At 57.6% G+C, this 57216-nt stretch carries 53 protein-coding genes and 1 tRNA gene (2 of these 54 running past the window's edge); 16 read left to right on the top strand and 38 right to left on the bottom strand.

Annotated elements, in window-relative coordinates:
- The 5 genes from Z947_RS0107800 to Z947_RS0107775 form a co-directional block, all read right to left on the bottom strand.
- Positions 1 to 314 carry the beginning of a LysR family transcriptional regulator gene (locus Z947_RS0107800; protein WP_025043749.1) on the bottom strand. It extends 592 nt beyond the left edge of the window, so 314 of the gene's 906 nt are visible here — the first part of the coding sequence; it begins with the start codon at positions 312 to 314; its stop codon lies beyond the left edge, outside the window.
- 563 nt (positions 315 to 877) lie between these two features.
- The gene (locus Z947_RS0107790) at positions 878 to 2113 is read right to left on the bottom strand and encodes an APC family permease (protein ID WP_025043747.1); all 1236 of its coding nucleotides are present in this window, start codon (positions 2111 to 2113) and stop codon (positions 878 to 880) included.
- A 335-nt stretch (positions 2114 to 2448) separates the two neighbouring features.
- A complete protein-coding gene (locus Z947_RS0107785; protein WP_025043746.1) occupies positions 2449 to 3303 on the bottom strand; it encodes an SDR family oxidoreductase in 855 nt (284 codons plus the stop codon).
- Positions 3304 to 3322: 19 nt separating this feature from the next.
- Positions 3323 to 3895: a TetR/AcrR family transcriptional regulator gene (locus tag Z947_RS0107780; RefSeq protein WP_025043745.1), complete on the bottom strand. Its 573-nt coding sequence runs from the start codon at positions 3893 to 3895 to the stop codon at positions 3323 to 3325.
- 349 nt (positions 3896 to 4244) lie between these two features.
- The gene (locus Z947_RS0107775) at positions 4245 to 4772 is read right to left on the bottom strand and encodes a hypothetical protein (RefSeq protein WP_025043744.1); all 528 of its coding nucleotides are present in this window, start codon (positions 4770 to 4772) and stop codon (positions 4245 to 4247) included.
- A 477-nt stretch (positions 4773 to 5249) separates the two neighbouring features.
- On the opposite strand from Z947_RS0107775, the gene Z947_RS0107770 reads away from it, so the two are divergent.
- Entirely contained in the window at positions 5250 to 7028 is a 1779-nt protein-coding gene (locus Z947_RS0107770; protein ID WP_025043743.1) for a bifunctional helix-turn-helix transcriptional regulator/alpha/beta hydrolase, read from the top strand.
- Positions 7029 to 7084: 56 nt separating this feature from the next.
- Here the strand turns inward: Z947_RS0107770 and Z947_RS0107765 are convergent, their stop codons facing one another.
- Positions 7085 to 7471: a potassium channel family protein gene (locus tag Z947_RS0107765; RefSeq protein WP_338057842.1), complete on the bottom strand. Its 387-nt coding sequence runs from the start codon at positions 7469 to 7471 to the stop codon at positions 7085 to 7087.
- Here Z947_RS0107765 and Z947_RS22170 point away from each other — a divergent pair.
- Both Z947_RS22170 and rlmF read left to right on the top strand, forming a co-directional pair.
- Positions 7352 to 7936 (top strand): efflux RND transporter permease subunit, encoded by a 585-nt coding sequence (locus Z947_RS22170; RefSeq protein WP_162171853.1) that lies wholly within the window; start codon positions 7352 to 7354, stop codon positions 7934 to 7936. The genes Z947_RS0107765 and Z947_RS22170 overlap by 120 nt on opposite strands.
- Before the next feature lie 100 nt (positions 7937 to 8036).
- Complete coding sequence (gene rlmF, locus Z947_RS0107755) at positions 8037 to 8963, top strand: 23S rRNA (adenine(1618)-N(6))-methyltransferase RlmF (RefSeq protein WP_025043740.1); 927 nt, start codon at positions 8037 to 8039, stop codon at positions 8961 to 8963.
- A gap of 48 nt (positions 8964 to 9011) precedes the next feature.
- On the opposite strand, the gene Z947_RS0107750 is transcribed toward rlmF, so the two are convergent.
- The 4 genes from Z947_RS0107750 to Z947_RS21480 all read right to left on the bottom strand — a co-directional run bounded on the left by Z947_RS0107750 (position 9012) and on the right by Z947_RS21480 (position 14986).
- Entirely contained in the window at positions 9012 to 10178 is a 1167-nt protein-coding gene (locus Z947_RS0107750; protein ID WP_025043739.1) for an iron-containing alcohol dehydrogenase, read from the bottom strand.
- A 355-nt stretch (positions 10179 to 10533) separates the two neighbouring features.
- Positions 10534 to 11529: a hypothetical protein gene (locus tag Z947_RS0107745; protein ID WP_025043738.1), complete on the bottom strand. Its 996-nt coding sequence runs from the start codon at positions 11527 to 11529 to the stop codon at positions 10534 to 10536.
- Positions 11530 to 11642: 113 nt separating this feature from the next.
- A complete protein-coding gene (locus tag Z947_RS0107740) occupies positions 11643 to 12356 on the bottom strand; it encodes a hypothetical protein (RefSeq protein WP_025043737.1) in 714 nt (237 codons plus the stop codon).
- Positions 12353 to 14986 carry a vWA domain-containing protein gene (locus Z947_RS21480; RefSeq protein WP_025043736.1) on the bottom strand — a complete coding sequence of 878 codons (2634 nt, stop codon included), beginning with the start codon at positions 14984 to 14986 and terminating at the stop codon, positions 12353 to 12355. Before Z947_RS21480 ends, Z947_RS0107740 begins: the two co-directional genes overlap by 4 nt.
- Positions 14987 to 15114: 128 nt before the next feature.
- Here Z947_RS21480 and Z947_RS21475 point away from each other — a divergent pair, with 128 nt between their 5' ends.
- Complete coding sequence (locus tag Z947_RS21475) at positions 15115 to 15828, top strand: helix-turn-helix transcriptional regulator (protein ID WP_081781126.1); 714 nt, start codon at positions 15115 to 15117, stop codon at positions 15826 to 15828.
- A gap of 87 nt (positions 15829 to 15915) precedes the next feature.
- On the opposite strand, the gene Z947_RS0107725 is transcribed toward Z947_RS21475, so the two are convergent.
- Entirely contained in the window at positions 15916 to 17082 is a 1167-nt protein-coding gene (locus tag Z947_RS0107725) for a helix-turn-helix domain-containing protein (RefSeq protein ID WP_025043734.1), read from the bottom strand.
- A gap of 388 nt (positions 17083 to 17470) precedes the next feature.
- Between Z947_RS0107725 and Z947_RS0107720 the strand changes: the two genes are divergently transcribed.
- Both Z947_RS0107720 and Z947_RS22260 read left to right on the top strand, forming a co-directional pair.
- On the top strand, positions 17471 to 17653 hold the full coding sequence (locus Z947_RS0107720; protein WP_025043733.1) for a hypothetical protein: 183 nt from the start codon (positions 17471 to 17473) through the stop codon (positions 17651 to 17653).
- A 435-nt stretch (positions 17654 to 18088) separates the two neighbouring features.
- Positions 18089 to 18667 carry a hypothetical protein gene (locus Z947_RS22260; RefSeq protein ID WP_025043732.1) on the top strand — a complete coding sequence of 193 codons (579 nt, stop codon included), beginning with the start codon at positions 18089 to 18091 and terminating at the stop codon, positions 18665 to 18667.
- A 194-nt stretch (positions 18668 to 18861) separates the two neighbouring features.
- On the opposite strand, the gene larC is transcribed toward Z947_RS22260, so the two are convergent.
- From larC to Z947_RS0107700, 3 genes are read right to left on the bottom strand one after another with little or no spacing between them, the layout of a single operon-like run.
- The gene (larC, locus tag Z947_RS20860) at positions 18862 to 20052 is read right to left on the bottom strand and encodes a nickel pincer cofactor biosynthesis protein LarC (RefSeq protein WP_025043731.1); all 1191 of its coding nucleotides are present in this window, start codon (positions 20050 to 20052) and stop codon (positions 18862 to 18864) included.
- Entirely contained in the window at positions 20049 to 21365 is a 1317-nt protein-coding gene (locus tag Z947_RS0107705) for a nickel pincer cofactor-dependent isomerase, group 22 (protein ID WP_025043730.1), read from the bottom strand. The genes larC and Z947_RS0107705 overlap by 4 nt, the downstream gene beginning before the upstream one ends.
- Before the next feature lie 18 nt (positions 21366 to 21383).
- Complete coding sequence (locus Z947_RS0107700; protein WP_240477521.1) at positions 21384 to 22931, bottom strand: UxaA family hydrolase; 1548 nt, start codon at positions 22929 to 22931, stop codon at positions 21384 to 21386.
- Positions 22932 to 23022: 91 nt separating this feature from the next.
- Here Z947_RS0107700 and Z947_RS0107695 point away from each other — a divergent pair, with 91 nt between their 5' ends.
- A complete protein-coding gene (locus Z947_RS0107695) occupies positions 23023 to 23799 on the top strand; it encodes a GntR family transcriptional regulator (RefSeq protein ID WP_025043728.1) in 777 nt (258 codons plus the stop codon).
- A gap of 1 nt (position 23800) precedes the next feature.
- On the opposite strand, the gene Z947_RS0107690 is transcribed toward Z947_RS0107695, so the two are convergent.
- From Z947_RS0107690 to araD, 3 genes are read right to left on the bottom strand one after another with little or no spacing between them, the layout of a single operon-like run.
- Entirely contained in the window at positions 23801 to 24511 is a 711-nt protein-coding gene (locus Z947_RS0107690) for a ribonuclease activity regulator RraA (protein WP_025043727.1), read from the bottom strand.
- Positions 24508 to 25428: a dihydrodipicolinate synthase family protein gene (locus Z947_RS0107685; protein ID WP_025043726.1), complete on the bottom strand. Its 921-nt coding sequence runs from the start codon at positions 25426 to 25428 to the stop codon at positions 24508 to 24510. Before Z947_RS0107685 ends, Z947_RS0107690 begins: the two co-directional genes overlap by 4 nt.
- Positions 25429 to 25440: 12 nt before the next feature.
- The gene (araD, locus tag Z947_RS0107680) at positions 25441 to 27180 is read right to left on the bottom strand and encodes an L-arabinonate dehydratase (protein WP_025043725.1); all 1740 of its coding nucleotides are present in this window, start codon (positions 27178 to 27180) and stop codon (positions 25441 to 25443) included.
- Between the two features lie 116 nt (positions 27181 to 27296).
- Here araD and Z947_RS0107675 point away from each other — a divergent pair, with 116 nt between their 5' ends.
- The 3 genes from Z947_RS0107675 to Z947_RS0107665 are packed head-to-tail and all read left to right on the top strand — an operon-like array spanning position 27297 to position 30615.
- Complete coding sequence (locus tag Z947_RS0107675) at positions 27297 to 28073, top strand: HpcH/HpaI aldolase family protein (protein WP_025043724.1); 777 nt, start codon at positions 27297 to 27299, stop codon at positions 28071 to 28073.
- Positions 28074 to 28129: 56 nt separating this feature from the next.
- Complete coding sequence (locus Z947_RS0107670) at positions 28130 to 29668, top strand: aldehyde dehydrogenase (NADP(+)) (RefSeq protein WP_025043723.1); 1539 nt, start codon at positions 28130 to 28132, stop codon at positions 29666 to 29668.
- Positions 29665 to 30615 (top strand): 2-hydroxyacid dehydrogenase, encoded by a 951-nt coding sequence (locus Z947_RS0107665; protein WP_025043722.1) that lies wholly within the window; start codon positions 29665 to 29667, stop codon positions 30613 to 30615. Before Z947_RS0107670 ends, Z947_RS0107665 begins: the two co-directional genes overlap by 4 nt.
- Positions 30616 to 30617: 2 nt before the next feature.
- On the opposite strand, the gene Z947_RS0107660 is transcribed toward Z947_RS0107665, so the two are convergent.
- Genes Z947_RS0107660 through Z947_RS0107640 form a run of 5 tightly spaced genes read right to left on the bottom strand, consistent with a single transcriptional unit; the run spans position 30618 to position 33914 of the window.
- Positions 30618 to 30935: an NIPSNAP family protein gene (locus Z947_RS0107660; RefSeq protein WP_025043721.1), complete on the bottom strand. Its 318-nt coding sequence runs from the start codon at positions 30933 to 30935 to the stop codon at positions 30618 to 30620.
- A gap of 31 nt (positions 30936 to 30966) precedes the next feature.
- Positions 30967 to 31683 (bottom strand): FadR/GntR family transcriptional regulator, encoded by a 717-nt coding sequence (locus Z947_RS0107655; RefSeq protein ID WP_025043720.1) that lies wholly within the window; start codon positions 31681 to 31683, stop codon positions 30967 to 30969.
- An 11-nt stretch (positions 31684 to 31694) separates the two neighbouring features.
- Complete coding sequence (gene larB / locus Z947_RS0107650; protein WP_037938772.1) at positions 31695 to 32384, bottom strand: nickel pincer cofactor biosynthesis protein LarB; 690 nt, start codon at positions 32382 to 32384, stop codon at positions 31695 to 31697.
- The gene (gene larE / locus Z947_RS0107645; RefSeq protein ID WP_025043718.1) at positions 32377 to 33162 is read right to left on the bottom strand and encodes an ATP-dependent sacrificial sulfur transferase LarE; all 786 of its coding nucleotides are present in this window, start codon (positions 33160 to 33162) and stop codon (positions 32377 to 32379) included. Before larE ends, larB begins: the two co-directional genes overlap by 8 nt.
- On the bottom strand, positions 33159 to 33914 hold the full coding sequence (locus tag Z947_RS0107640) for a FadR/GntR family transcriptional regulator (RefSeq protein WP_025043717.1): 756 nt from the start codon (positions 33912 to 33914) through the stop codon (positions 33159 to 33161). Before Z947_RS0107640 ends, larE begins: the two co-directional genes overlap by 4 nt.
- Before the next feature lie 297 nt (positions 33915 to 34211).
- Between Z947_RS0107640 and Z947_RS0107635 the strand changes: the two genes are divergently transcribed.
- The 4 genes from Z947_RS0107635 (at position 34212) to Z947_RS0107620 (ending at position 40378) form a co-directional block, all read left to right on the top strand.
- Positions 34212 to 35171: a TAXI family TRAP transporter solute-binding subunit gene (locus Z947_RS0107635; protein ID WP_025043716.1), complete on the top strand. Its 960-nt coding sequence runs from the start codon at positions 34212 to 34214 to the stop codon at positions 35169 to 35171.
- A 150-nt stretch (positions 35172 to 35321) separates the two neighbouring features.
- The gene (locus Z947_RS0107630; RefSeq protein ID WP_025043715.1) at positions 35322 to 37196 is read left to right on the top strand and encodes a TRAP transporter permease; all 1875 of its coding nucleotides are present in this window, start codon (positions 35322 to 35324) and stop codon (positions 37194 to 37196) included.
- 39 nt (positions 37197 to 37235) lie between these two features.
- Complete coding sequence (locus Z947_RS0107625) at positions 37236 to 38933, top strand: thiamine pyrophosphate-dependent enzyme (protein ID WP_025043714.1); 1698 nt, start codon at positions 37236 to 37238, stop codon at positions 38931 to 38933.
- On the top strand, positions 38933 to 40378 hold the full coding sequence (locus Z947_RS0107620; protein WP_025043713.1) for an FAD-binding oxidoreductase: 1446 nt from the start codon (positions 38933 to 38935) through the stop codon (positions 40376 to 40378). The genes Z947_RS0107625 and Z947_RS0107620 overlap by 1 nt, the downstream gene beginning before the upstream one ends.
- 9 nt (positions 40379 to 40387) lie before the next feature.
- On the opposite strand, the gene Z947_RS0107615 is transcribed toward Z947_RS0107620, so the two are convergent.
- A complete protein-coding gene (locus tag Z947_RS0107615; protein ID WP_025043712.1) occupies positions 40388 to 41134 on the bottom strand; it encodes an SDR family oxidoreductase in 747 nt (248 codons plus the stop codon).
- Between the two features lie 122 nt (positions 41135 to 41256).
- Between Z947_RS0107615 and Z947_RS0107610 the strand changes: the two genes are divergently transcribed.
- Positions 41257 to 41886 (top strand): glutathione S-transferase family protein, encoded by a 630-nt coding sequence (locus tag Z947_RS0107610; RefSeq protein ID WP_025043711.1) that lies wholly within the window; start codon positions 41257 to 41259, stop codon positions 41884 to 41886.
- Between the two features lie 88 nt (positions 41887 to 41974).
- Here Z947_RS0107610 and Z947_RS0107605 read toward each other — a convergent pair whose 3' ends face one another.
- Positions 41975 to 42634, bottom strand: coding sequence for a GntR family transcriptional regulator (locus Z947_RS0107605; RefSeq protein WP_240477520.1), 660 nt, complete (start codon positions 42632 to 42634; stop codon positions 41975 to 41977).
- Positions 42635 to 42858: 224 nt separating this feature from the next.
- On the opposite strand from Z947_RS0107605, the gene Z947_RS0107600 reads away from it, so the two are divergent.
- A complete protein-coding gene (locus Z947_RS0107600) occupies positions 42859 to 43722 on the top strand; it encodes a fumarylacetoacetate hydrolase family protein (RefSeq protein WP_025043709.1) in 864 nt (287 codons plus the stop codon).
- Positions 43723 to 43924: 202 nt separating this feature from the next.
- Here the strand turns inward: Z947_RS0107600 and Z947_RS0107595 are convergent.
- From Z947_RS0107595 to Z947_RS0107530, 14 genes are all read right to left on the bottom strand, one after another.
- Positions 43925 to 44014 (bottom strand) — tRNA-Ser (locus Z947_RS0107595).
- 416 nt (positions 44015 to 44430) lie between these two features.
- Positions 44431 to 45384 (bottom strand): ABC transporter ATP-binding protein, encoded by a 954-nt coding sequence (locus Z947_RS0107590; protein WP_025043708.1) that lies wholly within the window; start codon positions 45382 to 45384, stop codon positions 44431 to 44433.
- Positions 45381 to 46358: an ABC transporter ATP-binding protein gene (locus Z947_RS0107585; RefSeq protein WP_025043707.1), complete on the bottom strand. Its 978-nt coding sequence runs from the start codon at positions 46356 to 46358 to the stop codon at positions 45381 to 45383. Before Z947_RS0107585 ends, Z947_RS0107590 begins: the two co-directional genes overlap by 4 nt.
- Positions 46359 to 46361: 3 nt before the next feature.
- Positions 46362 to 47267, bottom strand: coding sequence for an ABC transporter permease subunit (locus Z947_RS0107580; protein ID WP_025043706.1), 906 nt, complete (start codon positions 47265 to 47267; stop codon positions 46362 to 46364).
- A gap of 1 nt (position 47268) precedes the next feature.
- Positions 47269 to 48276 carry an ABC transporter permease subunit gene (locus Z947_RS0107575; RefSeq protein WP_025043705.1) on the bottom strand — a complete coding sequence of 336 codons (1008 nt, stop codon included), beginning with the start codon at positions 48274 to 48276 and terminating at the stop codon, positions 47269 to 47271.
- Positions 48270 to 49379, bottom strand: a complete 1110-nt coding sequence (locus Z947_RS0107570) for a M24 family metallopeptidase (RefSeq protein WP_025043704.1) — start codon at positions 49377 to 49379, stop codon at positions 48270 to 48272. Before Z947_RS0107570 ends, Z947_RS0107575 begins: the two co-directional genes overlap by 7 nt.
- 78 nt (positions 49380 to 49457) lie before the next feature.
- The gene (locus Z947_RS0107565) at positions 49458 to 51047 is read right to left on the bottom strand and encodes an ABC transporter substrate-binding protein (protein WP_025043703.1); all 1590 of its coding nucleotides are present in this window, start codon (positions 51045 to 51047) and stop codon (positions 49458 to 49460) included.
- A 68-nt stretch (positions 51048 to 51115) separates the two neighbouring features.
- On the bottom strand, positions 51116 to 51811 hold the full coding sequence (locus Z947_RS0107560) for a helix-turn-helix domain-containing protein (protein WP_240477519.1): 696 nt from the start codon (positions 51809 to 51811) through the stop codon (positions 51116 to 51118).
- Between the two features lie 91 nt (positions 51812 to 51902).
- Complete coding sequence (locus tag Z947_RS0107555) at positions 51903 to 52775, bottom strand: DMT family transporter (protein ID WP_025043701.1); 873 nt, start codon at positions 52773 to 52775, stop codon at positions 51903 to 51905.
- A gap of 82 nt (positions 52776 to 52857) precedes the next feature.
- A complete protein-coding gene (locus tag Z947_RS0107550) occupies positions 52858 to 53841 on the bottom strand; it encodes an ornithine cyclodeaminase family protein (RefSeq protein ID WP_025043700.1) in 984 nt (327 codons plus the stop codon).
- A complete protein-coding gene (locus tag Z947_RS0107545) occupies positions 53838 to 54689 on the bottom strand; it encodes an alpha/beta fold hydrolase (RefSeq protein WP_025043699.1) in 852 nt (283 codons plus the stop codon). The genes Z947_RS0107550 and Z947_RS0107545 overlap by 4 nt, the downstream gene beginning before the upstream one ends.
- The gene (locus tag Z947_RS0107540) at positions 54686 to 56131 is read right to left on the bottom strand and encodes a M81 family metallopeptidase (protein ID WP_025043698.1); all 1446 of its coding nucleotides are present in this window, start codon (positions 56129 to 56131) and stop codon (positions 54686 to 54688) included. The genes Z947_RS0107545 and Z947_RS0107540 overlap by 4 nt, the downstream gene beginning before the upstream one ends.
- A gap of 3 nt (positions 56132 to 56134) precedes the next feature.
- Positions 56135 to 56686 (bottom strand): TRAP transporter small permease, encoded by a 552-nt coding sequence (locus tag Z947_RS0107535; protein WP_025043697.1) that lies wholly within the window; start codon positions 56684 to 56686, stop codon positions 56135 to 56137.
- 4 nt (positions 56687 to 56690) lie between these two features.
- Positions 56691 to 57216 carry the 3' portion of a TRAP transporter substrate-binding protein gene (locus Z947_RS0107530; RefSeq protein ID WP_025043696.1) on the bottom strand. Its footprint extends 455 nt past the window's final position, so 526 of the gene's 981 nt are visible here — the last part of the coding sequence; its start codon lies beyond the right edge, outside the window — the gene reads right to left on this strand; its stop codon occupies positions 56691 to 56693.

Here is a 57216-nt window from a genome sequence, read left to right as displayed (position 1 = left end):
CCAAGGCGCGGCCAAAGCGAATATTGCGCACCGATAGAAAGGGCACGGCTATATCCTTCTGGGATGGAGATTTGTTGCTTTGCCTCTTCCCAGATCTTGAGCAAGCTCAGCGCGTATCGTTCGAACTGCTTGCCTTCCGGTGTCAGTACAGCACCCGCTTTAGAGCGAATGAACAACGGATGCCCTAGGCTGTCTTCAAGTCGCTGCACCCGCAAACTGACAGCGGACTGCGTGACAAAAAGCCTGTCACACGCCGCAACAAACGATCCTGTGTTGGAAACTTCGATGAAGGTCTTGATCAGCGTGATGTCCATCGTTCATCCATGATTAATTCTGTCTTTAAATATGCCTTTAACTCGTTTTGCTTAACTGATCCCCATCGGTATATCCAGCAATGCGAAGTCGGACAGAGGCAAGTTTTCATGATTGCCGTAGGTGGTAAGGGGATATCGCTCCCAACGCAGCATCCCGCTAGGGACGACTTCGCAACAAGGGTAAGCCTCATAGAGCTTGCACAAGTTAAGGCGTGCCGTTGGAACAGGCTTTGGCGTCGATGTCGGTGTAAGGCTAAGGGGTACAATTGACAGGCAAATCACCCCCCCCAACAATGAACAACGCTGGCGTCAAGGTATCGAATGAATTCACGGTGACCTGCCATTCAAGCGCTGATCTCATGCAGCATTGCTGTCCGTCATTCCAGACAATCGGCGCGGCGGTACAATCCGTTGAGGGGCAAATTCACTGTTGCCGGTCAACGGGTGCTTTCGCTACCTTTGCGCCGATGATCGGTTTGGCACGCTGATGGCGCGGTCCCCTTATCCTCGTTTGCAAGACACCGTCCAAAAGCCAATCATTGCCAGTCACTCGGATGGGACCGTTAAAGCCAAGCCGTCCCGAACAAAAGCACACTGGTCAACACGCCAAAGACAGGAACGATCATAGGAACTTTGAAGTGGTCCTTTTCATTCTCTCGCCTGAGTTTCAGCCGTATCAGCGCAACGTTCACCAAGACAAATACGAACAGAACAATCTGTGACGTACGTTCGGCCAAGGCATCGATTGGCAGCGCCAGGGTCAGCAGGATGATAACGCATACGACCGCGAGCGTTGCGACAACGGGCGTCTGGGTTCGGTGTGACACGGTGGCTAGAACAGCGGGCAGATGTCCCCGATCTGCCAGACCGTACAGGACACGTGAGGCCATGATCATTTGGATGAGGACGCCGTTTACGGTGGCCACGATTGCAATGATGGCAAAGCTTTGTTGTATAGCCACCGGGGCAGAAGCGAAAACCAACGACAATGGCGCAGCGGAGTTTGCGAGCGTGTCGATGGGTACGGCGACAAGGACTGCGGTCGTCGTCGCAATATAAAGTATGCTTGCGATGATCAGCGTCAGCACGATGGCCTTGGGCATGGTTGCGACGGGGTCTTTCACCTCTTCTGCGACGTTGGCCATGTCCTCAAAGCCGACAAAAGCAAAGAAGGCCAAAAGCGACGCCGCGCCGATGCCGATCCAGTGCGGTCCGGTCAAGGGTGGTATCATGTCAACAAAGTCCAAACCCAAGGGATCCGAAAACCCGAAACCCCAGACTGAAACAAAGATCAGCCCACCGATCTCGATCAGCGTGATGATGGCTGCAACCATCACCGACTGGGTGATCCCCCAAAGGGCAATGAGGCCCATTACAGTAACAACGGCGATGGTTAACAACGCATGTGGCGCGGCGATCAGCCCGTGCAGATACGACGCCGCCCCAATGGCAACAGCTGCTGCCGAAACCATGCCGGACAGCGCAACCGCCAGCCCAACAACGGTGGCAAGCTTGCCTGACCTAAAACCTGCCTCGACATAAGCCGCTTCGCCTGCACTGACGGGATAACGGGTTGAAAGCTCGGCATAGGAGAAGGCGGTGAAGGCCACGACGATTGCGGCAATCAGAAAGGAGACAGGCGCATATGGCCCCGCCTCCGCCGCTGTTGTTCCTACCAGAACGTAAATGCCCGCACCCACTGTCACCCCAAGCCCATAGAGCGTTAGCAAAGGCGTCGTAAGAGCGCGACGGAGCTTTTCCGGCTGGGCCGATGCACTGGCAGACTGGGCTTGTTTCATTAAGATTTAATCTCCGTGATCTACGCCTGTGAGAAGGGGCGGTAGGGATTGGTTCATGTCACCATATCAATCAGCGACTGGTGGGGTCCGATTTAAGTTGTCGGAGCTATTCCCGAAATTGGCGCATCGAAGAACCAGACACCTTTTGCCAGAAACCTTTTCTAAAAACGTTTGAGCATGTTGTTCGCGAAATTGCTAGCATTTCAACTATCCTCAAGAACCGGACGAACGTGCGGCGCGCAGAGGGCTCCATATTCTCCAAACGCCGCCACAGCTCACGGCGACGTTTGATTTCACTTTCGCATCGAAACGGTCTGAGATCCGGAGCCTGTAAACTATTCCAGAAACTGTTCGGCAACCCGTGATTGCTGCTTCAGCCCATCCGGATCAAGGCCAGTTTTGAGATTGCTAAAGTCTTCGGACCACTGGGAAGTGCGCGTGCGGACTGGGGGCTTTTCTGAACCCATGACTTTCATGACGACCTCTGCGACCTCATCAGCAGTCTGATAGATGCCCGTCTCTTGGCGGCTCTGCGAACCCGAGATGTATTTTTGAAGGATCGGCAGGTATTCATCATCCAACATGCCACCTGTCTGCTCAACTTGCTCCAGCACTGTATTGGCGAACTCGGACGTGATGCCGCCTGGCTCGATGGCCGTGAAGTGGATGCCGAACGCAGGGGTGATGTAGCTGGCCATCGCCTCTGTCAGGCCTTCGACAGCGAATTTCGCCCCGCAGTAGATTTCGTTGAACGGCTGGCCGACCAGACCACCGACGGAACTGATGTTGATCACATGCCCAGCGCGGGCTTTGCGCATATGGGGCATGACCGCCTTGATGCAGCGCGCGACACCTGTGTAATTGATGTCGAGGATCTTTTGGATATCTGCCTCTTCGGCCTGCTCAAGGCTGCGCACATATCCCATACCGGCGTTGTTGATCAGCACATCAATACGGCCTTGTTCGGTTATAACGGTATCGACAGCCGCGTTGACAGAAGCCGCGTCCTGCACGTCAAGTTGCAGCACGTTCAGCGATACACCGGCGGCCTGTGCAGCCGCATCAAGCGTATCGCGTTTTTGCGTGTTGCGCATGCTCGCATAGACGGTGTGTCCGGCCTGTGCCGCCTGAACCGCAGTGGCCACGCCAAGACCGGTGGATGTGCCGGTGATAAGTACAATCTTCGTCATGGTTTGATCCTTTTGATTGTTATTTTGCGATCGAAAGCCAGACCCGTTCAAAGGTCTGTTCGATCAGTGTTTCGGGGATTGCCTGACCGGAAAGGACAGCACTGCGCGCAAGCTGCATGGCAGGGGCCACCAACAATAGGGAAAGCAGGCCGGTATCAAGATCGGCCAAGGTGGCGTCGTCCACGCCACGTTTCAGAAGCGCCGCAATCTCAGCGGCATATTTGTCGGTGATCTCTTGTTGTTCAGGTGACAGTATTTTTGCGGCACTCGCATAGTCGAGGAACAAGAAGTCCTTCGGGCGGGTGCGCACAAAATCGAACATTGCAAACCACATATCGCGCACAAGCCGCGCGCTATCCGTTTCATTTTGCTTTTCGGTAATGGTGCTGTGGAAGTCGGCTTTCAGATCCATATAAACCTGACGCAGCATGTCATCCTTGTTTTCAAAATGGACGTAAACCGTCCCTGCCGATACCTTTGCCCGTGTGACGATGCCCGCTACATTCAACGCGGAAATACCGTTTTCAACCACTTCCGCAACCAGCGCGTCGCGAAGTTTTATTCTGGTTTCTTTCTTGGTCAGTCTCGGCATTGCGCATCCTCGTGTCAGACGAGGCCAAGATATGTAATGAATATTCATTATCAATGGATGTTTGAATTTTTTCCCCGTGGCGTTTGCGGATTGGGAACTTGACGCACACAAATGCGCCACGCAGCGCGGATGCTCGCGGTCAAGCATCCGCGCTGCGCATTTGCCCATTCTTTTGACTCTCGAACGGGCGTCCCGCGCGTTATTGCCGGCCCCCGTCGTGAACTACGGGCACAACGGGATCTTTATCCGCACAGCAGAAACCAGTATTAAACGGCTAGAAGTCAGGAAGGCACGGGCACAAATGGCATAAGCCGAACGACATGCCCCTCACCCGTTGCCTGAACGCCTATCAATACTTTGGCGAGAAGGTGCACTTTCCCGTGGCACTCGCCGAGAAAATCTTGAAGTCATAGACCCGCGACGGCTTAAACGTTTTCTTAACCACGTGGGCTGCTTCCCATTTGATCTGGATATAGGCCGCAGGCGCATAAATGTCGCCTTTCCACTGGTGGAAGAAACCTGATTGGTGGGCCTTGGCGTTGATCGTATAGCCGATATACGGATCGACCTTGGTCGCCCAAACCTTGATCGATTCAAACCAGAAGAATTTGCCGACCTTGGGGTTGCCATCATCATTGCTAAAGCGGCGAATGGCCTGAAAGTTCAGCGTAATATCGACATACTCGCCACAGGGTATCGTATGGCTGAAGGTGATTTTCTTGCCCGCACCGGCCAACATACTTTTGGTCTGTGAAAGCTTGTGTGCCGTGGGAATGGCCACAGCCGAATTGCTTGACCCTTTGGGCGCATTTTTCTTGACGACATCCCAACCATTGCCGCCGGTATCGTATTTGAACGGTACTTTAATTTTTGCCATTTTATTGAGGTTTTCCTACGTTTGCCCGGCGAAAATTGCCGGTTCTATGAATAAATTTCTAAATCAAATCAGCGCTTCGACTGACTTTCGCGGGTGCCTTGCGCCTTTTGGAGGGTTCAAAATGCGGCACGAGAAGAATTTTCCGGTATGCCGGAATCTCCCCGTCTCGGGTCTAAAATTGACGCCGCCGGCAAAAGCCCAAGGCGGCTCACTTAGGACCAAAATAAATCCAGTGAGCACGCGACGGCGTCCTTAAGAAATCCTAACTTCCAAAACGAACTTCGGACTAATCTTACCCGTTATAAAATCTGTTATTAATTTTGCGTGCAGGCCGTTGCAGGTCAAACTCATACGGCCTCAATCACGCCGCAAAGCAGCCCGAATTGAGCTTTTTCTGAAGGTCAATGCACGCTATACCCAAATTTAGGTATCCTCCCCCACGGCGAGTTCACTTGTAACGATCGAGGTCTGGTTCAGATGTCCGACAGAAAAACGCAATCGCATTCCGGAAAGGGTGCTGAGGCATCGGAGCAGCAATCGCAACTCGTTGAGAGCATTTATAGAATTGCTCTTGAGCCGCAGACCTACGACGCCTTCATGGGCCGGTGGGACGCCTTTATCCAAGACCGCCTCAGCGCCCTTGATACATTGCGAAGCGAGACTGGCACCCTCGAAACACCGGAGGTCGCAACCCATTTCGAGATTGCAGAGCGCCTTCTGGAGCAAACCCGCAGCGTGGTGGAAGCGCAATCAGCGGCACCAGCAAACGGGGCCGGTTTGGCCCCTGACCCACAGTTCCTGATCGACCGCTCGGGCACGATCGTGTGGTCCAATGCTGCTGCTACCAGAGCGTTCCGGCTAAAGCGTACAACACGCTTTGACGATCTGGGGCTGCCAGACCGCTACCGCACAGCCTTGGCGGAACGCATTGAAACTCTGAACACGGCGTCGGAACATGGTGCCCCACCGCTCATCTTCCAAATGCCAGTCCTGGACGCCTCTGACGGGCTGGCCGAAGGAGACGTGGTTCATCTTCAAGCGCAACGGCTACATGAAAAGCTGGACAGCGATCTGCTGCTGATCGGGCCATTGGCCGCGCACTGGCCCCCTTCTATGCCCAACCTACTGGCAACGACATACGGGCTAAGCCAGTCTGAATGCGAGATTTGCGAACTGCTGAGCCGCGCCCACCGCCCTAAGGATGTGGCAGACTATCGAAACAGCTCGATTGCGACGGTGCGCACCCAGATTAAGTCTCTGTTGGTGAAAACGGGTTGTGGCTCGCAGACAGAACTCGTCCGGTTGTTGCATTTGCTGATGCGTGTGGCGGAAAGCCATGGCCCCGCGCGGCCCGCTGCACCTATTTCTCAGGGAAAGATGACCACTGTTCTGCTAAAGAGCGGCATCTTGATGCCTGTGGAGGTTCACGGGCCTGCAAATGGGAAGCCTGTGATCTTTCTGCACGGCATGTTGGACGGCGCCAGCCTTACCTCGCAACTAAGAGAAGCCCTGAGCGCCCGTGGTTTCCGATTTATCTGCCCGACGCGCCCCTGGTTCGGCGATGCAGAGCCCGACTACGGCCCGATGGAAACGGCCCCTGCCCGCGTCGGCGGCTACGTACGCGAGATGTGCGAACAAATGGGGATAAAGGACGCAGTGGTTTTGGGCCACATGGCCGGCGCGGTTTATGCTTATGCCAGTGCGGCACAAGCACCTGATCACATCCGTGCCATCGTGAATGTCTCAGGCGGCGTGCCCATCATTTCCAGATCGCAATTCGCCGACATGTCCCACCGTCAGCGTGTTGTGGCCTATACCGCGCGCTATACGCCAAGCCTGCTGCCCTTTGTGGTGCGTGCCGGCATCAGTCAGATCAATAGCGGCGGCACGGAACGTTTTATGCAGTCACTGTATGCCAATGCCTCGATTGACATGAAGACACTGACAGACCCTGAAGTATGCCGTGTTGTCCTTGAAGGATATAAATTCGCGACACGTCAGGGGCATTCGGCGTTTGAGATCGACAGCTACCAAGTTGTGCGCGACTGGTCGCATCTGGTGTCAGGATCGGACGTACCTGTCAGCCTGATACACGGCGCACATGATCCTGTTGTCAGCCCACGATCGGTACGGGATTTCGCAGAACGTTTGGGCAACCGCGCATCATTGGATATGTTCGAGGATGCAGGCCAGTTGCTATTACACCAATTCCCTGACCGTGTTCTGGACACGCTCGCGCGGATGAGTGCCCGTTAGGCCGCATTTGTCCAGCCATCCCTTTGCGCGCTTGATCGACAAGCAAAAAGGCAAGTCTAGGTGATGTTATTGTTTTGGTCTTGCTGAAAAACATCCGGCAATATGCGCACCAGCAGCCCGACCAGAAACGCAGTGCTCAGCCCAAACGTGAGCAGCCCTGTTATCGCGGCAAAGCTGCCGAAAATGCGCGCACCGGGATCAAGCACGATGTCGCCATAGCCCAAAGTTGTGTAGGTGATGGTCGAAAAATAGAAGCTGGTGGCAAAGTCGGAAAAGGCACCTGAACCGTAAAAACCAGCCGCCCAGAACCAGATAGTGATCGTATGCGCAACGATCAAAAGAGCGATGCCCGCGCTCATCAACATCACCGTTCGAAAGATATGCCGCGCAGGCTGCATTTGATCCGCCAATCGTGCAAGTCTGGGAATACCAAAGGCAAACACGGCGACATGGACCAAGGCGCTGGCCAACAGGAAGAGACTGCCAAATGCGATCTGGACGAAAAACTGGGTCAAATATCTGTGCCTCTATTTACTGCACGTGCTGCCCTGCAAGCTGCTTGTAACAAGACTAGCGAAGGGGGCGCACATGTAAAACAGATACTGAAGGCCGCATTACTCTTTACCGCTTTGGCATTTCCGTCTTTCGCTCAAGAAACGGCGCGGCCCGCAAAGGTCTTTACCGTCATGGAAGAAACCGACCAGATCGTGCGCCGCTATCCGGATCGCACAAGCGCAACTGCGGGCGGAAACCGAAAACCTCACCATTCGGCGCGCGGGCGGCAGCCCCGAAGAGATCGCGGCATCGCAGGCCTCACTTTTGCGACGCTCCTGACGCTTATCGTGGTGCCGGTCCTTTATACGTTATTTCTCCGTATAACGCCGGACGAAAAGCCTAGCGCGCAGTAAATCACCTTTGGGGCGTTCCGGTGTTCCGCAAACCGTAACGAAGGGCTAAGACTGAACCGCGTCGGGCGGACGCCTGCACCAACTGGCTGGAAGGTTTCTTATGGCTGTTAAACCCACATTGCACCCTCGCAACCAGCACCGTGGGGGCTACGACTTTGAGCGCTTGATCTTGGAAACTCCGGAACTGGAGGGGTTTATTACGCGCAATCCGCGCGGTCAGATGACGATCAACTTTCAGGATGGCGCTGCGGTCCGCATGCTCAATAGAGCGCTTTTGGCGACGCATTATGACGTTGATTTTTGGGACATTCCTGCGTCTTACCTATGTCCTCCGGTGCCGGGTCGTGTCGATTACATCCACTATTTGGCGGATCTGCTGGCAGAAGGAAATGGCAAGAAAATCCCGCGTGGCCCCAAAGTGCATGCGCTCGACATCGGAACGGGGGCAAGCCTTGTGTACCCTTTGGCAGGTCAGCATGAATATGGCTGGACATTTACCGGTGTCGACATTGATCCTGTTTCGATCAAATCGGCGCGGCAGATCAGCGCGCGGAACGGTTTGGACGTAAAACTCATACACCAGAAAAACGCGAATGATATCTTTAAGGGGGTGATCGGACCCGATGATCGGTACCATGTCACGCTTTGCAACCCACCCTTTCACAAGTCGCAGGCAAAGGCTGAAGAGGGCACACGGCGCAAGTGGCGCAATCTTGGGAAAGGAAACTCTGCCCACCTCAATTTCGGCGGCCAGAATGCCGAGCTTTGGTGTGCGGGCGGCGAAATCGGTTTTATCGCCAGAATGATCGAGCAAAGCGTGAATTTCGGTCCCCAATGCCTTTGGTTTACGTGTTTGGTTTCAAAGAAAGAAAACCTAAAACCGCTTTCCAGACTTTTGAAGAAAGCCAAAGTTGCCGAATTCAGGGTGGTCGACATGGCGCAGGGTCAGAAAACCAGTCGGTTTATCGCGTGGACCTACCATGCCAAGCGGCAAAGATCCTTTGACGTGCGAAAGCCGCAGCGATAGGTCTGCGTCTGCCCGCAATGTGCGTCCTACTCACCCGCAACCCACCGCTCAAAACGCCGCGCGGTAGAGTTCGAGCGCATCCTTTTCTGTCACCTCCACCGGGTTGTTCACCAGCAAGCGGCTTTGCAGCATTGCATTTTTGGCCAGCATCGGAAGGTCCGCTTCCGGCACATTCACATCACGCAGGCGCAAAGGCGCGCCAGATCTTTCCATGAGATCCTGCATAAAGGCCACGAAACTGGCGGAACGCACCTGCACGTCTGCATCGGAAGGGCCCAGCACAACATCTGCCAATTCAGCATAAAGCGCGGCGGCCGCCGTCATATTGTAGCGCAAAACAGGGCCAAGCATCAGCGCGTTGGTCAGACCGTGCGGCAGATGGTAATGGCCACCAAGGGGATATGCCAGCGCATGAACCGCAGCGACAGGGCTATTGGAAAATGCTTGCCCCGCCAGATTTGCCCCCAGCAACATGGCTTCGCGCGCTGCGCGGTTGGTGCCGTCCGCACAGGCCACAAGCAAATTGGCGCTCATCAACCGCAGGGCCTCACGCGCGAAAATATCTGACAGGGGGTTCTTTTTGTGCTGACTGGTAAAGCCCTCGATCGCGTGGACCATTGCGTCGATCCCGGTGGCCGCCGTTTGGGTTCGGGGCAATCCCGTCGTCAGTTCGGCATCAAGCAATACAAGGTCCGCATAAAGTTGCTTTGAAACGATCCCCATTTTGGTGGTCTCGCCGGTTGTCAGGATTGTGATGTTGGTCACTTCCGATCCCGTGCCAGCAGTGGTCGGGACCTGCACCAACGGCACCCGGTCGCCCCGCACATTGTCGATCCCGTACATTTCCGCGAGCGGTTGATCAGAGGCGAGCATCAGCGCGGTAATCTTGGCGATGTCCATTGAGGACCCGCCGCCAAGGCCAAGCACAAGGTTTGCGCCTGCTGCTTTGCCCTGCGCCACGCAAGACGTCACAATATGTTCGGGCGGATCGGCAACGACGTCATCAAAGACGGTAACTGAAAAGCCCTCTGCCTTGAGCGACGCAAGTGCAGGTGCCAATAATCCGTTCTCGTGAAGAAAGCGGTCCGTGACGATCAATACGTTGCGCTGCGCGAACCAGCCTTGCAACAACGCGCCCATGCGCGCCGCCCCGCCCCATTCCACGCGCATCGAACCGGGAGTGTCGAAAGAGAAAGGAGCGATTGTTTGTGTCATGGAAAGGGATCCTAGATTGATGGGTCGGAACAGTGATCTGATGCGTGCGGACATCACGGCGCGCCCAGCCTGATCCAGCGCTACGTGAACCGATCCTCTCGGATGGCTCCCCTACTCTGCGTGAAAACGTTGCGAGCGCAAGGCCATGAACCGCTTCAATGCGACGATACCGGAACCGGACCTAACGCGGTCAGGGCACCATGAACGACCAGCGTTGCCTAAAGCACTTTAAAACGACGGCGATGATCGCCGCCCGTTCGACCGGTTCTGGCCGAATTGCAGCCCGCATTGACGCGGTGGGAGTCACCACTGCGCGGGCTGCAAGTGTCATGATTTTAACGGTGCTCTCCCAAGCTTAAGAGGCCCCTGCCCCACCGTCGGTTGCGGTCTGCGTACTGCGCCCGCCACTTGCCCAATTCACCGCCTTTTCACCCAAAGTCTTGAACTTGGTTGACGCTGATTCCAGCTTTGCCTCCCATTCCGGGTTCGGGACCTGACCATCTGTCACAGTAAAGAACGCTTGCAAAAGACAGGCGATTGCAAAGGGTTCGATCACCGATACTTTGACCGCCCATGCGAATAGCAATGCAAATACCACGCCCCCCGCGGACCATGCACCTGGCATCAAATAGACAACAGCCGCTGCAGGCGCGAGCATCATCAGGAAAACAAGTATCGAAATGCCCCATGTGAACAAGGTCAGCCAAGCGGCGTTTTTCAACATCGGCTTGGCATTCTGACCATAAAGAACAAGCGCCTGTTTTGCCGACGCATAAGGGTTTTCAGACCGCGTGCGAAAACTGTGGGCAAGGATAACCTCGTCCACAAGTCCCACGGCCAGTTTGAGATAGGCCCGAACAAGCGACATGACTTTATCAAGGCCCGGTATCGGCAGGATCATAAGAAGCCCCTGAACCAGTCCGGTGATGGCACTGACGACCCCTTTGATCAGTTGGTCGATCCCAAACAACACGGACGCCTCCCCGAACCGGTCCGTTACGATGGAGCGGGCATAGGCGATCTGACCTTGGCCATCCGGCAGTTCGCGCCCGTCCAGAAGTTCGACCATCACAGCGATATGCCCTGCCTTCACAATATAAAGCAGGTATTCACGCATCAGATACAGGATGCCGGCGGTAATACCGAACCCCGCAATCCCGCCCCACATTGTGGTCGACGCCTGAAAGTCATTGTCACCAAAGCCGCCAACCCCATACCCGATGCCCGCGCCGGTCCCCGTCGCCAGCACATAGGCCACAGCGATCCCGAAGTAGACAGCGATCCGAAACAGCAAGAACGGCATCGTTTTGCGCATCAAAGTGAGCGCAGTGCCCATACTAAAATCCCACATGAAACTTCCTTTATTCACTCATCTAAATTTCAAAAAATGATCTTGCTAGCGTGGCAAAGCAAGCGTTTTAGCGCAAGATCGTTTGCCAGCCACCTATCCCGACGCGGAACAGGCTATTGGCGCTGATAGTCAATTCTGGTGATCGCCGTGCAGCTCATCGCGTTTATCTGCTGGGTGTTCTCGATCAAGTCCGGCGATTTGATTGTCATGGCCCACTGCATCCGCATCATGCCGCCTGCCCTGAAATCGGCCAGCCACGCATTTGGACCGGTTTTGGTCCAGTCTAAGGTCGGTGCAGCTTTGGTCGGTTCGAAATCGGCGTCAATCACCCCTTGGATGGACTGTCCGCTCAGCGCCGCGGTTTGGGCTGCGACCGCTTGACCGATGGCACCGTCACACCCGTCCAGCGTTTGGCTGCGCACAACACCGATCCAATTACCGGCGTTCGGGCGGATGCGACCGTCATCGGTGTTTTCTTCGGGGAAAACCTCGATCGGCTTCTTACCCTCGAGCAATGGTGCCGGCACCGTGGGGTCGTCCGTTGGCAACAGTTCAGTCACTGGCGTGCCATCCCCGCCAAAAGCTTTGTCGACATCGCTTGGCGGCAGATCCGTCCAGCGCGGCGGCTTGCCCCGCTCCAGCACAATACCCGTAGCACCTTCGGGCGCAGCCTTGTCACCCATAAGAATGGCAGCTTCCTGCACGCTGATATTAGCCGGTTTCTGGGTCACACCGCCCCCGTCGCGCGGGATATAGACTTTGACATTTTCGGCGAAAGCGGGCGCGCAGATGAATGCGCAGAAAATCGGGAGGATAAAGCGCTTCATTCTGCGGCTCCTGTCAGTTTGGTCAAAAGATCGTTGTACCGCTCTTTGTTCAGCAGGACGCCGGTGGCCCTGAACGACAAGGACCGTTTGAGCGTTTCAATATCCGCCAGCAACGCGGGATCATCGGTGGCGTCATGGCAAAATGTGCCATTCACGATCTCGACACATGGTCCGAGTGCGGCGCTGCGCTGGCGTTGGTTTAGCGTGGCAAAGAATGGGCCATCGGGCGTGTTCGTGGACATATTGAAAACCGGCGTGCGGTCCCTGTCAGCAATCGGTCGCTCCGCGCCCCATCCAAGCGGCAAGGTAAAGTCGAGTGGAATATCTCTGATCGTCATCTGGCATGTTTCGCCCTCTGAGCAGTAGTAATCCGCATCCAGCCCAAGGTCGTCGCCTTCGCCCTCAGGGCGCATGATAATAACGTTACCGCCCCGCTGCCCCCGCCCCAACGTGACGGTGTGTTTGCCGGTCAATTCGCCGGAACGCGGGGTGATCAGATAGGTGCCAGGTGTGCGCCCCTCATCCCATCCGTGCCCGGTATCGCTATAAAACCTATCACTCTCGCCGGTTGCGACATCTTTGATGGTCCATTCCACAGCGCTGTCCACCCGCTGCCCATCTTCCAGAAAGGCGATGATGCTGTGATCAACGGGTTCCTTGTCTTGTGCCGTTTCGATGGCGGCCAAGTCTTTTGCTTTGATCAGCAACACGCGATAGGTGTTTGCGCCCTCAACCGACACGTCCGTGCTCCACCCGATTTCAGCGGGCTTCATGACAAAATCAGTACGGTCGCCAGCGACTTCGATGGTCATCAGCAAGCCGTCATTGTCACGCTTGGCCAACGTCATATCCCCGAAACCACCCCTCGGGCCAAATCCCCAGTCTGGACTGGCCTCAATCACCAACCCGCCGGTGCTGGCAGGTTCGCCTTTAGCGTGGCTGAGTTGGAATTTGATCAGGGGGATTGTGCGTTGGTTGTCGCGAAAGACCAGTTTCCAGTCCCCGTGCAAATCACCAACCGGCAAAAGTGGGACTTCTTCGCCGCCCATCGCATCGGCTTCGCGGGCCAAACCGTTCGTGTCGGCACCAGCTGTTTCAGAGACACCTGCCCTATCTGCGGGCGCATCGCTTTGCGGTAACGGCACGCCAACCGCGATCACCCCAAGGGCGGTTTCTTTCGACCCGAAACTGTTTTCAAAACTGGACCTGAATACCAAATCATACACGCCCGGAACGTCAGGTGCGGTCAGTTTGAACCCGTCCTTGGTGGCGACCTTGTCCATCCGCTGGCCATAGTTGCGTGCTGGGGCCTTGCCGTTTTGGCGGAACTGAAAAAGATCAAGCCGAGTGCTTGATCCGGCCCAAAACGCGTCGAACACCTCTCCCGGCGCAACTTCGCGGGGGCCTTGCCACACCGGATCAATCGTCGCGGCAAAGCTGATCGGAATGCGGCCGTATTCAGTGCCGTCATTTGCGGTGGGAACAAGCTCGTAATCGCCCGGCATCTGCGGGGATGGTACTCTGACGCTGTGATAAACGCCGGCATAGGGGCTGATGTTGCCAGCCTTTAGGGCGAGCGCCCGATCGGTGCTGCCGGCGGGATACAGCCATGAACGGTAGAAGGAATTGCGATCAACACCTGTCGTGTTTTTCAACAGGATGATGTGTTCCTTGCCCCCTTCCAACACCGGCAACTGCCCTTCGCGCCAGATGACATATTCGGCCTCGGCATCCGTGACCTCAAGCTCGATAATTTCGGTCTGGTCGGTAATGTCGACAGTGGTTTCGCCAAAGATGCCTTGGCCTTCGACGCGAAAACGTATTGGGCCAAAAGGCAATTCTATGGGCAAACCGGGAACCACCGCGGTCGCATCTGACAATGTTCCAAGCGCGATGTCGTCTCCGTAAATCGTAAAAGTATCTGGCAAGTCGAGCGCGCGGGTCGCCATCTTGACCCGAATTGTCAGGGTCTGAAAATCCTTGCCGCGCACTTCTTCGGGCGCTTCCACAGCTGTGGCTTGGGCGACGCCTTTCATCGCATCGGACAAACCATCCGCACCGGCGGCATCAAAGTACTGGCCGCCCGTTGCCATAGCCAGACATTGCAACTGCGCCTTGTCGCCTTCGGCAATATCAAAGCCGATCACATGGGCGGTGAAATCCAGCCCCAACGCTTCCAGTTCTGCGCCTACGGCACAGGGATCGGCATCACATGTCTCGACACCGTCAGAAAGCAGAACTACCGTCGCGGCCTCTTCCGTATACTTCAGCACATCCGCGGCTTGCCGCACCGCATCCGATAGCGGCGTCTTGCCGCGCGGCTTGAGGGTGGCCACAAGGGATGCGATATCCCCGTCCGCATCTGGCTGGGCCAGCAGTTCGATATCAGAGCAGTCGCCTTTGCGGCGGTGACCATATGCGATCAAACCAGCGCGGGTGTTGTTGCTATTCCAATCCGTGATCAGATCCCCAAAGGCATCGCGCGCAATCTCAACCTTTGCCACGCCGTCCACCTGCCCCCACATCGAACCGGACATGTCAAAAACAACCATTACATCGCGCCCCGGCTCTTGCGCAGCGCCTGCGCTGGCAAGAAGGGTCGAAAAGGCCAAGGGATAAAGCAAACGCATGAAACACCTATAAAAAAGTCGCCCCCAAGCTGAAGGCGACAGACAAAATACAAATTAAAGGGTCACAAATCGGCAGATTTGGTGCAAGGTAAGGAAAACCTTATATTTAATTGTACTGAAGGAACGAAATGTCACAGATCAGAGCAATGGCGGATCGTATCAGTTCCGTCCGCGGGGCTGATGATGTTTGGGAAACGGCCCTAAGTTTTCTCCCGGGCTTCGGCCTTTCTAAAGTTGTCTTTCTTGACCTGTCAGAGCGCCGGACGCCCGTCGTGCGCAGCAACGCCGGCCAGCGGTGGAACAACGACTATCGCGCCAGCGTCAGCTCGGGTCGCGACCCGTTTGCCGCGAATTGCCTGTCCCGTATTGATCCCGTGCTGACAGGTGTCGCACACCTAGAGAGCCATCAATATCTGGGCAAACCCGCCCTTGATCTGATTGCAACGGGCAGTGAAACGCTTGGCATTACAACCGGCATGTCCGTCACAATACGCCCAGACGCCCAAGCGGCCGGCATCGGCTGGAACCTGATGAGCCGGCATTCCGTCAGAGAGTTCGCAGAGCTGCGCGCGCACCACGAACCCGAATGGCGTGCGTGGTGTCAGTTGACCTTTGCCGGGCTGTCCCTGTCGGGCGCGCAGCACCCTTTCGACACGCTGACAACGCGCGAACGGGATTGTCTGGCGTATGTCGCGGACGGATTACGCACGGCAGATATCGCATACCGTCTCGGCATTGCAGAAGTGACCGTTGAAATGCATCTGCGCAAAGCCAGACACCGGTTGCGTGCCCGCACCAGAGACCACGCAGTTGCCGTCGCAATTCGCCAGGGCCTTATCTAGGGGCCCGGTTTCTATTTTGAAGAGAGGGTGCAACGACGGCTTGGCGCTTCAACTGGCGTGTCGCCAAAGACGGTTAACATGCCAGCGCTATCCGCGCAGATCAGAGGGCGTCTTGCCTGTCTCGCGCCTGAACGCTTTGTAGAAGGCAGAGCGCGAATTGAAACCAACATCATAAGCGATCACGAGGATGGTCGCGTCTGTCGTCGTCAACTGCGTGACCGCATCCTTAATCCGCCAGCCGTTCACAAGCTCAAAGAAACTTTTGCCCAGATGCGTGTTCAGCGTTTGCGAGACATAGTGCGATGTCACCCCAATATGCTTGGCCAGATCCCAGAGCGACAGGTCCGGCGCGCGGTAAAGAAGGTCTTTGGCCATCGCAGCTTCGATCTTGCGCGCGATCCGTTCGGCGCGGTCGTGATCAAGTGCGGATTTTTCATATTTCTGCGCTGGGGGTAATTCCGGTTCGGGCGCGTCGCTTTCCGTCTGGCGAACCAACCCCGGGCGCTGCCGAAGTCCCCAAACGCCGATCACCCAAAACAATGCCAGTACGGCAAGGCTGTGCAGCGTCGACATCTCTGCCTCGTACCTTTGCTCGGTAATAACTCCGAAAGAGATCAAAACTGTGAAGGCAAGGTTAACACACAGGTAAAAGCCAGCACTTGCAAGGATCACCCAAACCCAAGTCAGCTCTCTGTTTTCGGTGCTGGCAAAGATGTCTTTCAGTCGGCTTTGATAGGCCACAAGTCGGCGGACCGTAAGGTAAACATAAATGCCGATCATGAGTTTGAAAACCACATCCGCGACCAGCACCGCCAAGATCACAAGGACCACAGCGAACAGCCGTGGATCGTCGTCCTTCAACTCTGTCTCCTGCAGGTCAACCGGCAGGAACAAAAGCGACCAGAAGCACAGCGTGACAAGGACGATGGGAACAATGTGATTGCGCAGCTTCGGGATGCGCTCGGCCTGACCTTCGGTGGTCAGAGCACGCACATAAACCCAAAACAAAAATGGAGTGGCGATTTCCAGCGCGCCGGTCACCAGATTGATACGCGATAATAGGCCAGCATTTGCGGGATCGTACGTCTCGGCCAGAACCGCGAAACCAGTGGAAACGCCCTGAAACAGAAAAAGCAGCGCAAGCGGAAGGTAAACCCCCGGATCGCGCCGCCTGAGCATCAACAGATGCGCGCAGAACAGGCAGATGCCCGTCAGGACGATATTCACAACGGCATCCACGTTCTCAAAGATCATTCAATATCTCTTTCATCATCCCAATGTGCATGGCCCTGCCAGCATGGTGAAGGGCGCACAGTTAAACAAATCGTATTCCGCAGTTCTGCCCGACTACCTGCCTTAACCGCGTGGCGATGTCGTCCTTTTAGTTTGGGAAGGACATATCGGTTTGAACAATCCAACCGGCCGAGCGCAAGAAGTGTCCCCGCCTGTTGGGACGGACGACGGGACCGCAAATTTGCGAGATGTCTGATCCCATCACTTGCGATCAGGAGACATCCACAACGCCTCACGTCACTCAAACCCGAAATACGAAACAGACCCACCGCCAGCAAAAAACGCGGATGCAATCAGTCATTTGACCCTTTGCTGCGGTGGCCACGAATAAAAATAGAAAGAAACGACAATGAAACCATATCTCATTCTGGCCGCTCTTTGCCTGAGCGCCTGCGAAACACCGGCAGAGCTTTCTGCACGCGAACAGATCGATGCGGCATGCATGGCCGGCAATCTGGATGCCTGCGCAGCGGTTCAACAAAGGGTCGCCGCCGAAAATCAGGCGCTGGCGACAACTGTTTCAGGCCTTTGATAACGTAACCGGATTTTACAGAAAGCGGGGGCATGGGACGATATGCCCCCGCTACTTTCCCAATCTGCAAACAGGCAAAAATTTACACCGCCGGACACGCACGGGAAATGATGACGATCACAGGAATCACCTGTCCTGAGTTGCGGAAAATGGACAATAGGTCGGTTTAACCGAGATTGATCCTGAAAACGAAATAGCCACAATGGGGCGTTGCTAATTGAACCGGCGCGCTTTCCGGTTGAGCCTCCGCCACCCCCCTGAATGGCGCTATATTTTTCAACACCTTAGCGGGGGTGACCCATTTTGGAACCTTGAGAACCTCCGGTAGTGGAGTGTTTCTCAAGCTTTTTTCCATCCCTTCCAGAGCGAGAAAGGTTAACATATCGTTAATATTTAGCTGATGGCGAAATGATTTTTTCAAGGAGGATATCTGCAATGACCATAGCGAAATTGATGAGCACTTTGGCCGCGACCGCGCTGTTGGTTTTCACACTGGCCGCCCCCGCTGCCGCAATTAATGGCACGGATGTGAGTGGCAAAGAGGGAGGCGTTTCAAAAGGCGACGATGTGTCCCCGGATAAGGGCGGCACTGATCCCGACAAATCGCCGGAACCAGAACCGGAACCTGAGCCCGAACCGGAGCCAGAGCCCGAACCAGAACCGGAGCCGGAACCGGAGCCTGAACCTGAAGAGCCGACAAATACACCATCAACGGCAACCAACCCGAACGATGGTCCGGTTGAAGGAACTGCCGCTCTCGAAAGCGATGAATGCAACACCAATGATCGCCGCTTGGTCAGCTCGGAGGGAGCACATGTTGGCAACATTACCGGCATCGAGTGTCGCGCCGATGGATCGGTTCTGTACCACGTGCATCTGGTGAAACCGTTCAATTCAGAAGCTCGCAGCGTGACCTTCAAAGCCAAGACGCGGCCCCGTGCGGGCAAGAGGGTTCAGTTGCAGTTGACCAACATGCAGGTCAAAAAACTGATCTGGATGAACGCGCGCCATTAGGTGAAAGCGACAGTTTCAAATGATTGCGCGCGCCCTTTCGGCGAAGGCCGGCGCGCGCATTGGGGTGCAAAGCCCCCGAACGGCAGTCTGATTTAGCGAAACCCGAAAGCTCTATGCATCAGGACGGGAGCCCTGCCCTTATAACAACTTAATGGCAGGTCGAGCCGACACGTAAGATCGCGACATATTCGACATCACTTGTCAGTTTCTGTTGTGATCGCAAGGCTGCGGCGCGCGGCGAGGGTGTCGGCCATCGACAGGTCATCGCTTTCGGCTTTCAGCGTCTCGTGACCCGCAGGGCGGCGGGTTCTTTTGCGCCCTACACCATTCGCGCCGGTTTCCAAACTGCGGGGCAAAAGCAACCGTTCAACGGTGGTGCGGCGCAGACCTATTGTCGATGTCAGATCAAAAATACGTGCCGCAACGGCCTCCGCCAGATGGGGCCGGACGAGAACCTCAATCCTGTTGAAAGGACGCGATTTTTTACCTTGCCCTTGCAGCAGAACCAGATCAACAACGCCGGAAATCTCTCGCAGGGTATCCGCGGCGGCCCCCAACTCCTCGCCTGTCATATCGTCAATATCGCATGCAAGCTGGACCAGACGGTCCTGTTCAAATCCGCCTTGTGCCGTGTCGAACATGCTTGCGCGCAAGATGTTCGGCATTCCTGATAATTCGCGCATCCCTGCACCGGAACCATTACCGCGCAGACGCCCCGCGGGGCGCGCCGATACGGGTTCACCGTCCGTAACATGCGCAAGGATTGCCGCACCTGTAGGTGTCACCCGTTCACCGGCGACGCCATCATCGTGCCAGTCATATCCTTCAAGGATCAATGCAGTTGCTGGTGCAGGCACCGGCAGTTTGCCATGGGCCGTATCGACCAGACCACCACCCAAAGGCAATGCACCCAGACTAAATGTCGCGCCCTTGAGGGCCGCGCAAATGCTACCCGCTGCGGTCACGTCCATCAGGGCATCCCAATCGGCGATTTCGTGGAAATGCACACGTTCAATCGGGATGTCATGCACGCGGGCTTCTGCCTCGGCAATCCGGTGGAGTATGGCACAAGCGGCTGATGCGGTGCCTTCCGACAGATCGGCGGCCTCCAGCAATTTGCGCATCGCGCTATAGGTAGTTTCCACCCCATGCCGCGCCGCGCTGCCACCGGTGGCGAGTTCCAGATTGAACCGGCGTGCGGTGATGCCTGACGCCATATGTTCGCTAAACCGCGCCTGCCCCACACCATCCGGCAGGACCGCCGCGACATCCGCCATCACGCGTTCTTTCAGATCGGGGCGCAGGTGTAGCATCGCGGCGATGAACATGTCGCCCGCAGCACCGCCAACAGGATCGAGGTGGATGTGCAACCCCAACCCGCTCATGCGTGGGCATCCGGCCAGTTGGCGGCCAACAGCCCCCCTTCGAAATGCATCTCTTCCGGTTCGCCAATCACCTCGAAACCCTCACGTTCGCGCAACTCGGGCAGCATCGCCTCTGAGGCATAAAGATATTCGAGTTTTAGCGTGTTGGGGATGCGCAACAAGCGGACCTGCGTGATGTCCGCCGCGCCACAGGTCTTGATCGCTGTCTGGATCGCTGTGCGATCACAGGGCATGACCATCGGCATTTTTGCCTGCATAAGCACCTGCGACGTCAACGCATTGGCATAGACCGCCTCACGGTCGAAATCCGCCTCAAGCCGCTCGGTCACCACATCGGCGCGTGCGGCGCCATTGCCGTTGCCGTTGCTGCGCGGTGACAGGCCAAGGGCGGCAAGCCGCGAAATATGCAGATGCACCTGCATCTTGGGGCTGGAAAAGCGGTGGGTAATGTTCGGATCCATGCCGGTGCCCGAAAACTCCTTGCCGATTTCGTCGACAACCAAAACATCCAGTTCGCCCGTCGCCGTCGGTTGATCCAGCGGTCCCAAAGGAAGGCGCGGCATGTTGCGCATCGCTTCCTGCAACAACGGCGCTTCCGCCTCCAGCATCCCTTCACTGTCCAGAGCGACGACGCGCGACAGTTCGTCATAGGCGTTCTCAATCGTACCGAGACCGAACAGTACTTTGCAGCGTTCCAGCTTCATCCGCGCCATATGCGCCACGAAGATGCCGACATTATCAATGCCGCGCGCATGGCAGTTCTCGGCCCCCGATTGATTGCCAAGACCGATCGACAGCATTTTGGCCAATCCGCTTTCATTGGGGGCGCGAAAGGACGTGTGCGGCTTGATCCGGTTGAACAGGATGATCCCGTCCGCCGCATTGGCATGGCGGTCGATCCGCACGGACATGCCATTGTCCAAGACGCCAATTTCATCCGTTTCCATACCGGAGCGGATTTCACAGCCTACAGTTTCCTCCGTGACGCCCAGCTTGGCCAAAAGCGCCGATTGCCCCTCCGCCGTGGCCCCGCCGTGGCTGCCCATGGCGGGCACCACGAAAGGATGCGCGCCGCGTGCGCGGACCTGATCCACAATCGCCGCCAAAAGCTCGGGCAACGACGCCAACCCGCGGCTGCCCGCAGTGATCGCAATGGACATGCCCGGTTTGATCTTGTCCACGCAAGCGGCTTGCATTGCGTCTTTCACCGCAGCGGCGGGATCATCAATACGGGTCGCTGCGAATTTCTGGCGGCACAGAACAACACGCGGCAGCGGCGTATTTTCAACAAGTTTGACATAGTTCGGGGTCATTATCATGGTCCTGTGGTTTTAGCCTGTTACGCCGATGGGCCAGGGTGCGAATTCTTCTTCGCCCACGCCCATAGCTTCGGATTTGCTGTAGCTGCCGGATGCTACCGCTAGAATATGCTCGAAGATCGTCTGGCCCAGCTCTTCGATGCTTTGTTCACCGTCAATCACCGTACCGCAGTTGATGTCCATGTCATCGCGCATCTGCGTATACATCGGCGTGTTGGAGGCCAGTTTGATTGTCGGTGACGGGTAGGAACCGAAACAGGACCCCCGACCCGTCGTGAAACAGATCAGGTTCGCGCCGCCCGCAATCTGCCCTGTGGCAGAGACCGGATCAAACCCCGGCGTGTCCATAAAAACCAACCCTTTCTGGGTGACAGGTTCGGCGTAGCGGTAGACTTCCATCAATCCGGTGCTGCCGCTTTTCTTGGCCCCGCCCAGCGATTTTTCCAACACATTCGCCAACCCGCCCGCCTGGTTTCCCGGACTTACAACACCGTTGATCTGCGTGTCGCGCCCCTTGGTGTACTCCAGCCACCAGTCCATGCGCTCGACCAGTTTGGCCCCGATATCAGCGGTCCGCGCACGGCGGGTCAGCAAATGTTCGACGCCGAAGATTTCAGGCGTTTCCGACAGGATCGCCGTGCCGCCGTTGCGCACCAGAATATCCGCCGCCGCGCCCAGCCCCGGATTGGCGGACAAGCCCGACAATCCGTCTGATCCGCCGCATTGCATCCCGATGGTGATATGTTCGGCGGAACAGGGTTCGCGCCGGACCTTGTTGGCTTGGGCCAGCATTTCCTTCACCGCTTCTTTGCCATCGGCAATCGCGCGCGCGGTGCCGCCGACATGCTGCATGGTAATAGTCTTGAGCATCTTGCCCTCGGCAAGCCCTTGTTCTTCAAAGAACTGCGCCAGATTGTTACGTTCGCATCCCAGCGACAAGACGACAGCACCGGCCATATTCGGATGGCGAATGTAGCCCGCCAAGGTGCGCCGCAACAGGTCCATCGGTTCGCCCGTCAACTCCATCCCGCAACCGGAATCGTGGATGAAGGGGATCACACCGTCGACATTCTCCCATGCCTCCATGCGTTCTTCGTCAAAGTAATTGCCGATCTTGCGCGCCACCGTGGCCGAACAGTTTACCGTCACAAACAAGCCGATGTAATTGCGCGTGCCAACCTGCCCGTTCGCGCGGCGGATCCCCATAAAGCGGGCGCGTTCTGCTTTCGGCAAAATCGCCGTGGGCTTGTAGTCACGCGCAAAGGCATAGTCCTTGTCGACCGCGTCGAACCTGATGTTGTGGCTGTGCAGCCAGTCGCCCGGTGCGATATTCTGCGCGGCATAGCCGATGACCGTCCCGAACTTCAGGATCGGTGCACCGCTTTGGATATTTCGGATCGCAATCTTGTGGCCCTGCGGCGTTTGGTGATTTACGGTGATCCCATGTTCCAGCAGCTGCGTGCCTTCTTCGATATCGCCTGTCGCGACAATGATGTTGTCGCCAGCCTCCAGCAACATCGCGCGCGTGCGTGTGGTATTCTGCATGGTTTGACCGTTCATCTTGCACTCGCTTTCGGATCATTAAAAAGGGGCTTCTGCAGGGGTCCGATAACTGATATATTAGATTTAACAGAAGTAAAGAGCCCTCGCAATGAATGAATCCAACCCGGACAAAACGAAGCCGCACAAAGCGCTGGAAGGCGGCATTCTTGGCGTTGATGCGGGGCTTGCCCTTTTCGAGGGCGGGCCAACCGGGCGTGGTGTTTATGCGAAATTGCGCGACGGGATTGTCCGGCTGGACCTGCCGCCGGGCACGCCCTTGCTGCGGGCAGAACTTGCAGAAACCCACGGTGTCAGCCTGACGCCTCTGCGCGACGCCCTACAACAGCTTGCAAAAGAAGGGCTGGTGCAGATTTTTCCGCAATCACGTACCCTTGTCACGCAGATCGACACCACGGCAATCCTTGAGGCACAGTTTATGCGGATCGCATTGGAGACAGAAGTTGTGCGCACGCTGGCAACCGATATCGCCCCCGAAGATCTGGCCCGCCTGCGCAGCATCGTATCCCTTCAAGCTGGCATCGCCGAGAATCCGGCGGATATGCCAACCTTTCAGGAGCTGGACGAAATGTTCCACCAAACGCTATTCGCGGCTGCAGGACACGCCCACAGCCAGCGCATCTTGCGCAGTCACGCAGGGCACCTTGAACGTCTGCGTCGCCTTGATCTGGACGAGGGCGACAGCGCGGCAAGGATGGTCAACAACCGTCAGGTGATTGCGGGGCATACCGAAATTCTGGATGGCATTGCGGCAAATGATCCCGACCGCGCCATGACATCACTGCGCAGCCATTTGCAGCGCACCTTGGGTCGCATGACCGAAAAGCGCGCCGCATTTCCCGACTATTTCGCGCCGGACAAACCCTGACCTAGCGGTTCTGCGCGTTGCGCCATTCTGCGAATTTTTCCAGATTGGCAGGGTCCGTCGCGGGGTATAGACCGATGATCCCCGCGCCCGACTTGACCTCTGATACAACAAAATCCTCATAGGCGGTCATCTCCACGGCCTCATCTGCCACTTCTTCTGCAAGATCTGCGGGAATGATGATGACGCAGTCGTCGTCACCCACCATGATATCACCGGGAAAAACGGCTGCATCACCGCACCCGATGGGGCAATTAATCTCGATCGCCTCATGCAGTGTCAGGTTTGTCGGGCTCGAGGGACGGGCGTGATAGGACGGGATGTCCAGTTCGCCAATAGTCGCCGCATCTCGCAACCCGCCATCCGTCACCACACCTGCCGCGCCCCGCATCATCAAGCGGGTGATCAGAATATCACCGGCACTCGCCGCACGCGGATCTTTCCGGCTGTCCATGACCAGAACATGGCCCTCGGGGCAGGTCTCGACCGCGACGCGTTGCGGATGTTCGGGATTGCGAAATTCAACCAGTTGATTGCGGTCCTCGCGGGCCGGCATATAGCGCAGCGTGAACGCGGGCCCCACCATATTGCGCCCCTTGCGTGACACGGGGCCAACGCCCTGCACCACCTGATTGCGCAGCCCCCGTTTATAGAGCGCCGTGGCAAGGGTTGCGACAGAGACATTCATCAGTTTTTCACGTGTATCGGGGTTCATGCGGTCTTCTCCTGCAATTCGGCTAATGCGTTTTCCGTTACGAAATCATCGAGGGCTTTTTGCTGGCGCTCCGTCAAGGGCCAGGCCGAGGGCGGACGTGTCGGCCCACAATCCTGCCCGATGGCGATAAGCGCCGCCTTTACGCCTGTGACGTTGGTGCCGTTATGCTCTTCGGCGCGGATGTCCTCAAAGGTGCGCATGCCAGCGATCAAGCGGTTCGCCGCCGGATAGTTTCCAGCATCGAGCGCTGCGTGAATGGCCATGGAGCGTTCCGGCCAGACGTTAATCAACCCCGATGTGAAACCGCGTGCGCCAACAGCATAGAGCGGCGGTGCCCAAACTTCGGCCAAGCCACCGACCCAGACGATATCATCCGGACAGGCGGCAATGGCTGCGGCAAGGTTCAGCGGATTGGGTGTCGCCCATTTCACGCCCTTCACGCCACCCGCCTCGCACAGGCGCGCGATGCCTTCAGGCCCCATCGCATCATTGCGCAGATACAGCATCACCGGCAAACCGCCCGACGCATCGCGCACTGCCTTGATGTAATCAACCGCGCCACGCGGAGAGACAAACGGATCAGGCGGCTGATGAATCATCAGCGCCGCCGCTCCGGCATCGGCACTGGCGCGCGCCAGCTTACAGGCGTCACGCACCCCGCGCCCCACCCCCGCCAGCAGCGGCGCGCGATCGCCGACCATAGCGGCCACTTCGCGCACCATCGTGCAGGCCTCATCCGTGGTCAGCGCGTAAAACTCGCCGGTATTGCCGTTGACGACAGGCATGTGAACACCCGCGCCGATGGCCCTGTCGATGATCGGGGCCAGCTTGGGCGGTGCGATCTCTCCCGCCGTGTCATAGGGCGTGACAAGAATGCCGGAGATGCCCGTCAGAGCGCGTTCAAGGTCATGTGCCATCGGTGTAGTCCTTTAGAAAATGTCGGGCTCGCCCGCTGTGCGGCCGAATTCTGCGGTTAGGTAATCAAAATCACAGCCTTGGTCCGCTTGTCCCACATGGCGCTGGAACATATAGCCCCAGCCCCGTTCAAAGCGCGGCTCGGGTGCCACCCATGCGGCGCGGCGTGCGGCAAGTTCTGCGTCGTCCACCAACATATCAAGGCTGCGTGCCTCTAGATCCATACGCACGATATCGCCGGTTTTCAGCAGCGCCAGCGGTCCCCCAACAAAGGATTCCGGTGCGACATGCAGGATACAAGCCCCGTAAGATGTGCCCGACATCCGCGCATCGGAAATGCGCAGCATATCGCGGTGGCCCTGTTTCAACAGCGCCTTGGGCATCGGTAACATGCCCCATTCCGGCATACCCGGTCCGCCCTGCGGCCCTGCATTGCGCAGCACCAAAACATGATCGGGCGTTACATCCAGATCTTCATCGTCAATCGCCGCCTTCATTTCGGGATAGCTGTCAAAAACCAGCGCAGGTCCTTCGTGTTTGTAATACTTCGGATCACAAGACGCCGGTTTAATCACCGCTCCATTCGGGCACAGATTGCCCCGCAACACGGCCAGAGACCCCTCTGCGTAAACCGGATTGGAGAGCGGACGGATCACATCGTCGTTGTAGACTGGCGCGCCTGCAATCCCGTCAGACAAGGGCTTGCCAGTGCAGGTGATCGCATCACGGTCCAGCTTGTCGCCCAGCTGATCCATCAACGCGCGTAAACCACCCGCGAAATAGAAATCCTCCATCAGATATTCATCACCCAAGGGACGGATGTTGGCGATCAAGGGCGTTGTGCGCCCCAGCGCATCCAGATCGTCCAGATCCAGCGCAACGCCCGCACGCCGCGCCATTGCCAACAGATGCACCACCGCATTTGTGGAACAACCCGTTGCCATCGCCACCGTGGCTGCATTGCGCACCGACGCCGGTGTCACCACACGATCCGGCGTCAGATCCTCCCACACCATATCGACAATGCGGCGTCCGCAAGACGCGCTCATCCGCTTGTGTCCCGCATCTGCCGCAGGAATAGAAGAGGCCCCCGGCAGGCACAGCCCCATCGCCTCGGCAATGGCCGTCATCGTTGACGCCGTACCCATCGTCATACAATGCCCGTAAGAGCGCGCGATACCGCCCTCTACGCCCAGCCATTCCTGCTGGCTGATCGTACCAGCACGGCGTTCATCCCAGAATTTCCACGCGTCTGACCCGGATCCCAATGCTCGGCCCGCATAATTGCCGCGCAGCATCGGCCCCGCGGGCAGATAGATAAACGGCACGCCCGCGCTGATCGCGCCCATTGTCAAACCGGGCGTGGATTTGTCACAACCGCCCATCAGGACGACACCATCCAAAGGATGCGAGCGTATTGTCTCTTCGGTCTCCATCGCGATCATATTGCGGTACAGCATCGACGTGGGCTTGGTGAAACTCTCGTCAATCGAGATGGTCGGGATCTCCAATCCCAGCCCGCCGGCCTGTGCGATTCCTTTTTTCACATCCTCCGCGCGGTCGCGAAAATGCAGGTGGCAGGGGTTCATCTCGGACCATGTGTTCAGGATGCCGATCACGGGGCGTCCTTCCCAGTCTTCAGGGCCCAGTCCCATCTGCATCATCCGCGACCGATGGCCAAAACTGCGTAGGTCATCCGGCGCGAACCACCGTGCGCTGCGTAGCGCATCGGCTGATTTCTTACTCTGTGTCATGGTGCCCCTCCCGATGGTCAAACCTGTGCAAACCACCGAAAACATACGGGTTGCCCGAAGTAATATATTACCGTATCAGATGATTTGTCGATACCATTTCGAAAGGCAAGGCACAAATGTCCCATTCTCCACTCAGACAATCGTTGACGCGACACAGCCGCAAAGCAGGCTTTTGGCTGTCGCTCTGCGCGCCCACCGCAACTGAAATCGCCGCCGGAAGCGGGATCGACTGGTTGCTGCTGGATATGGAACATTCCCCCAACGACCTTTCGCAGATAACCGACCACCTGCGCGCCGCACAAAGCGCCCCCTGCGTTACGCCAGCTGAAATAATCGTACGCCCGCCCGTTTCAGAGCAGACCATGACAAAACGACTGCTGGATATCGGCGTGCGCAATTTCATGTTCCCGATGATCCAAACGGCTGCCGACGCCGAAAGAGCGGTCTCTTGGACCCGCTATCCACCCCAGGGTGTGCGCGGCATTTCCGCAACGGTTCGGGCAAACAATTACGGACGGCAAACCGACTATCTGTCGACCTATGCCGATGCGCTTTGTGTGATCGTCCAGGTCGAAACCGCAGAAGCCGTCGGGAATATCCCCGCCATTGCAGCTATCGCCGGTGTCGATGCAATTTTTGTCGGACCCGGTGATCTGGCCGCCTCTATGGGGCATGCAGGAAATCCGATGCATAAAGACGTGCAGGAACAAATCTCACAGGCAATCGCGGCCATTCACGCCGCTGGCCTGCCCGGAGGCATTCTGGGCTACGGCGCTGAAACAGCGCAGCGGTACTTTGATCAGGGTTTCGAATTTGTGGCCATAGCAGGTGATGCATGGCTTTTGACCCGCCATATGGATGCCATGGTAAGCGACATCAAAAACGCCACCTAACCCAACAGAACCACACCCGAAAAACGACCCGACACACCAGCCGAAGGACACCTCACATGACCGCAAATTCATTCGTTTTCAAACCCCATGGTAAACATCTTATCGCCGGAGAGTGGATCGGCGGCGGGGCGGTTTTCGCCAATGCGCCCGCCACGGGTCACACAGATGAGTTCCAGATCGGCACGCCCGCGCAAGTTGACGCCGCCTGCGCCGCTGCCGAAGATGCCTTTTGGAGTTACGGCTACACGCCACGCGAAGAGCGGGCAAAATTCCTTGACACCATCGCAGATGAGATCGAAGCCCGCGCCGAAGCCATCACCGAAATCGGCAGCCGTGAATCCGGCCTGCCCACCGCCCGATTGCAAGGCGAGCGGGGCCGCACCACCGGACAGTTGCGCCTGTTCGCCGACCACATCCGCAAGGGCGATTATCTTGACCGCCGTGTCGACAGCGCCCAGCCCGACCGCGCGCCCGCACCGCGCCCTGAAATCCGAATGATGCAACGCCCGATTGGTCCGATTGCGGTTTTCGGGGCGTCGAACTTCCCGCTGGCTTTCTCTACCGCGGGTGGTGACACCGCTGCGGCACTTGCTGCGGGCTGTCCTGTGGTTGTCAAAGGCCATTCCGCCCACCCCGGCACCGGTGAAATCATCGCCGAAGCCATCCATGCCGCGATCAAGACCTGCGGCGTCCATCCGGGTGTGTTCTCCCTGATCCAAGGGGGCAAACGCGACGTCGGTCAGGCGCTGGTCCAGCACCCGCTGATCAAAGCAGTCGGCTTCACCGGTTCGCTCGGCGGTGGCCGCGCCTTGTTCGATCTATGCGCACAACGTCCCGAGCCGATCCCGTTTTTTGGGGAGTTGGGTTCGGTCAACCCGATGTTTGTCCTTGATGCCGCAGCCAAAGCACGAGGTGCCTCGATTGGCGAAGGCTGGGCCGGATCGCTGACCATGGGGGCGGGCCAGTTCTGTACCAACCCCGGTATTGCTGTGGTCCGCAAAGGGGCCGATGGCGACGCCTTTGTCGCGGCGGCCAAGGGCACGTTGGAACAAGCGCCCGAACAGGTGATGCTGACCGATGGCATTGCGCAGGCCTATCACGATGGCAAAGCACGTTTTACCGGCCGTAACGCCGTGCGCTGCTTGCTTGATAGCGTCAGCGAAGGACGCGCTGTGCGGCCCGACCTTTTTGAAACCGATGCTGATACGTATTTGCAGGATCATGCCTTGGGCGAGGAGGTGTTCGGCCCCTTGGGTCTTGTTGTGCGGGTTTCATCCGACGACGACATGCGCGCACTTGCAAAAGGGTTTGAGGGACAACTGACAGCAACGATCCACATGGACGACGAAGACGCCGGCGAAGCCCGCGCATTATTGCCAATTCTGGAACGTAAGGCTGGCCGCGTTCTGGTAAACGGCTTCCCGACCGGCGTTGAGGTCTGCGATGCGATGGTGCACGGCGGCCCCTATCCCGCTTCGACAAACTTCGGGGCGACGTCGGTCGGCACCTTGGCGATCCGCCGGTTCTTGCGCCCTGTGTCCTATCAAAATGTTCCGACCTCGGTCTTGCCGGACGACCTGGGCGATGTGTCGTGATCGGTCCTGTTGCTGTCCTCGACGTGATGTCGGACGCGATGCAAGCCAAAGTGCGTGCCATCGCGCACGGGCTTGACCTGCGGTTTCCCGCAAGCACATCAGAGGCTGACTTCACCGCCACTGTGCGCGGCGCGTCCTATATTGTGGCGCGTGGTGCCGGCCTGCCCGAAGCCGTGTTGCGCAGCACCGACGGGCTTAAACTCGTCCACCAATGGGGCACCGGCACGGACCAGATCCCGCTTGCTGTTGCCAAGGAACTGGGCGTGCCGGTCGCGCGCAGCCCCGGTGTCAACGCTCCGACAGTTGCGGACCTGACGATTGCGATGATGCTCGCCGTGTTGCGACGTTTGCCACAGCATCACAACAACACGTGTGCGGGTAACTGGATCGAGGATGCGCTGATTCCCGGCGCGCGTGATTTGAATGGCCGCAGCGTGGGTCTGATCGGCTTTGGGGCGATTGGCCAGCTTGTGGCGAAACGTCTGACAGGGTTTGACTGTGACGTTATGTATTATCGCCGCTCCGGTCCGCATGACCAAACCACGGCGCGTTTCGCGCAGATGGACGAAATCCTCTCGACCTGCGACATCGTCAGCCTGCATATGCCCCTGACGCCCGCCACGCAGCATACATTAGGTAAAGCGCAGATCGCGACGATGAAACCGGGGGCCTTTGTCGTCAATACAGGGCGCGGCGGGCTGATCGACGAAAGCGCCCTGATCACCGCCTTGCAAGCCGGTTCTCTATCCGGCGCTGCACTGGACGTGTTTGCGCAGGAACCCGTCAACGCGGACAACCCGTTGTTGAAAATGGATAACGTGGTGGCCCTGCCCCATATCGGCGGGCGTACCGAGGACAATCTGAACCGGATGGTGGCGCATTGGGCGGCCAATATCCGCGCCTTTGATGCAGGGCGCGGGATTGATGAAGCCTGTCTTGTGACCTGAGATCAGTCCGCCATGAACGGGGCGGGCATCAGTATCTTGTTGATCTGTGACACCAGATATCCGGCTTCGGCACTTTTGGCGAGATAGGCCTGCCACGCCGGATCAGCAGCCAGTTCTGCACGCCGCGCCGCGCGGTCAGCCGCGTCGCGGTAGGGCCAGATATGCACAAATGAATTTACGTCACCCGTTTCGGTCTGCGCATATAGGACCGGCATGCCGAGAATTCGCAGCTGCGCGGGATAGCCGTGTTCGGCATATAGCGCGAGGTGTTTTTTGATGGTGCCGGGGCGACAGATATAGGTGCGGTGGTCATAAATCATCTGATGTTCCTTGATGTCAGCGTGGGTCGGTTCACGCGCTTTCGGCGTGATCGGTGATACGGGTGCGTGCCTGTAGCAGGTGATGCGACATGCAAACGCCTGCCGCTTCTGCATCACCGGCGCGGATGGCTTCGAAGATCTGGCGATGTTCCCGCATTACCAGGTTCAGGCGGGCCTGCGTACCTTCACGCGTCAGCTTTTGGGCAACGTCTATGCCCCGCTCGATGGCATCGCGGGTGCACTCAAGCATGTCCACGAACACTTCGTTGCCGGAAGCAGCCGCGATGGCGAGGTGAAATTGATAGTCGGAATCTACCGACGGTGTCCGTACGGCCATCGTTTCCTCAAGCCTCTGCAGCGCGGATTCGATCCGTGCAAGGTCCTTTGGACCGGCGCGCAGCGCGGCGAGCCGGGCGGTTGCATGTTCGACGGTGACCCGTGCCTCCATCGCGCGCATCAGCCCCGCAACGGAATCAACCGTCGCAAACTCGATCAGCTTTTCAGGCGGACGGCGGCGCACAAATGTCCCGACACCACGGCGCGCTTCGACCAGCCCGTCCTCTTGCAGTTTCTTCAACGCCTCGCGCACGACCGGTCGTGACACACCAAAAGCGGTGGCCAACCCGTGTTCCGAGGGCAAGCGCTCCCCCTGCCCCAGCGTGTTCGACACGATCTGTTCCAGAATTTGGCCATAGAGCTGACCGGCAAGCGTTTGTCGTTTGGTAATCTTTAACTTGGCTAGTTCCAATCTGGTCCCTCTTAGTACACCTGCCGTCGCAGCATATTGGCGATCCGCAGCGCCGATGTGGCAGCGCCGTATCCATTGTCGATGTTCACAACAGTAACACCGGGGGCGCAGCTTGCCAAAATTGAATCGAGCGCCACGCGCCCCCCCTGTGCCACGCCGTACCCGACAGAGGTCGGCACCCCAATCACGACGCCCCCGACCAGCCCGGCCACCACCGATGGCAGCGCCGCATCCATGCCCGCAAATACGATCACGACATCCATTTCGCGCAGCTGGTCTTCTTTCGCCAGCAACCGCCAAAGACCCGCAACGCCAACGTCGGAAATTTCCGTAGCCGCCATACCACCATACGCCAGCGTACGTTTTGCTTCTGTCATCGGCCCCGCATCAGATGTGCCGGCACTGACCAATGCAACACGCGGCCTTGTGGCCAAAGTTGGCAGCGGCCCAAGGATGCCGCTACGCGACACAGCGCAGTAATCCAGCGCAGAACGCAACGGCCCGGGCAGTGCTGCATGTTGCCGCTCAAGCAGACGCGTCATCAACAGCCGGCGCCCTTCGGTGACGGCATCACCCAAGATTGCCGCAATCTGGGAGTCCGACTTATACTGGCATAAAACGGCTTCTTCGATGCCGATGCGATGGGCGCGGTTGCGATCAAAGGTGACGTCTGGGTGGCCATCCACGGCCTGCTCATCCATGGACAAATGCACTTCCTCGTTTGTAGGCCCGTAGGCCGATTTTGCCGTGCGCGGGGATCAGATCCTTCGCAAGCGCCAGAACCTCGTCTTGCTGCGATTGCGTCATGGCATCATGTACGGCAGCATCCAGTTCGATCAGCCATCCTGCCTGCATGCGCCTGCACCTCAGTGTAACATTGCCCAGCGCTTTGCGCAGACGTTCCTCCACAGTATCAATGACGGCCAAATCCGCAGGCTCCACACGCAGGCCCGTTTCGATGCGGCTGGCAAGGCAGGGGGCGGCGGGAAGCTCTGACAAATCACCAAGCCCTAGCGTACGGGCCAGCGCGCGCACGTCATCCTTGGTCATTTGCGCGGCCACAAACGGATGCAGAACGCCATGTTCCTCGGCTGCCACCAGGCCCGGTCTAAAGTCAGAAAGATCATCGAGATTGGTACCCGCGGCCACATAATCACCCAGCTTGGACAAGGAGCCATAAAGGTTGTTCTTGCAAAAATAACATCGGTTCACAGGATTTGCGCGATAAGACGCATCCGCGAACTCGCCCGCATCAATAGTGCGAAGCGTAAGGTCACGATCGCGGGCAAATTGCTGTGCGCGGGCTGTCGCGGCAGCGGGAACTGCGGGGGAAACCGCATGGCACAATATCACTGCGTGCCGTCCGCGCACCTCTGCGGCAGCGGCTGACAAGGTCAGGCTATCGATACCGCCGCTCAGTGCGATGGTCAAAGTGGGTGGCGCGATCAGTGCTGCATGCAGGGCGGCAGGGACACTCATTGCGGCTGATCGTCCGCCGGTTCAAGATTCTCAAGCAAACGCTCGCTCGACATCTCAAGGTGCAATCGCATCCGGTCCCGCGCCAAAGTTGCATCGCCTGCTGTTATCGCCTGAGCGATAAGATGGTGTTCGCGCACGGCTTCGTTGCTTTCACTGCCACGCCTGACAGATTGCAGACGTCCGACCAACATGGTTTCGCGCAGGCTTGCACCCAGATAATTGAAAAAATCCAAATAATAGTCGTTGCCGGTCGCGTCACAGATGGCACGGTGAAAGTCCAAGTCGGTGGTAACCCCTTGGGACACGCCCGGGATGCCACCGCCACTCGCATCGTCAAAGGCGTCCGCCGCCGCCTGAATTGCGGCACGTGCCTGATCGCTGCTGCGCAGGGCAGCGATGGCCGCCGCCTCGATCTCCAGGCCCAAGCGCAACTCGAGAATTTGGGAAAGCTTGCGCAGACTTCCGACATCGCGCTCGGGAATGGCGAATCCCATCCGCGGCCGGTCGCTAGCAACAAAGGCACCGCGCCCTTGTTGGCTGGACAGCATTCCCTCTGCTTTCAACCGCGATACCGCTTCGCGAATGACAGTGCGGCTGACGTCAAGGTTCCCAGCGAGAGAGGTTTCCGATGGCAGCATCGTACCCACGGCCCAAATGCCGTTGACGATGTTATGCCGCAAGACCTCGGTCGCCTGATCGCTAAGTGTCGCCTCGCGGGCGAGAAAGCCGGATGCAGCAAACGCCTTACTCATTATGTCCTCCCGTTTTAGCTGATTGGTACACCTGTATGACAAGTTGTCAATTAGCAGAACCCCGTTGATAGCGGGTGAGCCGCGCGAAAAGTCCAAATTTCAGCCATAAGCCTCACCTGAATACAGTATTCAACATGACAACTTATGGCAAAATTTTGCAAAATATGTATTTTTATTTGACAGGAGACGGGAATCAAGGACAGTCTAGCCGGACATTGGTGCAGTAGCGCCAAGACGGGAGTAGCACGGTATCGACGCTAACGATCCGGCTCAAATCTGAACTCGGGAGGAGTTTCTATGTCCACGCTTACCAAAGCAATCCGCCGGACAACGGCGGCAACAATCTTTTTCGCGGCCACCGGAATCGCGGCGCAGGCGCAAGACTTTACAATGGCAACCGGCCAGCAGGGCGGATCGTGGTATCCGGTCGGCGGTGCCATCAAGGCCATCGTTGAACGTGAAAACCCAGATATGAACATCACCGTGACCCCCGGTGCCGGTGTGTCCAACGTCGTGGGTGTTGATGCGGGCCGCTTTGCAATTGCTTTCGCCAACTCCACCTCAACGGTTGACAGCCTGAGCGGCAAAGAGCCATTTCGCAAAGCAACAACCAATGTTTGCAACCTCGGCGTTCTTTATCCGCAGTTCTTTCAGGTCGTTGCACGGGCGGATTCAGGCATCAAAACCATCGCCGACATGAAAGGCAAACGTCTGACAACCCAACAACTGGGCAACACCGGCGAATTCCTGACCCGCGAATTGCTTTCAACCGCCGGCATGTCTTTTGATGATCTGGCCAGCGTGTCGAACACATCCTATTCGGATTCCGCATCACAAATGAAAGACGGGCAAGTGGATTTCTTCACGCTTGGCTCATCCCTGCCAACCGGTTCCGTGATGGACCTGGCCTCTTCGCGCGAAATCGTTCTGGTCAACATCGACGAAGAAACATTCAAGCACTTCAAAGACCAGAACGCGGCCTTCCAGCATCGTGAGGTAAAGGCGGGTTCCTACCCCGGCTTTGACGAAACGATCCACACCATCAGCTATGACACGCATATGGTTGCACCCTGCGATTATGACGGCACCGTCGTCAAAGCGGTTCTGGCGGCTGTCGCCGACAACCCTGAAAGCTTCGGCGCGATCAGCAAGGCAATGGCGAGCCTGACGGTTGAAGAGATGGCGACAGATCTGGGTGTACCTTTCCATCCGGCCGCGATGGAGTTCTACAAAGAGCGTGGCGTTTCAGGCATGTGATGAACCGTCCCTGACGGTCCTGCCGGACGGGGCCTCGTCGCCCCGTCCGGTACACGCGTTTTCAGCGCAGGCGCGCGGGCATCCGGCCCCTAAATGTGCCGCCTGCGGCCCCACCAATTTGCAAGCCCCCTCTAGCCTTGGAAAAACCCTATGAAACTCTCCGTCTTAACAGACAAGATGCCCCTGATTGTCCGTATTTCCCGGCTCGTGCTGATCGGTATGGCCTTCTGGCACCTTTACGTCGCCTTTTTTGGTCCGCCAAACCCCTATATCATGCGGGGTGTTCACGTGGCGTTGGCGCTGCTGTTGATCTACCTGACGGTCGATGCCAAAGGTTTGCGAAATACCAATCCGCGCTGGTACGACATCGTGCTCGCTTTGATTGCAGGCGGCGCGGCGCTTTATCCGTCGTTCAACCTCAACTACATTACCCAGCGGTTCCTGTACGTTGATCCGGTTTTGCCGATGGACATCGTTGTCGGTATCACGCTGGTGATCCTGTTGCTGGAAGCGACACGGCGGATGCTGGGGCCGATGCTGCCGATTACGGCGATCCTCTTCATAGCTTACGGGCTGGCCTTTACCAACACATTGCCCACTGTTCTGCTTGAGCAATTGTTCATGACCCCCGAAGGTATCTTTGGCATCCCCATCGCCGTTTCGGCAACCTATATGGTGCTGTTCATCCTGTTCGGCTCCCTCGTTGAAAAGATGGGTGTCGGGCAATTGTTCATGGATTTCGCCGTCGCCATTACAGGGCGACAGGCCGGCGGCCCCGCCAAGGTGGCCTGTGTGACATCCGGCCTTTTCGGGTCTGTTTCCGGCTCGGCGGTGGCCAACGTGATGACCACCGGCACATTTTCCATTCCGTTGATGAAGCGAATGGGCTTCAAACCTGCCTTTGCAGGCGCGGTTGAGGCGGTCGCTTCTACAGGCGGGCAGATCATGCCACCGGTCATGGGGGCCGCGGCCTTTGTGATGGCCGAATACCTTGGCACCGGTTACCTGACAGTTGCCAAATACGCGCTTGCACCGGCGATCCTGTTCTACATCGCACTTTTCGCCGCGGTCCACTTTGAGGCCAAGCGCAAAGGCATCGGGTCTGTTCCAAAGGAAGATCAGGTTCCGTTGAAAGAAGTTATTCTCGAACGCGGCCACCTGTTTGCCCCCCTGATCATTATCGTTACGGTCCTGATGATGGGATACTCGGCCCCCTATGCCGCACTTTGGGGCATCATGTCGGTTGTGCCCGTAGCCGCGATGCGTAAAACCACCCGCCACTTTGTAACGGTAGACAACATACTGGACGCCCTTGAAGGCGGCGCACGTAACGTATTGGCGATTGCGTCTGCCTGTGCCTGTGCGGGTATCGTTGTTGGCGTGATCGACATTACCGGCCTCGGCCTCAGCTTCTCCAACTTCGTGATCGAAGCGGCGCAAGACAAGCTGGTTATCGCCTTGCTCTTGTCCATGGTTGCGGGGATCATCCTTGGCATGGGCATGCCAACGACACCGGCCTATATCGTGCAAGTCGCCTTGCTGGTGCCGGCACTTGTGAAACTGGGCGTGCAAGTCGAAGCGGCCCACCTGTTTGTGTTCTACTTCGCGATCCTGTCGGCCATCACGCCGCCTGTGGCGATGGCGGTCTATGCGGCAAACACCCTGTCGCACGCAAAAATTGTCGAAGCCAGCTGGGCCGCGGTCAAACTTGGCGCGACCGGTTTCATCGTGCCATTCATGTTTGTCTATGAACCGGCGATCCTGATGCAAGGCGACGCGGCACACATCGCCCTTGTACTGCTTCAAGCCACCGTCGGGGTAATTATCCTTGCCGCATCCTTACAACGATATTTCTTCGGGAAACTGGAAAACTGGCTATCCTTCGCCCTGTTTATCGCTGCGCTTTTGTTGATCTACCCTGATTGGCGAATGACATCGGCAGGCTTGGCTATCGCGGGCGGTATTCTGGCTTTGCAAAAAGTCAGATACCGGACCGCCACACCACAAACAGCTGCTAACAACTGATCCGGCACCGGACGCAAACCAAAAACGGAGCGCATTTACATGCTGCAAAAAGTCACCACCAAGCCCCGCACCGGCGGTCAAATCCTTGTCGACCAGCTTTTGATCCACGGCGCGGATACCGCTTATTGCGTGCCCGGCGAAAGTTATCTTGAGGTACTGGATGCGCTGCATGACGTCAAAGACCGGTTCACGCTGATCAATGCACGCCATGAAGCGGGGGCGGCAGACATGGCAGAAGCCCATGGCAAGCTGACGGGCAAACCCGGCATCTGCATGGTGACGCGTGGCCCAGGTGCCTGCCATGCGGCCATAGGCGTGCATATCGCACAGCAAGACAGCACACCGATGATCCTGCTGGTGGGGCAGATTGCGCGCGACACCACCGATCGCGAAGCCTTTCAGGAGGTCGATTATCGCGCGATGTTCGGGCCCATCGCCAAATGGGCGACCCAGATCGACGACGCGCGCCGCGTACCGGAATACATGGCCCGCGCCTTTCGGGTTGCGACCTCGGGGCGGCCCGGTCCGGTGGTGATTGCCCTGCCCGAGGACATGCTGACCGATGTGGTCGATGTGGCGGATGCCCGCCCCTATGCCCCGACGCACGCCGAACTGTCCAACGACAGTCTGGAGGCACTTAAGGCCGAGATCGCAGAGGCGAAAAAACCGTTGCTTTTGCTGGGCGGGTCCGGCTGGTCGGATGCGAGTGCGGCCGCCATCACACGCTTTGCAGAAACCAACAAGATTCCCGTCACCTGTTCGTTCCGTCGGCAAGATATCGTGAACAACCTGTCACCGGTTTTCGCCGGCGATTTCGGCACCTCGACTGCGCCGACGCTTTACGGACACCAGCGCGACGCCGACCTGCTGATCGTGATCGGTGCCCGTCTGGGCGAGATGACCACCAAAACCTATACCACAATCAACTCTCCCAATCCGCAAACGCGGTTGGTTCACCTTTATCCTGATGCCGACGAAATCGGGCGGGTTTATTCGCCGGATCTCGGCATTGCCGCCGCCCCTGCCTCAGTTGCTGCGGCTTTGGACGGCGTCGATCTGGGCAAAGGCGACGTTTGGGGCGACTGGTGTGACCGCCTGCATGCAGATTACCTGACGGACAGCGATGCCCCCAATGGAGGTGAGTGGAATCTGGATATGGGCGTCGCGCTGAACCAAATCCGCGACAGCCTGCCCGACGATACCATCGTGACGCTGGACGCGGGCAATCACACCGGTTGGGCGCAACGCTTTTTACGTTACGGACGCCCCGGCCGGATCATCGGGTCCACCTGCGGGTCCATGGGGTACGCAGTACCTGCCGCAGTGGCCGCCTCCGTCGCCGAACCCGAACGCCTGACGCTGGCCTTTGTCGGTGACGGTGGCTTTATGATGAGCGGGATGGAACTGGCCACTGCTGCGCAATACGGCGGCTGCCCGATCGTGCTGCTGTTTAACAATGGCATCTATGGTACCATCCGCATGCATCAGGAACGTGATCACCCCGAACGCGTTTCCGGGACCACTTTGATCAATCAGGATTTTGTGAAACTGGCCGAGGGGCTGGGTGCCCATGCAGAACGGGTCACCAAGACCGCCGATTTTGCTGCAGCTTTCGAGCGGGCCCGCGCCAGTGGACGCCCCGCCCTAATCGAATTGGTCACCGACCCCGACCAAATCTCGACCCGTACCACCATTGGCAAACTGCGTGACGCCGCGCGGGCAAAAGCGAACGCTTGATGACAACGACACTTCAATCTAGCGCAAGTCGCGACACACAAGCGCGCGACGCCGAACTCCTTGGCCAATTGAGGGCCGCCATTGGTACCGCCCACGTGCTTACCGATCCAAATGATCTGGCGGACCGGCTGATCGAGGATCGCGGCCTGTTCAAGGGCAACGCCCTTGCCATCCTGCGTCCCGCAGATACGGCGCAGGTCGCTGAATGTGTGCGGCTTTGCTTTGCGGCAGGCGTGCCGATTGTGCCGCAAGGCGGCAACACGGGCCTTGTCGGCGGCGGCGTGCCGGAGGGCGGCGTGATCCTGATCACCCAACGGCTGAACAAGATCCGCGAAGTGGACGCAGTGAACGCCACCATGACTGTCGAAGCGGGGTGTATCCTCGCGTCGATCCAAGCTGCGGCAGAGGAGGTCGGCGCATTATTCCCGCTGTCGCTGGCCTCCGAAGGGTCCTGTCAGATTGGCGGCAATCTGTCGACGAATGCGGGCGGCACGGCTGTGCTGCGCTATGGCAATACCCGCGATCTGGTCATGGGGATCGAGGTGGTACTTCCCGACGGTCGCATCCTTAACGATCTGAACGGTTTGCGCAAAAACAACACCGGCTATGACCTGCGCAATCTTTTTATTGGGGCCGAAGGGACATTGGGGATCATCACGGCGGCGGTGATCAAACTGTTTCCCCAACCGGTATCGCGTGCCACGACCATGGTTGCCTGCGATGGACCGGATGTGGCGTTGTTACTTTTCGAACGTATGCGCAGCCAGAACGCTGATGTGCTTTCGACGTTCGAATACATCGACCGCTCGGCATTGCAGATGGCCATCGACCACGGGCCGGGATGCAGTGACCCGATGACGCAAGCCTACCCTGCCTATTGCCTGATCGAACTGACCAGTACTGGCGCACAGGACGCTTTGGACGCCCGTATGGAAGCCACGCTTGAGGCGGCTTTTGAAGCGGGTGAAGTCATCGACGCGGTGATTGGCGCGTCAGAAGCGCAAAAGGATGCGTTGTGGGCATTGCGCGAAAACCTGTCTGATGCGCAAAAACCGGAAGGTGCGTCAATCAAGCACGATGTCTCGGTGCCGGTGTCACGGGTCGCCGATTTCGTGAACGTGGCCAAGGCCGCCTGCATCGCCTACATGCCCGGCCTGCGCCCCTGCCCCTTCGGGCATTTTGGGGACGGCAACCTGCACTTCAACCTGTCGCGCCCCATAGATATGGCGGATGCGGATTTTCTGGCCGAATACCCCGCCTTTAACCGCATCGTGCATGACATCGTGCATGAGATGGGCGGATCATTTTCTGCAGAGCACGGCATCGGCAAGGTCAAACGGGCAGAACTGCGCCACTATAAAGATCCCGTTGCATTGGAACTGATGTCGCAAATCAAAAAGGCCATTGACCCTGCCGGACTGATGAACCCCGGCAAGGTACTGTGAAGCGGGGCGTTAGCCGCGCCCCGCAAACGGCATTTTGGTCGCCATCACCGTGACGAACATCGCGTTGGATCCGGCCTGCATCCCCGCCATATAGGACAGGGTGCGGGCAATATCGCCGACATCCATTCGCGGCTCCGGCGCAAGGCTGCCATCCGGCTGTAATACGCCATCCTTCATGCGTTCGGTCATCTCGCTGGCCGCATTGCCAATGTCGATCTGGCCCACCGCAATATCATGTTTGCGCCCATCCAGTGACAGCGCGCGGGTCAGCCCGGTGATCGCATGTTTCGTCGCGGTATATGGGGCCGACAGCGGTCGCGGCACATGGGCAGAAATCGACCCGTTGTTGATGATCCGCCCGCCTTTCGGGCTTTGCCGCTTCATCAGTGCAAAAGCGGCACGCGCGCATAGAAATGAGCCTGTCAGATTGCTGCCGACAATATCGTTCCAATCCTCGACCGAAAGCGCGTCAATCTCGACCGCAGGGCCATTGCGCCCCGCATTGTTGAACAGCAGATCAAGCCTGCCAAAGGTTGTTTCGATCTGGTCGAACAGTTCTGCAATATCGCTTTCACGACTCACATCGGCGGCAATGGCCAGATGCCCCTCGCCTTCAAGCGTCGCACGGACCTCGTCCAGCTTTTCTTTCCGGCGACCGGTTAAAACCATAGTGAAACCATCACGCGCAAGCGCCTGCGCACAGGCACGTCCAACACCGGTTCCTGCGCCTGTAATAAGGGCAAATTTCTTTTCCATTCCGCTTTCGTGCTCCTGTTTGAATGTGATGCTTGGTAATGAACTAATATTAATATAAAAGAGCAGATAACGCAGCAAAAAACGCATACCGGCGCTGCCAACCCGATAAGGAAATACGCACGATGATTGACCTTTATACATGGACCACGCCGAACGGCCGCAAGGTCTCTATTCTGCTTGAGGAGCTGGGGGTGCCATACACCTCGCATGCGATCAACATCACCAAAGGCCAACAGAACGAAGCCGATTTCCTGAAGATCAGCCCCAACAACAAAATTCCTGCGATTGTCGATCACGAAACCGGCGTGAACCTAATGGAATCCGGCGCGATCATGATATATCTAGCTGAAATGCATGGTAAATTCCTGCCCACGGATCCAATCGAGCGAGCAAACGTCATGCAATGGCTGATGTGGCAAATGGGCGGGCTGGGGCCGATGGCAGGACAGACCCATCATTTTGTACACTTCAATCCCGGCAACGCGCCATATGCAGAAGAGCGTTTCACAACGGAGGTAAAACGCCTTTACCGTGTGTTGAATACCCAGTTGGAAAGCCGCGACTACATTTGCGACACCTATTCAATCGCAGACATGGCGTGCTGGCCTTGGGTATCGCGTTACGAATGGCAAGGCATTGATCTAAGGGAATATCCCGCCGTCAGAGAATGGTACCAGCGCCTGCTCCAACGGGAGGCGGTGCAAAAGGGGTATCACGTGCCAAAAGCGATGGGCGAGATCCCGGCGGGATAAAGGCAGAAAGCCGGTGTTTACCACAGATGAAAGCGACTGCGCGTAAGTTGTGACGATCAAAGCCGCTGACCGCCCCCAGCCAAGCCTGTCAAATATTCATGCTGCGTGACAGGTACTCGCCTGTCACGCGGTAATGGCGTTGCAAGCTGGCGCAGGCGCGGGCGGCATCGAGCCCTACCACAGCATCCAGGATCGCGTCATGCTCTGCCGAAACATCCCGTTCATCATACGCATCGTCGTGCGCCGCAAGATTGCGATACCGGATGTTCAAATCGTAAAGCTGGGCGCAATAGCGTTCCAGAACCGGCGATCCACTGTTTGAGAGCAGCGCCATATGAAAGGCCTTATGCGCGCCTTCAAAGGCGGCCGCGTCCTTCACTGCCGCCTTCTTCATCCGGTGATGTGCAAGCACCACATTTTCTTCCCATGCAGCTGTCGCCGCTGCAATTGACTGTCGCAGGGCAAGGTCCTCCAACGTGCACCGCAAGGTCAGGATTTCACGAAAATTGGCATGGCTCACCGGTGCTGCACGAAACCCGCGTTGATCAAGACGCTCCACCAACATATCGGACGTCAGCAGGCTTAACGCTTCGCGGACGGGCGAGGCCCCCGTGTCCAGTATGGCGCGCAGTTCTTCGATCTTAAGCTTCTGACCCGCCGCCAGCGCGCCCGTCAGGATCATATCGCGCAAGGCAAGATAGGCGCTAAGCGTTGCGGAGGTTTCTTTGCCGCCTGTGTCTTCACTCATATTCATCACCCGCAACTCTGTTCGAAGCAATCAAAGGTCAAATGGTTACCTAACGGCTGGATGACACGTTTCATATCCTCACGTCTATCGTCCAGCTGTTTGGCACAATCCTAATGGCGCAATGTCCCTACATCATGCGTTTATTGTGGGGATATATAAAAATCGATAATAATTAGCGTCCTGCCAAATAATCGGTATAATTGTTAGAAACAAAGGTGAGTCCTATGAAATATCTGGTCGGAGAAACAAGTGCTGGCGCAGCAGTCTACGCAGTGCAAGGCGATCAAGCCTATAATTTAACAGCATTAAATCCTGCAGTTGGAAATGACCTGATGGCGCTGGTCAAACGCCCAGATCTGGTCAACGCCGTCACCGCACAACTTAAAACTGCCCCACGCGTTTCAGTTGCGTCAATCACCCCTGCCCTGCCAGTCGCAGCGCCCGGCACCATCATTTGCCTCGGGCTGAACTATACCGACCATATCAAAGAGGGCGGTTACGAAATTCCCGCGTACCCCGCACTTTTCATGCGCGGGAAAAACTCCATCATGGCAAGCGGCGCACCGCTGGTTAGGCCGAACTGTTCGACCCAACTGGATTACGAAGCTGAATTAATGCTGATTGTCGGCAAGGGCGGGCGCCATATCGCGCAAGACGATGCGTTAAGCCACGTGTTCGGGTATACCGTTTTTAACGACGGGTCGGTGCGCGATTTTCAACGCAAAACGCATCAATGGACGCCGGGCAAAAACTTTGACAATACCGGTGCGATTGGCCCCTTTGTGGTGTCACCCGACGAACTGCCCGAAGGTGCCGCCGGCCTTAAAATCGAAAGCCGTGTCGGCGCTGAAATCCTGCAATCCTCCAACACCGGCAACATGATCTGGTCTGTTGCGCAAACCATTGCAACAATTTCCGAATACACCACGCTTGAACCCGGTGACCTGATCGCAATGGGCACCCCGCCTGGTGTGGGCCACGCGAAAAAACCGAACCCACGCTGGCTGGTTCCCGGCGAGGTGATAGAGATCGAAATCGAAGGCATCGGCAACTGCTCCAACACCGTCGTGGATGAATCAGATTTGTGAGCCGTTACGGCGTTTTCGCGGCGACTGACGATTGTCGGACGCGGTCGTGCCGTCGTTAAAAGATGGGTGACAAAGTAGGGGCGAACCGGCTCGTTTTCAGCAGCGAAAATGCACCAAGGTTGCGCAAAGCTGTACCCCGGAAGTGCCCCACGCAATTCTGATAGAATAAAAACAAGTAGCCCTAGCATTTTTGCTAGATTTGTGGCGGAGACGAAGGGATTCGAACCCTCGAGACCCTTCCGGGCCTACTCCCTTAGCAGGGGAGCGCCTTCGACCACTCGGCCACGTCTCCACCGACGCGTATAGCCAAGCAAACATGGAGACTACAAGGTAAAACTTCCCTTTTTCAAAAATTCCTGCCGATGGCCCGGATCCGCCCTATTCAGGGACATCGCGCGATTTCCCCAGTCAACAAACACCTATGCATCCTGGCAGATAAATCCTCGCGCGGCGCAAAAACGCTGGGCCTCTTCAACGTGATTGCCAACCGCTCCCATTGAAAGATCTATCGTGCGCTAGTGAACAATTTTAGGCAGTCTTTTCCGACGTCGTAGAAAAGCTCAGGCTGCGGAATTCGACCGTTCATTCGACCCGCCACACATTTCGCTTTGCATGCGCATCCGACGCCTAAATGACGACAGCGCTCCCGCATAGCGGCAGCCAGCTACATGCCGCTGCTCTGCACCGCAAACCACCGCCTGCACAGCCCTATTCAGGGTAAAAACAAGCCGCCGAATGTGCGTCGCTTGACAACTCCGGGCGCTGTTCGCGGCACGTCTCTTTGGCTTTCCAGCAGCGCGGTGCAAAGGGGCAGCCGTCGGGGATTGCCAGTGGCGAGGGCAGTTCGCCGTCGAGTTTGATCCGCTCTTTCTTGCTACGCGGATCAGCTTGGGGCGTCGCGGACAGCAGGGCCTTGGTATATGGGTGCATTGGCGCGGAAAACACAGCGTCGCGGCTGCCCTTTTCGACGGCGCGGCCCAGATACATGACGATCAATTCATCGGCCACATGGCGTACAACACTCAGGTCATGCGAGATAAAGAGATAGGCCAGTTGCAGCCGTTCCTGCAAATCAACCAACAGGTTCAGCACCGAACTCTGGATCGACAGATCCAGCGCGGACACCGGTTCATCCAACACCAACACCTTGGGGTCCAGCATCAGGGCACGGGCAATGGCGATCCGTTGGCGCTGACCGCCGGAAAACATATGCGGATAGCGGTCAAAGTGTTCCGGCCGCAGCCCGACTAGCCCCAGCATTTCGCGGGCTTTCGCTGTGCGCTCTTCGCGGCTCATGTCGGGCCGGTTGATCTTGAGAGGTTCTTCCAGAATGGTGCCAATCCGCTGACGCGGGTTGAGCGAGCCGTAAGGGTCCTGAAACACAATTTGAACGGATTTGCGCAACGACGCCCAGTCCTCCGGTACCACCGGTTTGCCGTCCAGCGTCAGGGTTCCTGCGGTCGGTTCCTCGATCATCGTGACCATACGCGCGAGGGTGGATTTGCCACAGCCGCTTTCGCCAACCACGGCGAGGGTTTTGCCCGGATACAGGGCGAATTCAACGCCCCCCACAGCCTTGAGGGTTTTGGACGCACGCAAGAAACCTCCGCTCACGTCATAGTGCCGCTCAAGCGCGGTTGCGGTCATTACCGGTTCTGTCATGACGCCACCTTTTGATCTGCATTCAGGGGATAAAAACATCGGGCATGCCCCAGATCGGGCCCCAATGCCGCTGGTGCTTCGGCCTTGCATTTCGCATTCGCAAACTGGCATCGCGGCGAAAACAGACACCCCGCAGGGCGGTCGAACTGGCCCGGCACAACACCGGGGATGGTGGGCAGACGTTTCTCGGTTGCGCGTTCTGGCAAAGCGTCGAGCAGCGCAGATGTATAGGGGTGATGGGGTGTCTCGAACAGCGGCACAACCGGTTGTTCTTCGATCTTTTGTCCAGCGTATTGCACGCTGACGCGTTCAGCGGTTTCGGCAACCACGCCCATGTCGTGGGTGATCAACACCAGCCCCATGCCGGTCTCGTCACGCAATGACCCTAAAAGATCCAGGATTTGCGCCTGAATGGTCACGTCGAGCGCGGTCGTCGGTTCATCCGCAATCAACAGCTTGGGCTTGCAGGCGATGGCCATTGCGATCATCACCCGTTGGTTCATGCCCCCGGACATCTGGTGCGGAAACGCACCGAGCCGCTTTTCAGGGTCAGGGATGCCGACCTGTTCAAACAGTTCGATGGCGCGCGCGTGCCGTTCGCGCCGGCCCATCCCCAGATGCACCCGCAGGGCCTCGCGGATTTGCCACCCGACAGTAAAGCAGGGATTCAGCGACGACATGGGTTCCTGAAAAATCATGGCAAGGTCTTTACCGACGATTTTACGGCGTGCCTTGGGGTCCATCGTCAGCAGATCCTGACCGTTAAAGGTCAGCTCGTCCGCCGTGACCGTCGCAGTCCACGGCAGCAACCCCATCACCGCAAGCATCGAAACAGATTTGCCCGATCCGCTTTCCCCGACAATCGCCAGAATTTCACTGTCGTTCACATCCTGATCGACACCATCAACAGCACGGAATTGGCCAGAAGCCGTGGCGAAATCCACACTCAGGTTTCTGATACGCAAAAGTGTCATGGCCTAGCTCCGCTTCAGTTTCGGATCAAGCGCGTCGCGCAACCCGTCGCCCATCAGGTTGATGGCCAGGACGGTCACCAGAATGGCAACGCCGGGAAAGGTTACGACCCACCAGGCGCGCAGGATAAATTCGCGCGCTTCCGCCAGCATCGTGCCCCATTCAGGCGTGGGCGGCTGCGCCCCCATCCCCAAAAAGCCAAGCGCCGCTGCGTCCAGAATAGCCGTCGAAAACGACAGGGCCGCCTGCACGATGATCGGGGCCAGACAGTTTGGCAGTACGGTGATAAACATCAGCCGCCACAGCCCTGCCCCCGCCACACGGGCAGAGGTGACATAGTCCTTTTGCAGTTCGGACAGGACGCTGGCGCGGGTCAGACGCACGTAGTGCGGTTGCAAAACAATCGCGATGGCGATCATCGCATTGGTCAAGGACGGCCCCAGAATGGCCACCAGAACCAGCGCGAGCAACAGCGAGGGAAACGCCAGCACAATATCCATCACCCGCATGATGATGCTATCGACCCATTTGGGGGCAAAGCCCGCAATCAGGCCGATGATGATGCCACCGGTGGCCGCAATGCTGACCACGATCACACCGACAAAGAACGAATAGCGCGCGCCGACGATCAGACGCGACAGCATATCGCGGCCCAGCGGATCGGTGCCAAGGATATGACTCCACGTGCCGCCCTCTTGCCAGACGGGGGGTTGCAGTGTCGCGGCGCGAAACTGCTCTGTGGCGTCATGCGGCGCGATCCAGGGCCCGAAAAACGCCAGCAAAGCGAAGACTGCAAAAATCCAAAGCCCGATAACCGCACCGCGGTTTTCGCGAAAGTAGAACCAGAATTCGCTAAGGCGACTTGGCCGTTCCTGCACCGTTGATGCATTGGCTGAAACTGCGTCATCCATGTCAGCGCTTCCTGATTTTGGGGTTGATGACGCCGTACAGCATATCAACGGTAAGGTTTACGATCATGACCATCACGGCAATCAGCAGCAGGCCGCCCTGCACCACCGGATAGTCCCGCCGGAAAATGCTATCGACCATCCACTTGCCGATCCCCGGCCAGCTAAAGATCGTTTCGGTCAGGATCGCACCGGCCAGCAATGTGCCCACCGACAGGCCAATCACGGTGATCACGGGGATCAGCGCGTTGCGCAGGGCGTGAATGCCGTTGATCCGACCCGGTGACATGCCTTTGGCGCGTGCTGTGCGAATGTAATCTTCGCCCAGCACTTCAAGCATGGCCGAACGGGTCTGGCGCGCAATCACCGCCAGCGGAATGGTGCCCAGCACGATTGTCGGCAGGATTAGGTGGCGCAGCGCCGATGTGAACGCCCCTTTCTGGCCCGATGCCAGACTGTCGATGATCATGAAGCCGGTCGGGTTGGGGAAATAATACAGCAGGTCAATGCGCCCCGATACCGGTGTCCATTGCAGGTTGCCCGAAAAGACGATGATCAACAGCAGCGCCCACCAGAAAATTGGCATGGAATACCCGACCAACGCCGTAGACATCAACGCGCGGTCAAAAAACTTGCCACGGTTCACAGCGGCAATCACACCTGCCGGCAGGCCCAGCGCGACCGCAAAGATCATCGCACATATCGACAGCTCGAGCGTCGCGGGGAACAAGGTGAAAAATTCGTCCCAGACAGGGCGTTTGGTCACAAAGGAATTGCCCAGATCGCCCTGAAGAACACCGGTGAGGTATTCCCAGAACTGGACATAAATCGGGCGGTCATAGCCGAATTGCGCGGCCAGTTCGGCATAGCGTTCCTCGGATATGCCGCGCTCCCCCGCCATCACCTGAATAGGATCGCCCGGCAACGCGCGGATAAAGCTGAACGAGATCAAGGTGACCCCGATAAACGTCGGAATAAAGGTCAGCAGTCGACCCAGAACATAGCTCAGCATGAAATCACCATCAGGTCTTTGGGGAAATGTGTCAGCGTCCGGTAGCCGTCTTCGGTTATCAGAACGTCGTCCTCGATACGGACGCCGAAATTACCGATCTCGTAGAGGCCCGGTTCATTGGTATAAACGGTGCCCGCGGGCAAAGGCATGTCGTTGCCGCGCACGATATAGGGCGCTTCATGTACATCGCGGCCCAGTCCATGCCCCGTTTTAGTCCGAATGCGGTCGGCGAAATCCGATGCCTCCAACACCTGCGTGGCGGCGTCGTCAATGTCGTGCGCCGTGACGCCGGCCCGTGTGACCGCAAGGGCGGCAAGGTTCGCCTGCAACACCGTGTCATAGACCGCGCGCCCTTCATCAGTGACGTGATCCAGAAACACCGTGCGCGTGATGTCGGCAACAAACCCGTCCTTGCGCGCGCCGAAGTCGATCAGCAGGGCATCCCCCGCTTTGACCGCATAATCGTGGCGGGCATGGGCATGGGGTTGCGCGGACCCGTCACCGGCGGCCACAATCGGATGAAACGACAGATCATCCGCGCCCTCGTCAAACAACATCTTGATCAGCGTTTGTTCGATTTGTTTCTCGGTCTGGCCCAACGTGATGCTGTCCAGCGTACGCTTCAAGGCGCGTTCGGAAATATCAATTGCGCTCTGTAGCGCTGCGATGTCATCGTCGGTCTTGATCATCCGCAAGGCGGAAATCTCGCGTTCGGCTTCGATGATGGTCAAATCCGGTTGGGCCGCTTTCAGCGCGTGGTGCACAAAAACACGCATCACCTGTCCTTCGACCGCCAGCGACGATATTCCCAGATGTCCCAGCAAATCGGCAAAGGCCGCGGCATAGCCGTCCTGATCGCGCCAGTCGAAAACCGCGCCGTCAAAGCCGGCAAGATCCCAGCTGGCAAGTTCAAGGTTCGGCACAAGCGCTGCGGCAGGTCCGTCTGCCGGAATAACGACAAGAAAGGGCCGTTCGTGGCTCATGAAACTGCGCCCGATGGCGCGGGTAAAATTGGGGCCCGGCACGAGTGCAACAGCATCCACGCCCATCTCGACGGCGACACCCGCGTATTCTGAAAGGCGTAGCGTTAGTGGCTTTGACACTGGGGAAGGCTCCGGAAATTCGTTGCAATAGCAATGGGGGCGGCACAAATTGCGCCGCCCCCTTGTTACGTCAGTCGCTTATTGCGACAGGCCCACTTGGTTAAAGATGTGGCCACCCAGCGGGTGAACAACATAGCCTTCAACTTCAGGGCGCATTGTCATGTAGACAACTGAGTGCGCAATTGTCGCCCAAGGTGCTTGATCCTTGAAGATGGCCTGCGCTTCTTCATACAGCTTTGAACGCTCGGCCTGTGTTGGCAGAACCTTGGCTTTCTGGACCAACGCGTCGAACTCTTCGTTGCACCACTGCGCACGGTTGGATTTTTCGACACCGTCACAGCCCAAAAGAACGGCAAGAAAGTTGTCCGGATCACCGTTGTCACCTGTCCAACCCAACAAGACTGCGCCGTCACGGTCCTTGGCTTTGGAACGCTCAAGATACTCGCCCCACTCATAGGAAACGATCTCTACGTCGACGCCGACTTTCGAGAAATCTTCCTGCATCAGCTCGGCCATACGGCGCGCATTGGGGTTATACGGACGCTGTACCGGCATGGCCCAGATCTTCATCGACAGATCGGTGATGCCTTCGGCTTCCAACGCAGCTTTGGCCGCTTCTGGGTCATAGCTGTCGTCTTCGATCGCGTTGTTATAGGACCACATTGTCGGCGGGATCGGGTTCTTGGCGATTTCGCCGGAGCCTTGGAACACCACATCGATGATGGCCTGCTTGTCGATCGCCATGTTCAGCGCCTTGCGCACCTTGGCATTGTCGAACGGCGCAACCTGCGTGTTATAGGCCAGATAGCCAACATTCAGGCCTTCCTGCTCCATCACCACGATATCTTCGGCATCTTTCATGGCCTGAATATCGGCAGGGTTTGGATACGCAGTCACGTGACATTCACCGGCCTGCACCTTTTGATAACGCACGGAAGCGTCAGGTGTGATCGCGAAGATCAGGCTTTCGACCTTGGCTTTTTTGCCCCAGTAATCGTCGTTACGCAGATAGCGGATGACGGCGTCTTTCTGATAGGCTTGGAAGGTGAACGGACCTGTACCAATTGGTGCCTGGTTCAGCATTTCAGGTGTGCCCGCTTCCATCATGGCGTCCGCGTATTCTTTGGACACAATGGACGCGAAATCCATCGCCATGTTGGCAATGATCGGCGCTTCGGGGCGGGTCAGGTTGAAAACAACCGTCAGATCGTCAACCTTTTCAATGCTTTCGATCAGGTCCGGCATGGACATCGCACCATAGTATTCCCAGGTACCGCCCGACACTTTGTTGTACGGGTTGTCAGGGTTGCCCTGACGGTCAAAGCTGAAGATCACGTCATCCGCGTTGAAATCACGCGTCGGTGTGAACTGTGCGTTGGAATGGAACTTGACGCCCGCACGCAGTTTGAAAGTGACAGTCTTGCCGTCCTCGGAAACTTCCCAGCTTTCGGCCAGACCGGGGATCGCTTCCGTGGTGCCGACCTTGAATTCGGACAAACGGTTATAAATCGGGTGGCTGGACGCATCAAAAGTGGTGCCTGCGGTGTACAGTGCCGGGTCAAACCCTTCGGGGGACCCTTCGGAACAATAGACCAAGGACTGTGCCTGTGCCGAAACACCCAAGGTGCTCAGCAATAGGCCAGTGGCCAAGATTTTGTTAAAAGACATTCTCTTCTCTCTCCTAGTTGGTAGTTTATTTTGCGGCAGCTTTTCAAAGGTGCCGTTGGTGATGGTGTTCAACGCCTGAGCGGGAGCATCTCCCGCGCGACCGAAGTGTCCTCGACCTCAACCTGTCCGATCTCGTCGGACTTATCGTATTGCATCCGGCCGACCCAAAGTATGCGGGCGGGCACGTCTGTTTTGTTCGACCAGCAATGCGGCGTGGTTCCCAGATAATGCAGGCTGTCGCCTACGCCCATCAGGTATTCCCGTTCGCCGACCATCTGGGAGATTTCTCCCTCAAGGATATAAATGATCTCCTCGCCGACATGGGTGACCACTTCGGATGCATATCCCGGCGGCACGTTCATGACATAAGAGGTCATTTCATGGCCGGTACGTTCCGCGCCGATCTGCTCGTATTCTATTGACGATCCGGCAACCGCAAATTTGGGTCGCGCATCGCCGCGCGTCAGGCTGTCAACGGCACGAGGGGTGCGCACAAAGTAGTCTGTCTCGACCTTCAGCGCCTGAGCAATCTGCGTTAACGTGCCCAGTGTCGGGGTCGCCTTGCCGCGCTCGACCTGACTGAGATAGCCGACCGAAACGCCCGACGCCGCCGAAAGCTGTTGCAGCGTCATTGACAACCTGTGCCGTTGCGTGCGCATGCGCCCGCCGAGTGCGTCGGCCGGTGCCTTGGTTGCAGTCTGTTCGGACTTTGATGACAAGCGTGTTCCCCACGGACGCTCTTGGTCGTCCTTGGGGCGCAACATGGACGCAGTTATTTTAAGCGTCAACAATAAAAATTATTCTCAGGGTGAAATCTTGAGTCCTCACCAGATATTTTCACTACCCTGACCTATGTTACGCGCGCCCTTTCACAGTGACGATTAATGCAGCAAAAGTGATGGCAAATACGCCCAGCAGGCCCAGCGCACCCGGCAGAACAGAGAATAAAACAAGGTCGAAACCCAAGGCCCAAACCAACCCAGTGAAATCAAACGGGGCAAGCGTGCTGACCGGTGCACGCGCTGTGGCTTCGTTAGACACGATATGGCCGACACCCCCGATCAGCCCCGCGAAAGCAAGCCAGCCGAACAGCGGCAGGTCTAACGCGACCCAACCAAAGGGGGCGGTCGCCAAACCGATCAAGGCCGCAACGATGGCAAAATAAAACGCAATCGTCGACGCGCTTTCAGTCAATGTCATGGTTTTGGTATGGACGCGCACAAAGGCCATGGTGAACGCATAAGCAAGTCCGGCGATCACCCCGATAACGGCGCCATCACCGGGCATTTCCAGCGCATCCCACAGCAACAGCACCACGCCAGCGAACCCGACCACAACCGCCAGAAACACAGTAGGCGACAGCTTTTCCTTCAGCATGACACCGGCCAGTGGCAAAACAAGAACCGGCGCGAGATAGGCAATCGCCTGTGCATTTGCGACCGGCAGATAGGCCAGCGACAGGAACGACATCGCCATTGAAAACGCGCCAAAGGCACTGCGGGTCACATGCAAACCGGGACGCTGCGTGCGCAGCGCACGCGGGAATTCACTGCGCCAGATCATGTAAAGACAAATCGGCACCAAGGCCAAAGCCGAACGCCAGAACATGATTTGCCCGACCGGAACGACATCAGCCGCACCATGCACCGCCGCTGACATTGCGGTCATCAGGAATGCCGCCAACAGCCGAAGGCCGACACCCTCGATAAAATCTTTGCGTGATACCATGATCCAGATGTCGCAGCTTGCGCATCCGGCATCAATCGTATTTCAGGCGCGGCGCATGACCAAACCGGCCAGCGCCCTGTGCTTAAAGCTGAACCGCCTGCCCTATGCCTTGCGCCGTCGCGGCCTCGACCACGGCTTTCGCGGCCATCAGATCCTGCGCGGCAACCCCTAAAGACCGGTAAGCAGTCTGCTGTTCCTGCGATGTGCGCCCGCTGGCTTCGCCCGCCAGAACCATGCCGATTTCAGCCATAATGCGGTCTTCCGTGAACCGGCCATCGGCGATAAGATCCACAATTTCACCGGCTTGAACGCGCGTTGAAGGTAAATAATCCACCCAGATCGGCATATTGAGGACAAAATCGTCATCGACTTCCCGCATGGTCGGGATGGACGAGCCGACCACATTGACATGGCATCCTTCGGGCAGCCACGCATGATGCAAGACCGGCGTCGCAGACGCGGTCACCGTACACACGATATCGGCCTGCGCGACAGCCGACTGCACATCTGTGCCCGCCGTGAATGCGATCTGCGGATAATGCGTTTTGGCAGTCGCGCAAAAAGCAGCAGCCTTTGCAGCGTCGCGTCCGGCAACCTGCACGGTTTTGATGTCGCGTACGGCGCAGATCGCGTCGAGGTGGTGCTCGGCCTGTTCACCGTATCCGACGAGGGTCAACGCACTGGCGTCCTGTCTGGCCAAGGCGCGCGTTGCGACACCACTGGCCGCCGCCGTGCGCAGCGCGGTCAGCAGACTGGCATCCATCATCGCCCGCGCCTGCCCCGTCTCGGCATCGAACAACACAAATGCTCCAAGGTGTGACGACAATCCGCGCTTGGGGTTGTCGGGAAAGAGGCTAAGCAGTTTGACCCCGAAACAGGAGGCATCAGGGGCGGTGATCGCACCGGGCATGATGCCCAATTTATTTATCCCGCCCACAGGGATCGCGCTACGCAGGGGCAGTTCTGCCCCGCCATCAGAAACCAGTTTCATCGTGGCGTCGATCACCTCGATCGCGGCAGGCATCGGCAGCAGCTTTGCTACGTCTTCAGAGGTCAGGACTATCACAAAAACCGCTCCGCCTCTGTGCCCCAATCGGGGCCGGTGACATCAAGGCCCATCACCTGTTCCAGCAGTGCGGTGTAGGTATCAGGCCGTGCAATATAAGGAAAATGCCCGCCCGAAAGATAACGGTATGCGGTGCAGGGGGTCAGACGCGCCCGCACTGCGTCACGCATTTCCGGTGGGATCAACGGGTCGTCGGCTGCGTCAATCGTGAATACCTTTTGCGACGGCAACCCCAATGGGGGCAATTCGGGCCCGTTCTTGATCGCGGCCAGCCGACGGCGCAGTTCCGGTTCCAGAATGCGCCCGCCGACTTCCATCAGCAGCAGATCAACAAGTTCGCTCTGTTCAGGATGACCGGCGCGCCACCCCTCAAGACCTTTTCCAAATCCGGCGCGCAATTCTTCAATCGGCCCCGCCTCCAGATCAGAAGAATAGGGCGGCCGCTGGTCGATCCCTACGGTTGCGTGCAGCGTATTCGCCGCAATAAGGCGATCCATCCGCTGCGGATATTTCCCCGCGATAAACTGCGCCAGATACCCGCCCAAAGATGACCCAAGGATTGATGCGGTGTCGATTGAAAGGTGATCCATCAGCGCAATGATATCTTCACACCACTCCGCCACACCGCCGGTTGCAGGGTAGCTGGGCGCAATGATGCGCAAGCGCCCCTTTAGCGCATTGATCTGCTGCCAGAAAATATCGCCCCGCCCCAGTGTGCCGGGGATCAGAAACAGCACCGGACCTGCGCCAATGTCCAGATACCCCCAGTCGCGCCCGTTCAGGTCGATCCGTTGTTCAGGGTATTGCGCCGAAAATCGGTCGCGCTCGGCGATCAATGCGTTTGTCATGACAAAGGGTCCTTTTGGGCAGGGAAATAGTCGCGGCTGCGGCGGGTAAAGGGGATGTTGGCAAAGTCGGGCGTAATCGCGCCGGGCGTGGCCACAGGGATCACTTTGCTGGCAATCGGATTGAACCCCGCCTGATAATGATTTGACGATTTCACACAAACATAGCGGCGCTTTGACAGATCAATACCGAGCTGGGTAAATGCTTCGGGATGAAAGGTCTGACCGCGGGTGTCGGTCAGCACAATGTCGATGTCGCCGGATTTGACCCAGACGGTTTCGCCCATCGGTGCTGGCAATTCGCCAAAGCGTTGCGTCAGACCGGAGGCGCATTTCATCACCGTGACCGTCAGATCCAGCGGATCACCCGACATCGGCCCGTGTTTGCCGCCAATGCGCAGCGCAAGTGTCGCGCCCTCCCCCGCCTCGCGGCAGATGCGCACGGCACCGGGGTCGAAAAACAGGCCGGTTGCGATGCTGCTCATGCCGCGCTCGATCATCGCACGCAAAAGGAATGTCGCATCCGACGGTGCCCCGCCGCCCGCGTTGTCGGACATATCGGCCAGCACAATCGGGCCCGCCGCTTCGGCCTCGGCCAGATCAAGGGCGCGGCCAATATCGGGAATGTCTGTGTTTAACACATGACGCAGATCGTATAATTTCCGGCCCCAGCTTTCTGCCGCTTCTGCCGCACCTGTGCCGTCGCAAATGGCAAGGGCACGGGTGCCGACACGAGGGTGATCGCCCCACGGAAATCCGTGGGCAATGGACAGCGACAGGATGCCGTCCTTGCCTTCCTGGGCCAACATCTCGTCGACGAAACCGCGCATCGGGCCAGAGGGAGTGGGCATCGCCATCACCATCTTGCAATCAAAATCCGCCATTACCGGCGTAATCCGCCCTTCGGCGGTGTCGACGGCCAGCTTAAACAGATCTTCTGCGCGGGCGGGAATGTCGATGTGGGGATATTCCTTGAACGCGACCAGCAATGTCGCAGTATCCATCATCAGATCGGTCAAATGGCAATGCGGATCCAGCAGGCCGCCTATCACCGCATCGGGCGCGATCCTGCGACAGTGCGCCATCAAATCGCCCTCGCAATCATCATACCCGTCTGCGATCATTGCGCCGTGCAGCGCCAGTAGTATCACGTCAGCCCCGCCCGCTGCTTGCAAATCCGACACGATCTCATCACGAAACGCCTCATAGACCGCTTTAACCGTCAGCCCCGCAGGTTGGGCGTGCGCGGAGAGGGATTCGATCACCTCATGACCCGCCGCCTCCGCCCGCGTGCGCCAGATGTGCAGGGGGCCAGTCCAGTATTGCACCGGATCCTGCGTCGCGTTGCCGTGGTGGATTGATCCTTCCTCAAACGACAGGATGCCGGTGGGCAAAGGCGAAAACGAATTGGTTTCGGTGCTGAGACCGGCAATGAAAATTTTCATGTATCAAGCTTTCGTAGGGGTGGTTTCGGCGGGTTCAAGTTCGACCTGCCCCGTCAGCCGCATCAGCGTCAGGGCAAGAACGTGAACAACGATAAAGGCAAACGCCAAGGGCACGGCGGCGGTGAACCAGATCATCGAAACATCCAGCATTTCGGCGCTTCGGTTCAAGCTGCGTCCCAAAAAGCCGCGTGCGGGATTCATCCGTGCATCAAAAATCGAATACCAGATGACCGGTACCGCAAAGAGCAACACACCGCCCGCCCTGACCAGCGCCAACGTGGCACCAAGCCGTCCGGGCACCTGCCGCATCGCGGGGAAAAGCGTGGGGTCAGCTGAAATGCGAAAAGCGCAGGACGCCCCCAGCATGCCGGCCCAAACCATCGCGCGGCGCGCCAGTTCTTCGGTCCAGATCGGGGGGGCATCCAGAACATAGCGCGCGATCACCTGCCAACCGGCGGCACCGACCATCGCAAGCACCGCCAGCACCGCCCCCCAAAGGGCAATGCTGTTGATCACGGCAGAAAGCCTGTCCAGCCAAAGGGCAATCGCGCGCATGATCCTAGTTTCCTTTCGCGGCTTCCCAGGTGGCAATCTGCTCTTTCGACAGAAGGCCGCTGTCATAGGCCGGACCGGACGCATCGCGGAACTCGGCACGTGCCGCATCATCCAGGGTCTGGATTTCAACACCGGCGGCGCGCAGTTTGTCAAACACGCCGTCTTGCGTGCCCAGCCATGCGCGGTTTGCGGAGTTTGCCGCTTCGACAGCGGCGTCCACTGTGGCGCGTTCCTCATCGCTCAAGCCCTGATACCAATCCTCGGACGCAATCGCGATCCGCAGGGACGGGTTGATAGCCGCATCCGTGAAATGCTTGAGGAAGTCGGTGTGACCGAACAGCAATGGAACGAAGTTCGGGTTCAGGTAGCCATCTGCAACACCGGTTTGCAACGCGTTGGGCACTTCGGCCCAGCTGACAATCGTGCCGTCCGCGCCCCATGCTTTATAAAGGTCAATCTGGCTTTCGTCCAAAGCGCGCATGCGCAGCCCGGCCATGTCAGCCACAGATTTCACCGGCTTCTTGGTGTTG

The organism is Sulfitobacter geojensis, assembly GCF_000622325.1.
GTDB classification, from domain to species: Bacteria; Pseudomonadota; Alphaproteobacteria; order Rhodobacterales; family Rhodobacteraceae; genus Sulfitobacter; species Sulfitobacter geojensis.
This window is presented reverse-complemented; position numbering and strand designations above follow the sequence as displayed.

Excerpts from the sequence above, each read along its gene's own strand:
- Z947_RS0107790 (WP_025043747.1), bottom strand. The coding sequence starts at position 2,113 with ATGAAACAAGCCCAGTCTGCCAGTGCATCGGCCCAGCCGGAAAAGCTC.
- Z947_RS0107785 (WP_025043746.1), bottom strand. The coding sequence starts at position 3,303 with ATGACGAAGATTGTACTTATCACCGGCACATCCACCGGTCTTGGCGTG.
- Z947_RS0107780 (WP_025043745.1), bottom strand. The coding sequence starts at position 3,895 with ATGCCGAGACTGACCAAGAAAGAAACCAGAATAAAACTTCGCGACGCG.
- Z947_RS0107775 (WP_025043744.1), bottom strand. The coding sequence starts at position 4,772 with ATGGCAAAAATTAAAGTACCGTTCAAATACGATACCGGCGGCAATGGT.
- Z947_RS0107770 (WP_025043743.1), top strand. The coding sequence starts at position 5,250 with ATGTCCGACAGAAAAACGCAATCGCATTCCGGAAAGGGTGCTGAGGCA.
- Z947_RS22170 (WP_162171853.1), top strand. The coding sequence starts at position 7,352 with ATGCGCAACGATCAAAAGAGCGATGCCCGCGCTCATCAACATCACCGT.
- rlmF (WP_025043740.1), top strand. The coding sequence starts at position 8,037 with ATGGCTGTTAAACCCACATTGCACCCTCGCAACCAGCACCGTGGGGGC.
- Z947_RS0107750 (WP_025043739.1), bottom strand. The coding sequence starts at position 10,178 with ATGACACAAACAATCGCTCCTTTCTCTTTCGACACTCCCGGTTCGATG.
- Z947_RS0107745 (WP_025043738.1), bottom strand. The coding sequence starts at position 11,529 with ATGTGGGATTTTAGTATGGGCACTGCGCTCACTTTGATGCGCAAAACG.
- Z947_RS0107740 (WP_025043737.1), bottom strand. The coding sequence starts at position 12,356 with ATGAAGCGCTTTATCCTCCCGATTTTCTGCGCATTCATCTGCGCGCCC.
- Z947_RS21480 (WP_025043736.1), bottom strand. The coding sequence starts at position 14,986 with ATGCGTTTGCTTTATCCCTTGGCCTTTTCGACCCTTCTTGCCAGCGCA.
- Z947_RS21475 (WP_081781126.1), top strand. The coding sequence starts at position 15,115 with ATGTCACAGATCAGAGCAATGGCGGATCGTATCAGTTCCGTCCGCGGG.
- Z947_RS0107725 (WP_025043734.1), bottom strand. The coding sequence starts at position 17,082 with ATGATCTTTGAGAACGTGGATGCCGTTGTGAATATCGTCCTGACGGGC.
- Z947_RS0107720 (WP_025043733.1), top strand. The coding sequence starts at position 17,471 with ATGAAACCATATCTCATTCTGGCCGCTCTTTGCCTGAGCGCCTGCGAA.
- Z947_RS22260 (WP_025043732.1), top strand. The coding sequence starts at position 18,089 with ATGACCATAGCGAAATTGATGAGCACTTTGGCCGCGACCGCGCTGTTG.
- larC (WP_025043731.1), bottom strand. The coding sequence starts at position 20,052 with ATGAGCGGGTTGGGGTTGCACATCCACCTCGATCCTGTTGGCGGTGCT.
- Z947_RS0107705 (WP_025043730.1), bottom strand. The coding sequence starts at position 21,365 with ATGACCCCGAACTATGTCAAACTTGTTGAAAATACGCCGCTGCCGCGT.
- Z947_RS0107700 (WP_240477521.1), bottom strand. The coding sequence starts at position 22,931 with ATGAACGGTCAAACCATGCAGAATACCACACGCACGCGCGCGATGTTG.
- Z947_RS0107695 (WP_025043728.1), top strand. The coding sequence starts at position 23,023 with ATGAATGAATCCAACCCGGACAAAACGAAGCCGCACAAAGCGCTGGAA.
- Z947_RS0107690 (WP_025043727.1), bottom strand. The coding sequence starts at position 24,511 with ATGAACCCCGATACACGTGAAAAACTGATGAATGTCTCTGTCGCAACC.
- Z947_RS0107685 (WP_025043726.1), bottom strand. The coding sequence starts at position 25,428 with ATGGCACATGACCTTGAACGCGCTCTGACGGGCATCTCCGGCATTCTT.
- araD (WP_025043725.1), bottom strand. The coding sequence starts at position 27,180 with ATGACACAGAGTAAGAAATCAGCCGATGCGCTACGCAGCGCACGGTGG.
- Z947_RS0107675 (WP_025043724.1), top strand. The coding sequence starts at position 27,297 with ATGTCCCATTCTCCACTCAGACAATCGTTGACGCGACACAGCCGCAAA.
- Z947_RS0107670 (WP_025043723.1), top strand. The coding sequence starts at position 28,130 with ATGACCGCAAATTCATTCGTTTTCAAACCCCATGGTAAACATCTTATC.
- Z947_RS0107660 (WP_025043721.1), bottom strand. The coding sequence starts at position 30,935 with ATGATTTATGACCACCGCACCTATATCTGTCGCCCCGGCACCATCAAA.
- larB (WP_037938772.1), bottom strand. The coding sequence starts at position 32,384 with ATGGATGAGCAGGCCGTGGATGGCCACCCAGACGTCACCTTTGATCGC.
- larE (WP_025043718.1), bottom strand. The coding sequence starts at position 33,162 with ATGAGTGTCCCTGCCGCCCTGCATGCAGCACTGATCGCGCCACCCACT.
- Z947_RS0107640 (WP_025043717.1), bottom strand. The coding sequence starts at position 33,914 with ATGAGTAAGGCGTTTGCTGCATCCGGCTTTCTCGCCCGCGAGGCGACA.
- Z947_RS0107635 (WP_025043716.1), top strand. The coding sequence starts at position 34,212 with ATGTCCACGCTTACCAAAGCAATCCGCCGGACAACGGCGGCAACAATC.
- Z947_RS0107630 (WP_025043715.1), top strand. The coding sequence starts at position 35,322 with ATGAAACTCTCCGTCTTAACAGACAAGATGCCCCTGATTGTCCGTATT.
- Z947_RS0107625 (WP_025043714.1), top strand. The coding sequence starts at position 37,236 with ATGCTGCAAAAAGTCACCACCAAGCCCCGCACCGGCGGTCAAATCCTT.
- Z947_RS0107620 (WP_025043713.1), top strand. The coding sequence starts at position 38,933 with ATGACAACGACACTTCAATCTAGCGCAAGTCGCGACACACAAGCGCGC.
- Z947_RS0107615 (WP_025043712.1), bottom strand. The coding sequence starts at position 41,134 with ATGGAAAAGAAATTTGCCCTTATTACAGGCGCAGGAACCGGTGTTGGA.
- Z947_RS0107610 (WP_025043711.1), top strand. The coding sequence starts at position 41,257 with ATGATTGACCTTTATACATGGACCACGCCGAACGGCCGCAAGGTCTCT.
- Z947_RS0107605 (WP_240477520.1), bottom strand. The coding sequence starts at position 42,634 with ATGAGTGAAGACACAGGCGGCAAAGAAACCTCCGCAACGCTTAGCGCC.
- Z947_RS0107600 (WP_025043709.1), top strand. The coding sequence starts at position 42,859 with ATGAAATATCTGGTCGGAGAAACAAGTGCTGGCGCAGCAGTCTACGCA.
- Z947_RS0107590 (WP_025043708.1), bottom strand. The coding sequence starts at position 45,384 with ATGACAGAACCGGTAATGACCGCAACCGCGCTTGAGCGGCACTATGAC.
- Z947_RS0107585 (WP_025043707.1), bottom strand. The coding sequence starts at position 46,358 with ATGACACTTTTGCGTATCAGAAACCTGAGTGTGGATTTCGCCACGGCT.
- Z947_RS0107580 (WP_025043706.1), bottom strand. The coding sequence starts at position 47,267 with ATGGATGACGCAGTTTCAGCCAATGCATCAACGGTGCAGGAACGGCCA.
- Z947_RS0107575 (WP_025043705.1), bottom strand. The coding sequence starts at position 48,276 with ATGCTGAGCTATGTTCTGGGTCGACTGCTGACCTTTATTCCGACGTTT.
- Z947_RS0107565 (WP_025043703.1), bottom strand. The coding sequence starts at position 51,047 with ATGTCTTTTAACAAAATCTTGGCCACTGGCCTATTGCTGAGCACCTTG.
- Z947_RS0107560 (WP_240477519.1), bottom strand. The coding sequence starts at position 51,811 with ATGTTGCGCCCCAAGGACGACCAAGAGCGTCCGTGGGGAACACGCTTG.
- Z947_RS0107555 (WP_025043701.1), bottom strand. The coding sequence starts at position 52,775 with ATGGTATCACGCAAAGATTTTATCGAGGGTGTCGGCCTTCGGCTGTTG.
- Z947_RS0107545 (WP_025043699.1), bottom strand. The coding sequence starts at position 54,689 with ATGACAAACGCATTGATCGCCGAGCGCGACCGATTTTCGGCGCAATAC.
- Z947_RS0107540 (WP_025043698.1), bottom strand. The coding sequence starts at position 56,131 with ATGAAAATTTTCATTGCCGGTCTCAGCACCGAAACCAATTCGTTTTCG.
- Z947_RS0107535 (WP_025043697.1), bottom strand. The coding sequence starts at position 56,686 with ATGCGCGCGATTGCCCTTTGGCTGGACAGGCTTTCTGCCGTGATCAAC.